Annotated in this window: 68 protein-coding genes and 4 tRNA genes (1 of these 72 cut by a window edge); 31 read left to right on the forward strand and 41 right to left on the reverse strand. The window is 34.5% G+C overall.

Going from position 1 to position 56,443, the window contains the following annotated elements:
- The 4 genes from ACW9XH_RS07460 to ACW9XH_RS07475 form a co-directional block, all read right to left on the reverse strand.
- The coding region (locus ACW9XH_RS07460; RefSeq protein ID WP_457760034.1) for a fibronectin type III domain-containing protein at nt 1–2,488 on the reverse strand (2,488 nt) is incomplete at its 3' end.
- A gap of 74 nt (nt 2,489–2,562) precedes the next feature.
- Complete coding sequence (locus tag ACW9XH_RS07465; RefSeq protein ID WP_457760035.1) at nt 2,563–4,188, reverse strand: Ig domain-containing protein; 1,626 nt, start codon at nt 4,186–4,188, stop codon at nt 2,563–2,565.
- Nucleotides 4,189–4,267: 79 nt separating this feature from the next.
- On the reverse strand, nt 4,268–4,687 hold the full coding sequence (locus tag ACW9XH_RS07470) for an archease (RefSeq protein WP_457760036.1): 420 nt from the start codon (nt 4,685–4,687) through the stop codon (nt 4,268–4,270).
- Nucleotides 4,688–4,728: 41 nt separating this feature from the next.
- Nucleotides 4,729–5,094, reverse strand: a complete 366-nt coding sequence (locus ACW9XH_RS07475; protein WP_457760037.1) for a VOC family protein — start codon at nt 5,092–5,094, stop codon at nt 4,729–4,731.
- A gap of 85 nt (nt 5,095–5,179) precedes the next feature.
- Here ACW9XH_RS07475 and ACW9XH_RS07480 point away from each other — a divergent pair, with 85 nt between their 5' ends.
- Both ACW9XH_RS07480 and ACW9XH_RS07485 read left to right on the forward strand, forming a co-directional pair.
- A complete protein-coding gene (locus tag ACW9XH_RS07480; RefSeq protein ID WP_457760038.1) occupies nt 5,180–6,130 on the forward strand; it encodes an MDR/zinc-dependent alcohol dehydrogenase-like family protein in 951 nt (316 codons plus the stop codon).
- Nucleotides 6,131–6,208: 78 nt separating this feature from the next.
- A complete protein-coding gene (locus ACW9XH_RS07485) occupies nt 6,209–6,751 on the forward strand; it encodes a DedA family protein (RefSeq protein WP_457760039.1) in 543 nt (180 codons plus the stop codon).
- Between the two features lie 19 nt (nt 6,752–6,770).
- Here the strand turns inward: ACW9XH_RS07485 and ACW9XH_RS07490 are convergent, their stop codons facing one another.
- The 7 genes from ACW9XH_RS07490 to ACW9XH_RS07520 all read right to left on the reverse strand — a co-directional run bounded on the left by ACW9XH_RS07490 (nt 6,771) and on the right by ACW9XH_RS07520 (nt 13,999).
- Nucleotides 6,771–7,562 carry a DUF72 domain-containing protein gene (locus ACW9XH_RS07490; RefSeq protein WP_457760040.1) on the reverse strand — a complete coding sequence of 264 codons (792 nt, stop codon included), beginning with the start codon at nt 7,560–7,562 and terminating at the stop codon, nt 6,771–6,773.
- A 210-nt stretch (nt 7,563–7,772) separates the two neighbouring features.
- Nucleotides 7,773–9,149, reverse strand: coding sequence for a PQQ-dependent sugar dehydrogenase (locus ACW9XH_RS07495; RefSeq protein WP_457760041.1), 1,377 nt, complete (start codon nt 9,147–9,149; stop codon nt 7,773–7,775).
- A gap of 613 nt (nt 9,150–9,762) precedes the next feature.
- Entirely contained in the window at nt 9,763–11,223 is a 1,461-nt protein-coding gene (locus tag ACW9XH_RS07500; protein WP_457760042.1) for an ATP-binding protein, read from the reverse strand.
- 58 nt (nt 11,224–11,281) lie between these two features.
- On the reverse strand, nt 11,282–11,953 hold the full coding sequence (locus ACW9XH_RS07505; protein ID WP_457760043.1) for a uracil-DNA glycosylase: 672 nt from the start codon (nt 11,951–11,953) through the stop codon (nt 11,282–11,284).
- Nucleotides 11,954–11,962: 9 nt separating this feature from the next.
- A complete protein-coding gene (locus ACW9XH_RS07510; protein WP_457760044.1) occupies nt 11,963–12,289 on the reverse strand; it encodes a hypothetical protein in 327 nt (108 codons plus the stop codon).
- A 15-nt stretch (nt 12,290–12,304) separates the two neighbouring features.
- Nucleotides 12,305–12,910, reverse strand: a complete 606-nt coding sequence (locus ACW9XH_RS07515; protein ID WP_457760045.1) for a nitroreductase family protein — start codon at nt 12,908–12,910, stop codon at nt 12,305–12,307.
- Nucleotides 12,911–13,360: 450 nt separating this feature from the next.
- Nucleotides 13,361–13,999 (reverse strand): hypothetical protein, encoded by a 639-nt coding sequence (locus ACW9XH_RS07520; RefSeq protein WP_457760046.1) that lies wholly within the window; start codon nt 13,997–13,999, stop codon nt 13,361–13,363.
- Nucleotides 14,000–14,221: 222 nt separating this feature from the next.
- Here ACW9XH_RS07520 and ACW9XH_RS07525 point away from each other — a divergent pair, with 222 nt between their 5' ends.
- Nucleotides 14,222–15,808 (forward strand): ABC transporter substrate-binding protein, encoded by a 1,587-nt coding sequence (locus ACW9XH_RS07525; RefSeq protein ID WP_457760047.1) that lies wholly within the window; start codon nt 14,222–14,224, stop codon nt 15,806–15,808.
- A gap of 176 nt (nt 15,809–15,984) precedes the next feature.
- On the opposite strand, the gene ACW9XH_RS07530 is transcribed toward ACW9XH_RS07525, so the two are convergent.
- Entirely contained in the window at nt 15,985–16,395 is a 411-nt protein-coding gene (locus ACW9XH_RS07530) for a very short patch repair endonuclease (RefSeq protein WP_457760048.1), read from the reverse strand.
- 135 nt (nt 16,396–16,530) lie between these two features.
- On the opposite strand from ACW9XH_RS07530, the gene ACW9XH_RS07535 reads away from it, so the two are divergent.
- Both ACW9XH_RS07535 and ACW9XH_RS07540 read left to right on the forward strand, forming a co-directional pair.
- Nucleotides 16,531–16,800 carry a hypothetical protein gene (locus ACW9XH_RS07535; RefSeq protein WP_457760049.1) on the forward strand — a complete coding sequence of 90 codons (270 nt, stop codon included), beginning with the start codon at nt 16,531–16,533 and terminating at the stop codon, nt 16,798–16,800.
- 45 nt (nt 16,801–16,845) lie between these two features.
- Nucleotides 16,846–17,523, forward strand: coding sequence for a TIGR00266 family protein (locus ACW9XH_RS07540; protein ID WP_457760050.1), 678 nt, complete (start codon nt 16,846–16,848; stop codon nt 17,521–17,523).
- A gap of 24 nt (nt 17,524–17,547) precedes the next feature.
- On the opposite strand, the gene ACW9XH_RS07545 is transcribed toward ACW9XH_RS07540, so the two are convergent.
- From ACW9XH_RS07545 to ACW9XH_RS07605, 13 genes are all read right to left on the reverse strand, one after another.
- Entirely contained in the window at nt 17,548–17,787 is a 240-nt protein-coding gene (locus tag ACW9XH_RS07545; protein WP_457760051.1) for a hypothetical protein, read from the reverse strand.
- A 56-nt stretch (nt 17,788–17,843) separates the two neighbouring features.
- The gene (locus tag ACW9XH_RS07550) at nt 17,844–18,224 is read right to left on the reverse strand and encodes a hypothetical protein (protein WP_457760052.1); all 381 of its coding nucleotides are present in this window, start codon (nt 18,222–18,224) and stop codon (nt 17,844–17,846) included.
- Between the two features lie 54 nt (nt 18,225–18,278).
- Nucleotides 18,279–18,518 carry a hypothetical protein gene (locus ACW9XH_RS07555; protein ID WP_457760053.1) on the reverse strand — a complete coding sequence of 80 codons (240 nt, stop codon included), beginning with the start codon at nt 18,516–18,518 and terminating at the stop codon, nt 18,279–18,281.
- Nucleotides 18,519–18,568: 50 nt separating this feature from the next.
- The gene (locus ACW9XH_RS07560) at nt 18,569–18,700 is read right to left on the reverse strand and encodes a hypothetical protein (RefSeq protein WP_457760054.1); all 132 of its coding nucleotides are present in this window, start codon (nt 18,698–18,700) and stop codon (nt 18,569–18,571) included.
- Nucleotides 18,701–18,933: 233 nt separating this feature from the next.
- Entirely contained in the window at nt 18,934–19,278 is a 345-nt protein-coding gene (locus ACW9XH_RS07565; protein ID WP_457760055.1) for a P-II family nitrogen regulator, read from the reverse strand.
- A 90-nt stretch (nt 19,279–19,368) separates the two neighbouring features.
- Nucleotides 19,369–19,704, reverse strand: a complete 336-nt coding sequence (locus tag ACW9XH_RS07570; protein WP_457760056.1) for a hypothetical protein — start codon at nt 19,702–19,704, stop codon at nt 19,369–19,371.
- A 41-nt stretch (nt 19,705–19,745) separates the two neighbouring features.
- The gene (locus ACW9XH_RS07575) at nt 19,746–20,171 is read right to left on the reverse strand and encodes a Kazal-type serine protease inhibitor family protein (RefSeq protein WP_457760057.1); all 426 of its coding nucleotides are present in this window, start codon (nt 20,169–20,171) and stop codon (nt 19,746–19,748) included.
- A 323-nt stretch (nt 20,172–20,494) separates the two neighbouring features.
- Nucleotides 20,495–20,923, reverse strand: a complete 429-nt coding sequence (locus tag ACW9XH_RS07580; RefSeq protein ID WP_457760058.1) for a hypothetical protein — start codon at nt 20,921–20,923, stop codon at nt 20,495–20,497.
- Nucleotides 20,924–20,970: 47 nt separating this feature from the next.
- Nucleotides 20,971–21,111 (reverse strand): hypothetical protein, encoded by a 141-nt coding sequence (locus tag ACW9XH_RS07585; protein WP_457760059.1) that lies wholly within the window; start codon nt 21,109–21,111, stop codon nt 20,971–20,973.
- Between the two features lie 810 nt (nt 21,112–21,921).
- Complete coding sequence (locus ACW9XH_RS07590; protein WP_457760060.1) at nt 21,922–22,107, reverse strand: hypothetical protein; 186 nt, start codon at nt 22,105–22,107, stop codon at nt 21,922–21,924.
- A gap of 35 nt (nt 22,108–22,142) precedes the next feature.
- Nucleotides 22,143–22,361, reverse strand: coding sequence for a hypothetical protein (locus ACW9XH_RS07595; protein ID WP_457760061.1), 219 nt, complete (start codon nt 22,359–22,361; stop codon nt 22,143–22,145).
- A gap of 64 nt (nt 22,362–22,425) precedes the next feature.
- Complete coding sequence (locus tag ACW9XH_RS07600; protein WP_457760062.1) at nt 22,426–23,139, reverse strand: hypothetical protein; 714 nt, start codon at nt 23,137–23,139, stop codon at nt 22,426–22,428.
- A gap of 45 nt (nt 23,140–23,184) precedes the next feature.
- On the reverse strand, nt 23,185–24,168 hold the full coding sequence (locus ACW9XH_RS07605; protein WP_457760063.1) for an aldo/keto reductase: 984 nt from the start codon (nt 24,166–24,168) through the stop codon (nt 23,185–23,187).
- 76 nt (nt 24,169–24,244) lie between these two features.
- Between ACW9XH_RS07605 and ACW9XH_RS07610 the strand changes: the two genes are divergently transcribed.
- The 3 genes from ACW9XH_RS07610 (at nt 24,245) to hisS (ending at nt 26,734) form a co-directional block, all read left to right on the forward strand.
- Complete coding sequence (locus tag ACW9XH_RS07610) at nt 24,245–24,805, forward strand: HD domain-containing protein (protein ID WP_457760064.1); 561 nt, start codon at nt 24,245–24,247, stop codon at nt 24,803–24,805.
- A gap of 54 nt (nt 24,806–24,859) precedes the next feature.
- A complete protein-coding gene (locus ACW9XH_RS07615) occupies nt 24,860–25,258 on the forward strand; it encodes a hypothetical protein (protein WP_457760065.1) in 399 nt (132 codons plus the stop codon).
- Nucleotides 25,259–25,450: 192 nt separating this feature from the next.
- Complete coding sequence (gene hisS / locus ACW9XH_RS07620; protein ID WP_457760066.1) at nt 25,451–26,734, forward strand: histidine--tRNA ligase; 1,284 nt, start codon at nt 25,451–25,453, stop codon at nt 26,732–26,734.
- Here hisS and ACW9XH_RS07625 read toward each other — a convergent pair.
- Nucleotides 26,715–27,380, reverse strand: a complete 666-nt coding sequence (locus ACW9XH_RS07625; protein WP_457760067.1) for a translation initiation factor IF-6 — start codon at nt 27,378–27,380, stop codon at nt 26,715–26,717. The genes hisS and ACW9XH_RS07625 overlap by 20 nt on opposite strands.
- A 129-nt stretch (nt 27,381–27,509) precedes the next feature.
- On the opposite strand from ACW9XH_RS07625, the gene ACW9XH_RS07630 reads away from it, so the two are divergent.
- From ACW9XH_RS07630 to ACW9XH_RS07640, 3 genes are all read left to right on the forward strand, one after another.
- Complete coding sequence (locus ACW9XH_RS07630; RefSeq protein ID WP_457760068.1) at nt 27,510–28,019, forward strand: 4Fe-4S dicluster domain-containing protein; 510 nt, start codon at nt 27,510–27,512, stop codon at nt 28,017–28,019.
- 108 nt (nt 28,020–28,127) lie between these two features.
- Nucleotides 28,128–28,676 carry a 4Fe-4S dicluster domain-containing protein gene (locus tag ACW9XH_RS07635; RefSeq protein ID WP_457760069.1) on the forward strand — a complete coding sequence of 183 codons (549 nt, stop codon included), beginning with the start codon at nt 28,128–28,130 and terminating at the stop codon, nt 28,674–28,676.
- Between the two features lie 75 nt (nt 28,677–28,751).
- Nucleotides 28,752–28,835: transfer RNA gene (locus tag ACW9XH_RS07640), tRNA-Ser, on the forward strand.
- A 3-nt stretch (nt 28,836–28,838) separates the two neighbouring features.
- Here ACW9XH_RS07640 and ACW9XH_RS07645 read toward each other — a convergent pair.
- The gene (locus tag ACW9XH_RS07645; protein ID WP_457760070.1) at nt 28,839–29,789 is read right to left on the reverse strand and encodes a replication factor C small subunit; all 951 of its coding nucleotides are present in this window, start codon (nt 29,787–29,789) and stop codon (nt 28,839–28,841) included.
- Between the two features lie 190 nt (nt 29,790–29,979).
- Between ACW9XH_RS07645 and ACW9XH_RS07650 the strand changes: the two genes are divergently transcribed.
- The 5 genes from ACW9XH_RS07650 to ACW9XH_RS07670 are packed head-to-tail and all read left to right on the forward strand — an operon-like array spanning nt 29,980 to nt 35,921.
- Complete coding sequence (locus tag ACW9XH_RS07650) at nt 29,980–30,510, forward strand: hypothetical protein (RefSeq protein WP_457760071.1); 531 nt, start codon at nt 29,980–29,982, stop codon at nt 30,508–30,510.
- Nucleotides 30,491–32,578, forward strand: coding sequence for a minichromosome maintenance protein MCM (locus ACW9XH_RS07655; protein WP_457760072.1), 2,088 nt, complete (start codon nt 30,491–30,493; stop codon nt 32,576–32,578). The genes ACW9XH_RS07650 and ACW9XH_RS07655 overlap by 20 nt, the downstream gene beginning before the upstream one ends.
- Complete coding sequence (locus ACW9XH_RS07660) at nt 32,575–34,701, forward strand: DEAD/DEAH box helicase (RefSeq protein ID WP_457760073.1); 2,127 nt, start codon at nt 32,575–32,577, stop codon at nt 34,699–34,701. Before ACW9XH_RS07655 ends, ACW9XH_RS07660 begins: the two co-directional genes overlap by 4 nt.
- On the forward strand, nt 34,702–35,694 hold the full coding sequence (locus ACW9XH_RS07665) for an MraY family glycosyltransferase (protein ID WP_457760074.1): 993 nt from the start codon (nt 34,702–34,704) through the stop codon (nt 35,692–35,694).
- Nucleotides 35,691–35,921, forward strand: coding sequence for a hypothetical protein (locus tag ACW9XH_RS07670; RefSeq protein WP_457760075.1), 231 nt, complete (start codon nt 35,691–35,693; stop codon nt 35,919–35,921). Before ACW9XH_RS07665 ends, ACW9XH_RS07670 begins: the two co-directional genes overlap by 4 nt.
- Here ACW9XH_RS07670 and ACW9XH_RS07675 read toward each other — a convergent pair.
- Genes ACW9XH_RS07675 through ACW9XH_RS07700 form a run of 6 tightly spaced genes read right to left on the reverse strand, consistent with a single transcriptional unit; the run spans nt 35,918 to nt 40,052 of the window.
- Nucleotides 35,918–36,394 carry an acyltransferase gene (locus ACW9XH_RS07675; RefSeq protein ID WP_457760076.1) on the reverse strand — a complete coding sequence of 159 codons (477 nt, stop codon included), beginning with the start codon at nt 36,392–36,394 and terminating at the stop codon, nt 35,918–35,920. The two genes, ACW9XH_RS07670 and ACW9XH_RS07675, sit on opposite strands and share 4 nt — an antisense overlap.
- A 4-nt stretch (nt 36,395–36,398) precedes the next feature.
- On the reverse strand, nt 36,399–36,668 hold the full coding sequence (locus tag ACW9XH_RS07680) for a Trm112 family protein (protein WP_457760077.1): 270 nt from the start codon (nt 36,666–36,668) through the stop codon (nt 36,399–36,401).
- Nucleotides 36,665–37,600, reverse strand: a complete 936-nt coding sequence (locus ACW9XH_RS07685) for a Gfo/Idh/MocA family protein (RefSeq protein WP_457760078.1) — start codon at nt 37,598–37,600, stop codon at nt 36,665–36,667. Before ACW9XH_RS07685 ends, ACW9XH_RS07680 begins: the two co-directional genes overlap by 4 nt.
- Nucleotides 37,601–38,518 carry a branched-chain amino acid transaminase gene (locus ACW9XH_RS07690; RefSeq protein WP_457760079.1) on the reverse strand — a complete coding sequence of 306 codons (918 nt, stop codon included), beginning with the start codon at nt 38,516–38,518 and terminating at the stop codon, nt 37,601–37,603.
- A gap of 34 nt (nt 38,519–38,552) precedes the next feature.
- Nucleotides 38,553–39,155: a hypothetical protein gene (locus ACW9XH_RS07695; RefSeq protein ID WP_457760080.1), complete on the reverse strand. Its 603-nt coding sequence runs from the start codon at nt 39,153–39,155 to the stop codon at nt 38,553–38,555.
- A 51-nt stretch (nt 39,156–39,206) separates the two neighbouring features.
- The gene (locus ACW9XH_RS07700) at nt 39,207–40,052 is read right to left on the reverse strand and encodes a ferredoxin--NADP reductase (protein WP_457760081.1); all 846 of its coding nucleotides are present in this window, start codon (nt 40,050–40,052) and stop codon (nt 39,207–39,209) included.
- Nucleotides 40,053–40,177: 125 nt separating this feature from the next.
- Here ACW9XH_RS07700 and ACW9XH_RS07705 point away from each other — a divergent pair.
- Nucleotides 40,178–40,251 (forward strand) — tRNA-Ala (locus tag ACW9XH_RS07705).
- A gap of 1 nt (nt 40,252) precedes the next feature.
- Here the strand turns inward: ACW9XH_RS07705 and ACW9XH_RS07710 are convergent.
- Nucleotides 40,253–40,789 carry a HEAT repeat domain-containing protein gene (locus ACW9XH_RS07710; protein WP_457760082.1) on the reverse strand — a complete coding sequence of 179 codons (537 nt, stop codon included), beginning with the start codon at nt 40,787–40,789 and terminating at the stop codon, nt 40,253–40,255.
- 115 nt (nt 40,790–40,904) lie between these two features.
- On the opposite strand from ACW9XH_RS07710, the gene ACW9XH_RS07715 reads away from it, so the two are divergent.
- Entirely contained in the window at nt 40,905–41,192 is a 288-nt protein-coding gene (locus ACW9XH_RS07715; RefSeq protein ID WP_457760083.1) for a DNA-binding protein, read from the forward strand.
- 29 nt (nt 41,193–41,221) lie between these two features.
- On the opposite strand, the gene ACW9XH_RS07720 is transcribed toward ACW9XH_RS07715, so the two are convergent.
- Complete coding sequence (locus ACW9XH_RS07720; protein WP_457760234.1) at nt 41,222–42,067, reverse strand: isocitrate lyase/PEP mutase family protein; 846 nt, start codon at nt 42,065–42,067, stop codon at nt 41,222–41,224.
- Between the two features lie 105 nt (nt 42,068–42,172).
- On the reverse strand, nt 42,173–42,682 hold the full coding sequence (locus ACW9XH_RS07725; protein WP_457760235.1) for a PadR family transcriptional regulator: 510 nt from the start codon (nt 42,680–42,682) through the stop codon (nt 42,173–42,175).
- Between the two features lie 95 nt (nt 42,683–42,777).
- Between ACW9XH_RS07725 and ACW9XH_RS07730 the strand changes: the two genes are divergently transcribed.
- The 4 genes from ACW9XH_RS07730 to ACW9XH_RS07745 are packed head-to-tail and all read left to right on the forward strand — an operon-like array spanning nt 42,778 to nt 46,026.
- Nucleotides 42,778–44,490 (forward strand): FAD-binding protein, encoded by a 1,713-nt coding sequence (locus ACW9XH_RS07730; RefSeq protein ID WP_457760084.1) that lies wholly within the window; start codon nt 42,778–42,780, stop codon nt 44,488–44,490.
- The gene (locus tag ACW9XH_RS07735; RefSeq protein ID WP_457760085.1) at nt 44,491–44,922 is read left to right on the forward strand and encodes a succinate dehydrogenase; all 432 of its coding nucleotides are present in this window, start codon (nt 44,491–44,493) and stop codon (nt 44,920–44,922) included.
- Nucleotide 44,923: 1 nt separating this feature from the next.
- Complete coding sequence (locus tag ACW9XH_RS07740; protein ID WP_457760086.1) at nt 44,924–45,268, forward strand: succinate dehydrogenase; 345 nt, start codon at nt 44,924–44,926, stop codon at nt 45,266–45,268.
- Between the two features lie 2 nt (nt 45,269–45,270).
- Nucleotides 45,271–46,026, forward strand: a complete 756-nt coding sequence (locus ACW9XH_RS07745; RefSeq protein ID WP_457760087.1) for a succinate dehydrogenase/fumarate reductase iron-sulfur subunit — start codon at nt 45,271–45,273, stop codon at nt 46,024–46,026.
- On the opposite strand, the gene ACW9XH_RS07750 is transcribed toward ACW9XH_RS07745, so the two are convergent.
- Entirely contained in the window at nt 46,023–46,346 is a 324-nt protein-coding gene (locus ACW9XH_RS07750) for a metal-sulfur cluster assembly factor (RefSeq protein ID WP_179361148.1), read from the reverse strand. The two genes, ACW9XH_RS07745 and ACW9XH_RS07750, sit on opposite strands and share 4 nt — an antisense overlap.
- A gap of 49 nt (nt 46,347–46,395) precedes the next feature.
- On the opposite strand from ACW9XH_RS07750, the gene argH reads away from it, so the two are divergent.
- A complete protein-coding gene (argH, locus tag ACW9XH_RS07755) occupies nt 46,396–47,853 on the forward strand; it encodes an argininosuccinate lyase (protein WP_457760088.1) in 1,458 nt (485 codons plus the stop codon).
- A gap of 16 nt (nt 47,854–47,869) precedes the next feature.
- On the opposite strand, the gene ACW9XH_RS07760 is transcribed toward argH, so the two are convergent.
- Nucleotides 47,870–47,943, reverse strand: a tRNA-Lys gene (locus ACW9XH_RS07760).
- 96 nt (nt 47,944–48,039) lie between these two features.
- Between ACW9XH_RS07760 and ACW9XH_RS07765 the strand changes: the two genes are divergently transcribed.
- The 3 genes from ACW9XH_RS07765 (at nt 48,040) to ACW9XH_RS07775 (ending at nt 50,054) form a co-directional block, all read left to right on the forward strand.
- A tRNA-Asp gene (locus ACW9XH_RS07765) sits at nt 48,040–48,117 on the forward strand.
- Between the two features lie 134 nt (nt 48,118–48,251).
- Entirely contained in the window at nt 48,252–48,965 is a 714-nt protein-coding gene (locus ACW9XH_RS07770; protein WP_457760089.1) for a hypothetical protein, read from the forward strand.
- Nucleotides 48,966–48,977: 12 nt separating this feature from the next.
- Nucleotides 48,978–50,054 carry a glutamyl-tRNA reductase gene (locus ACW9XH_RS07775; protein WP_457760090.1) on the forward strand — a complete coding sequence of 359 codons (1,077 nt, stop codon included), beginning with the start codon at nt 48,978–48,980 and terminating at the stop codon, nt 50,052–50,054.
- Between the two features lie 6 nt (nt 50,055–50,060).
- Here ACW9XH_RS07775 and ACW9XH_RS07780 read toward each other — a convergent pair whose 3' ends face one another.
- The 3 genes from ACW9XH_RS07780 to ACW9XH_RS07790 form a co-directional block, all read right to left on the reverse strand.
- Complete coding sequence (locus ACW9XH_RS07780; RefSeq protein ID WP_457760091.1) at nt 50,061–50,228, reverse strand: DUF1059 domain-containing protein; 168 nt, start codon at nt 50,226–50,228, stop codon at nt 50,061–50,063.
- A gap of 100 nt (nt 50,229–50,328) precedes the next feature.
- Nucleotides 50,329–51,171, reverse strand: a complete 843-nt coding sequence (locus tag ACW9XH_RS07785; protein ID WP_457760092.1) for an FAD-binding oxidoreductase — start codon at nt 51,169–51,171, stop codon at nt 50,329–50,331.
- A 133-nt stretch (nt 51,172–51,304) separates the two neighbouring features.
- The gene (locus tag ACW9XH_RS07790; protein WP_457760093.1) at nt 51,305–52,105 is read right to left on the reverse strand and encodes an inositol monophosphatase family protein; all 801 of its coding nucleotides are present in this window, start codon (nt 52,103–52,105) and stop codon (nt 51,305–51,307) included.
- A gap of 83 nt (nt 52,106–52,188) precedes the next feature.
- Here ACW9XH_RS07790 and ACW9XH_RS07795 point away from each other — a divergent pair, with 83 nt between their 5' ends.
- From ACW9XH_RS07795 to ACW9XH_RS07815, 5 genes are all read left to right on the forward strand, one after another.
- Nucleotides 52,189–53,304 (forward strand): hypothetical protein, encoded by a 1,116-nt coding sequence (locus tag ACW9XH_RS07795; protein ID WP_457760094.1) that lies wholly within the window; start codon nt 52,189–52,191, stop codon nt 53,302–53,304.
- Nucleotides 53,305–53,312: 8 nt separating this feature from the next.
- Complete coding sequence (locus ACW9XH_RS07800) at nt 53,313–54,470, forward strand: AAA family ATPase (RefSeq protein WP_457760095.1); 1,158 nt, start codon at nt 53,313–53,315, stop codon at nt 54,468–54,470.
- A complete protein-coding gene (locus tag ACW9XH_RS07805) occupies nt 54,467–54,778 on the forward strand; it encodes a hypothetical protein (RefSeq protein WP_457760096.1) in 312 nt (103 codons plus the stop codon). The genes ACW9XH_RS07800 and ACW9XH_RS07805 overlap by 4 nt, the downstream gene beginning before the upstream one ends.
- Nucleotides 54,779–54,878: 100 nt before the next feature.
- Nucleotides 54,879–56,426 (forward strand): acyl-CoA carboxylase subunit beta, encoded by a 1,548-nt coding sequence (locus ACW9XH_RS07810; RefSeq protein ID WP_457760097.1) that lies wholly within the window; start codon nt 54,879–54,881, stop codon nt 56,424–56,426.
- Nucleotides 56,427–56,432: 6 nt separating this feature from the next.
- Nucleotides 56,433–56,443: the beginning of an acetyl-CoA carboxylase biotin carboxylase subunit gene (locus tag ACW9XH_RS07815; protein WP_457760098.1), read on the forward strand. It continues 1,477 nt past the right edge of the window; 11 of the gene's 1,488 nt are visible here — the first part of the coding sequence; the start codon lies at nt 56,433–56,435; its stop codon lies beyond the right edge, outside the window.

Consider the following 56,443-nt stretch of genomic DNA (forward strand, 5'->3'; position numbering starts at 1 on the left):
ATCCAACTGCCTGATAGATGGAATCATACTCTGCAAAGTTCTCATCAAACCATTTCTTGTAGGTTGCCTCGTTGTTGTATCTGTCAACATAGCTCTGCGGATCTTTTGTTTCATCAACAAAGGATGCAATTCCTAACTCTTTTGGTTCTTCTACTGGTTCTGGTTGTGAACTTGTAATTGCATCGTTTACAGTTATGGTCACTGTTTCTCTATCCTCAATTCCGTCTTTTTTTGCAACGATATCTATGGTGTATGTTTTTCCGCCATCAGAACTTGTTGGTGTCCATGAAAATACTCCTGTGTTTGATATGATTTTAGCACCTGCTGGTGGGTTCTTGTCCAAACTAAACACCACATTACTGACTGAATTATCTAAAAGCTTGACTGTAAATAGCAATAATTTGCCTTCATCGATGTTTAACTTGCCTAATGGACTGATTTCGATATTAGTTGACTTTGGAGTAGCAGAAAATTCGTTTGATGTATTACTTGTTCCTACAATATTGATTGCTGAAACTTTGTATGTGTACTTTGAATTTGTTATAAGATTCGTATGAGAATATGTTCTTCCAGTACTTTCTGTATCTGCAACTAGTGTTGTGTAAGGATTGCTGTCCCTTTTTACTTCGACTTTGTAACCTGTGATTGGAGTATTTCCATCCTCTACTGGAGGACTCCATGCTAGGTTAATTTGAGTTGGTGAAACAACTGACGCAGTTAATTTTATCGGTGGTGATGGTTTTGCCATTTGAACTGCAGTTGATGTAATTGGATCATCTACTACATTGACTGAATCTTCTCGTGGAGTAGCTGATGCTGATGGTGATTCACCTGTGGAACCATATCCGATGTTTGCACTTACTGCATACGTGTATGTCTTGTCAGTTTGTAAATTAGATACGGTAAATTTTGTAGTTCCTGCATTTGTACTTCCTATAGTATCATCATATATTCCCGTATTAATTTCTCGTAGAATTTTATAACCACTAATTGTTTGTCCAAATGTTTCTGATGGTGGCAACCAAGAAAGTTTGATTTGATTAGGTGAAATTGCAGTAGCAGTTAATGCAGTTGGTGTTGTTGTATGTTGCGGTTTAATTGATGTAACAGGTGATGAAACACTTGTACCTGCTGAATTTATTGAGTAGACGCGATAAGAATAAGTTTCATCTGAATCTAATCCTTGATGAATAAATGATGTGGTTTTACTTGCTGTGTTTTCTGTAATTGGAATGTAATCATTTGAGCCAATTTTGTATTCTATCTTGTAACCTGTAATTGCAGGGACATTTACTGCCATGTCTGGCTCTGACCATGAAAGTATTATTGAAGTTGGAGAAACAGGTGATGCTTTAAGATTATCAGGTTTGCTGGGAAGTAAAACTACTGGTCCCGAATTAAGTTCAAACACTTGAATTCTATCATTATCTGAATCTGCAACTACCAACAAATCATTAATTGTATCAAGTGCGATTCCAATAGGTGTGTCAAATTGACCATCCCCTGTTCCAGATGTGCCAAATTCTTCAACAAAACATACTCCATTAATTATCTCGTCTGTTCCACTAGGACAAGTGTTTCCATCAACTATCTCAAACACCTGAATTCTATCATTATCTGAATCTGCAACATATAGCAAATCATTTGCTGTATCATATGCAAGTCCGGCTGGATCATCAAATTCTCCATCATCTGTACCCGTAGTTCCAAATTCTTCAACAAAACATACTCCATCTACTGCTTCATCTGTTCCACTAGGACAAGTAGTGCCAGTAACTAGTTCGAAAATTACTATTCTGTCGTTTCCAGAATCTGAAACATATAGAATTTGATTTGAATTATCAATGATCATATTTGTTGGATTTTTAAAATCATCATTTCCATTAAAGGAATCAAATTCAAACATAAAATCTCCTGTTGAATCAAACACTGATATTGAATCTGTTTCAATATTTGAGACGAGAATTTCCCTTGTTGATTCTTGAATTACGATTCCTTTAGCAGAGCCCAGATACTCATCCAATGCACTATTTGACGAACCGAATTTTGATTGGAATTCTCCATCATCATCAAAGATTTGAACTCGCTGATTATCAGAATCTACTACAAAAAATTTCCCTAATGCATCCCTTGCAATACTGATTGGATTTTCAAATTGCCCGTCTCCATCATCATCTGCCCCATCTGCATTATCATTACAATTTTGAATTACTGCAATGTCACAAAACGTTCCATAATTAAAATCAAAATCTCCATCATCCTCAAAGACACTAATTCTGTCATTGTTGCTATCTACAACGTAGATGTTTTTTCCGTTTTTATCTAATATCACATCTGTAGGGTTGTTTAGCTGACCGTTTCCTGTTCCAGATGTGCCAAATTCAAAAGAAAATTCAGGCTCAGCATATGCAAATTGGATAGATACGATACAAAGTGTGAATAATAGACTAAAAATTATTTTATTTTTCAAAGGATGACTAGTGTTCATTATCCAAAGTTAAATAATCAGATAATAAATTTCACTACCCATTAGATCAATTGAGGTTTACCCTATCTGAAAATTTAGATTTTGATATATTTTCTAGTTTTGAAAATTATTATTGCCGGTATTCCGACATACATTCCCAAATTCATCAATATCACACCAATTCCGTATCCCAACACTTCAGAATCTGTTTCTGCATATGACATTACAGATAGTGAAGATAGCAGTGGTGTGATTGAAAGTTTCACAGCTTCTTTGAAAAGAGGATTCTCTCTCTCCAAATCGGCAATTGTTGGTGAAAATGAATAGTACAGTTGGTTAAATCCGCTCATAAATGACATTCCAGATTCAGTACTCACCAACTGGTTGTCTCTGATCTCTCTTAGGAATTGAACTTGTGGTGCCATTTCAGAACCATATGTTGCAGTAGCAATAAGACAGCCACCGCCTTCAGAATTATCTACAATTACACACATTCCATTAACTAGATCAGTTCCTTCCCCACATTCTCCATATTCTTGTTCAATAATTTCTGGCTCTTCTAATCCGACTGCTTGATAAATGGAATCATACTCTGCAAAGTTCTCATCAAACCATTTCTTGTAGGTTGTTTCCTTGTTGTACCTGTCAACATAGTATTGTGGATCCAAGTTTGGATCAACAAATGGTGCTAATGTAACTGGCTCTTCTAATCCGACTGCTTGATAAATGGAATCATACTCTGCAAAGTTCTCATCAAACCATTTCTTGTAGGTTGCCTCATTGTTGTATCTGTCAACATAGCTCTGCGGATCTTTTGTTTTATCAACAAATGGTGCTAATGTAACTGGCTCTTCTAATCCGACTGCTTGATAAATGGAATCATACTCTGCAAAGTTCTCATCAAACCATTTCTTGTAGGTTGCCTCGTTATTGTATCTGTCAACATAGCTCTGCGGATCTTTTGTTTTATCGACAAAGGATGCAATTCCTAACTCTTTTGGTTCTTCTACTGGTTCTGGCTCTGCTTTTGGTTCAGGTTTAGGATTTTTTACTGGTTCTACATATGCTTGCTTTACTGTAATTGTAATGTTTTCTTTATCTTCCTGACTTCCTGCTTTTACTATGATGTCAAAATTATAACTTACATCTTGAATATTTCCGTGAGATTTTGATGGAGTCCAAACAAATTTCCCTGTACTTGAATCAATTGTAGCACCTGTTGGCTCGTTCTTTAAACTATATACTGCATTTTGAATTGAATTATCCATGAGACTAGCTGTAAATGTAATTGTCTTTTCAACCTCTACTGTTTTATCTGAGATTCCATTTAGCTCTAAGACAACATCAGGAACTTCAAATACTTTATCTCCATCAAATTCTAATAATATTGATGTACCATTCACTTCTTTTTGAGTATCTGTAAATGCTGTAGCGTTGTAAAATCCTTCAACATCAAAAAATAAATCAACTCCTCTTGGAATCGAACTAAATTCTCCCTGAGTTGTTGTAGGGTCTGAGACCATTCCTTTGTAATTTCCGTTTGAATCACGAATTATAACATAAACAATCTCTTTGCCGTCTTGAGTCCCAATAATTGTAAAATTCTCATCAATTGTGTAAAAGCTCTTCTCAAATGAAAGAGATGTAACATTTGCATATGCAGGTACAATCATTAGAATAATTAATGAAAATACTGCAAACAGTCCTAGATTTGTTCTCACGATAGTGTCTTTACAGCCAAGTCTTTTAAAAAACACGTATAATTTGTTCTAGAGAATTGAGAAGAATTATTCACCATATTTAGAGATCTAACAAGAATCGCATGTAGACGCCATCATCATTTTCTCTGATTTCCATATCGTAAAATGTTGGGGCCTTGATTTCTACTTTGAAATTATGCTTTTTCACATCTAATGTCTCTCCATATGCTATTGCATTGATTTTATATCCGTTATTTTCTTCAATATCAAATTCGAGTCTTTTGATTGCAAATCCTTCAGTAATTAGAATAAATGGTATCTCTTCTAGCCAGCTAAACAAAAGATAATGCAAGTCTTTTCCTTTTGCTGAGAACTTCATCTGTCCTTTTTCTTCAACCTTGTCTTGGTCTAGTGTTAGATTAATTTCTGCCTCAGCTGCTACTGCAAATGCTTCTTTAAGATCTTTAGCTGTAACCTCGATAATGGCATCCGTTGCGTGATCTAAAAACTTGTAACTCAATTGAAGATTTGTATTCTATCTGATTATTAATTTAGTTGGTCTCATTTTGCTTTCTCATCTAATTCTATAATGCCAAACATGTTGCCTTCAGTATCTGCACATTGTGCAAACCATCCCACTTTTAGAATTGCCATTTTTGGAATGAGCAAATGCCCTCCATTCTTAATGATTTTTTTTGTAAATTCATCAATTGATGGAACATTAATTGTATTTGTCATTCCCATCTGTCCTGGTATTCTTTTTGAGAGGCCTCCATCAATCCCTGGTTCCTCTGTTCCAGTCTTTGCCATCCAGTAATCCATTGGTCCATCCCATTTCTCAAATTTCCAATCAAATACATCGCCGTAGAACTTTTGTGCCCTTTCTGGATCGTCAACTGGAATATCAAAATGAGAAATTCTTGGCATGTATAATCATTAAATTATTTGGAAATAAGCTTTTATTTTTTAGAATTCCAGTATTTTAAAATTAGAATGCAACATTGATCTTTTTATGAAGGCAACTTTCTTTGATGGAAAAAATATGATCTATCATGATGACTATCCTGATCCAAAACCTGGAGAGGTACTAGTTAGAGTAAATTTGGCTGGAATTTGTGGAACCGACTTGGAAATTCTAGATGGCTATATGGCATATCATGGAATTTTGGGTCATGAATTTGTAGGAACTGTGGAGAAATCTGATAACCCTGATTTGGTTGGAAAACGAGTTGTAGGTGAGATCAATGCTGGATGTGGGACATGTGAGTCCTGTGAGCGAGGAATGGCCAGACATTGTCCCAACAGAACAGTACTTGGAATTTTAAAACGAGATGGCGCATTTGCTGAATTTCTTTCATTGCCAGAAAAAAATCTGCATGTAATCCCTGATAGTGTGACTGATGAGCAAGCTGTATTTGTTGAACCGTTAGCTGCTGCATTTGAGATTAAAGAGCAGGTAATATTGCAACCGCAATGGAGTGTAGCTGTAGTTGGTGATGGGAGATTAGCTCAATTAATTATTCAGGTTTTAAAATTGACATGCCCCAATTTGACATGCTTTGGTAGACACGCAAGTAAGCTTGAGAGTTTGGTAAATAGTGGAGTTAAAATTAAAATCGGCATTGAACCATCTGATGAGCAATCTTTTGATTTGGTAGTAGAAGCTACTGGAAGTAATTCTGGATTTGCAGACACTATGAAATTGATAAAACCTCGTGGGACTGTAATACTGAAATCAACTATTGCATCACGGGAAAATCTGGACTTGACTCCGACAGTTGTCAATGAAATTACCTTGATTGGTTCTCGCTGCGGACTATTCAAACCTGCAATAGATGCACTGGCATCTGGAATTGTTTCAGTTGATTCCATGATTGATTCTACATTTCCATTGGAAAAGTTTTCAGAAGCTATCAAGCATGCAAAGAAACCTGATACCTTGAAGGTCTTTCTCAAGCCTTGATTTTTGTATAAAATGTGACTGATGAGTTGTAGTTTTTACTCGTAAGGTAATTTAGTGTGATTTCTTTCTCAGAAGCAAATGGAACCATTTGATTCTTTTTTGATATGGATTGCAGAATTCTTAGGCGATCATCTCTATGAAGGGATATTCCTAGCTGCATTGCTTGAGACTATTATTCCGCCTATTCCCACATTGGCAATATTTCCAACAGCTGGATTTCTTGCATCACAGCAAGGAATAACTTTGCTGGGATTAATTCCGATGATCATACTTGGGGGAATGGGTGCAACAATTGGAACATCTGCAATCTATCTTATTGCATTAAAACTAGGACGTGTAGTTTTACTTCGTTACTTGAGATATGTCAAAGTGAATGAAAAAAAATTAGAACGAGTAGAAATTTGGTTTGAAAAATATGGCGACAAGGCAGTATTTTTGGGAAGGATGGTCCCTGTGATGAGGGAGATGATCTCAGTTCCTGCTGGATTACTTAAAATGAGAATTCCAAAATTTGTGGCATACACTTTTGCAGGTTCATGTGTTTGGTCTACTGGAACTATCTTATCTGGATATTATTTTGGCGAAGCTGTCGGTCTTAGCACTAGTACGATCATTCCCTAGTGATGAGAAACTTCTGTTTTTAAAAACTGCCTAGAGTTTTCTGTTTCTTTTCTTCCCAAATCAATTCCCGCATTCCTAATTGCATCCTCAAAGAGTTTGCAGTGTGAGGGCCAAACCCTTCAAAGTGATTGTTTGCCATTACCATTGCATTTGGAATGTCTTTGATCCCTTGGAGTTTTTTTGCCCAACTTGCAACCAATTCATCTTTATTTTTTGTAACTTTGCCAAACTCTGAATCTGGAATGGAACGATCACCGATCAATCTGACATACAGATAGTCTGATGTGATTGGCATTGGATTGTTCACTCCGGAAACTTCGTTCCATACAAGACAGTGTTTATGCTGTTTAAGATATGCAATCGCATCCTCTGTAAACCACGATTCATGTCTGCCTTCTATTGGATATAGAAAATCATCTGGAAGCAGTTCAAATAATTCCTGCAGTCTTGGTTTTGCCTCTTCAAATGATAATGATGGTGGCAGCTGCAAAACTAGTGCTGAAATCTTTTCATGAATTGGAGCCAGTGATGCTAAGAATGAAAAAACCTCTGAATTTGCCCTGTCTAGTCTCTTTTCATGCGTAATAATTGATGGAAATTTTGCTGTAAATCTAAAATGTCTTGGAGTGTCTGCATTCCATCGTCGAACAATTTCTTGTGCAGGAATCCTGTAAAATGTAGAGTTTATTTCTGTAATCTCAAAGATCTGAGAATAATATTTGAGCCATTCTGAACTCTTTAGGTTTCTTGGATAAAATGTGCCGGACCATCCTTGATAGCTCCATCCAGTACAACCAATTTTGATATTCACTATGCTTCTTCAAATGATTCCATTTTAAAAATTTGAAAGCTGACTATCGCGGAATAACCTTTACGCAGTCCTGCTGTATGCTCAGACCGGTAAACAATCACCTGCATTCAGACAATAGGAAATTGTGTCAGCTTTCTATATTCCATATGCAATTATGAGATAAAAAGTAGATGCTAAATCTCAAATGCTGCTAATTGCATGCGATCAAAACTATCTTTTGATAAATCCATTATTTATCATCCATTGAATGCTCTTTGCAAATTCATCATCAGATAACAATCCTTGACTCCACCACCCTGCATTTTTTCTTAACCATGATGGCAAGTTAGGTTCTGATTCTCCCTCTGCAATAGTTCCTTCATTGATGGTAATGATTTTTTCTTCAATTAGATATTGCAATGTTGTTGCAAAATCATCATCTGAAATTTGTGTCAAAGACCACCATTTTGCAATGCTTCTTACCCAATCTGGAATCATCGTGGTATCTTTATCCTCAATTCCATCTAATGGAATGATTCTGAGAATTCTATCGTCATTAGAACTGGGTGATCCTCTTCCGTCTTGATTGCTTGTTAGTATGTACAGGTATCCGTCAGGACCTGTTGCTACATCTCGTAATCGTCCGAATTCATCTTGGAATAGTTTTTCATGATGCAGAACAGTATTGTTTTGCAAATCAAAATCGATTACATGCAAGTGACTTCCCCTTAATGTTGCAACAAAATATTTTCCAGTCCAGTCTGGAATTTTATCTCCATAGTAAAACTCTACACCTGATGGAGCCCATGTGTCATCACCTGTATGTAAAATAGGGTTTTGCAAACCTTCTTTGGTTTCATCCCCAATAATGTCAGGCCATCCATAGTTTGTGCCTGGAATTATTACATTTATTTCGTCATGTGCTATCCCTCTCCATCCAGATGGTCCATGCTCTGTTGCAACCATATTCCCTGATTCATCCCAGTCTATCCCTTGAGGATTTCTATGCCCTATTGAAAAAATTGCAGAATCTTTCCAAGGATTATCTTCTGGAATTGTTCCATCAGAATTAATTCTAAGAATTTTTCCTCCGAGTGAATTTAGATCTTGGGCCAAAGATGGGTTTGCTGCTTCACCAGTTGTGACGTAAAGTTTTCCATCTGGTCCGAATTGAATTCTTCCTCCATCATGGAATGGTCCTCCAGGAATTCCATCAAGCAATGTTTTCTCTTCAGTTAATGTATTGTCTGTTAATTGAAATCTGACAAGCTTGTTTGTAGTTGTTAAAAATTCATTGTAAGTATAATAGATGTAGATGAAATTATTCTCCTCAAAATTAGGATCAACTGCCAATCCTAGCATTCCTCCCTCAACTCCACCTACATCCAGTGATAGCAATGGTTTTTCTAGCAATTGACCATCTTGAATAATTCTTAGATTGCCATTTCTTTCAGTAAATAAAATGTCTCCATTAGGTGTCCAATTAATACTCCATGGGATTGTGAGATTTTCAGCAACTGTCTCAACACTTACACCATATTCTGGATAGTCTTGGGCATATGCTAAGGGAATGATGAAAAATAATATCGCTAGAACAAATTCTTTCAATATTTTAGATGTATTTTATTTATAATTAAGGCTTGACTGATTATGAAAAAATGGAACTTAAGACCAACAACGATTAGTTATTTGGTGAGAGCTCCAACTTGATATGATAATGTGAATTTAGTATTTAGATCATACTGATGAATTCTACGTTCTGGTTATATGCAGAGTCCATTATGATCCAATATTTGATGGAATACAATTCGTATATCCGTTTGTTTAGAATCTAAAACCAAATAAGAAACGAGGTTGTAGCAGAAAACTGACGAATTTTAGATACTTGAATCTTTTTCGTGTTTCCTTTTTCCTATCTGCCCACTTCCTCAAAGTTTCTCCTCTGAATCTCAGCAGGTATGATAGTCCTCGTCATGCATACTGAGTAAAAATAAAATTTAAAGTGTTCTAGGAGAATTCTTAAAATTCATTTGAATATATCATAAAAAACATACATCTTTACATGATCTTGTTGATCTGCTTTATTATCAATTATCATCTAATGATAATGAAGACAGAACATTGGGGTATTCGAAGCACAATATCCTATTGTCGTGTTACATGCCAAAGCTTACTGCTTGGCATTGTAAAGGATAACCCGCAGAAAACTTCTGTCTTCCATTTATTCTTCAATCTTTATGGGAAGTTCAATTATGAATCTAGTGGGATTGTTTTTCACAGATATTTTTCCGTGATGTTGTTCTATGATTGATTTACAACTTGCCAGTCCTAATCCTGTCCCTTCTTGTTTTGTAGTGTATAGTGGGTCGAAGATTTTTTCTAGTATCTCTTTTGAAACTCCAGGACCGCTGTCTTCAATCTGAATAATCACTTTGTCTTCTCTGATTTTTGAAGTGATCTTGATCTTTCCTTCATCTTCTATTGCTTGCATGGCATTAATTATTAGATTAATCAAGGCTACTTTCATTGCTTCAAAATCACATGCTATTTCTAAATTTTCAGAAATAATCTCTAGACTAATTTTATTTGATTTTGGCAAATCATCAATTACAGAATCTAGTATTTTTTTAATTGGGTGTTTTACAAATTTCATTGGTCTTCCCTTGACAAAATCAAGCACGTTGTCTATCTGATGTGTGATTCTATACATTGCATCATCTACTCTTTCAAATTTTTTAATTTCTTCAGCAGATAAATTTTGGTTCTTGGCCTTTAGCAGATCTAAAGTCACTTTGATTACAGTTAATGGATTCTTGATATCATGTGCAAGACGAGATGCAAGTTCGCCAATAGATGATAATTTTTCTTGCATTAAAATTTTTGATTTATAATTTTCAAGTTCTTTTGACATTTGATTCAATGCAACCATGATATCATTTACATCTGAGTTGCTTGAATTTTTAGTTACGTTAGTGAATTCACCCTTTAAGATCTCCCTTGTCACTTCTACCAAATTTGAAATGGGTTTTGATACGAACTGTGTCATTACAATAATTAATACAATTATGGAAACTATTGAAACTATAATGGATATGAGAAATACTGTCTGCATCTCCTCTTCAATTGATGTGATTTTGTTTTGGGTCTCTTCGATTCCTAAAATCTCCATCTCTGAATTCTTTTCAATTAATTTGTGAAACTCTATTTCAATTGATGCTAAACCTGATACTGCTTCGCTTTCTGAAATCTCATTATTGTGAAATTTCCCAAGAACTATGTCGTTTTTCTGAATGATTTCTTGATATGTTTTGATATAATCTTGCATTTTCTGCTGCATCATGTCTGGTGCCAAAAATTCTCCTCTTGAATTTTTAGAATATGTCAGAGAATCATATTTTGTAACACTATCATCGTACTTTTCTCTTAATTCTTCATACGCGCCATGTTTCTCATCTGTATGCTCAAGTGAAACCCCCTGAACTGTTTGGATGCTATTGATGTGTATGTTTTGAAAATTTATTTTTATTTCACCTAGTGTTGTAATGGCTGGAATGCTCATGAATCTGTGGTATTCTGAAACTCCTTTCATCTCTTGGGTGCATTGCCACTGAAAAATACTGGATGTTATGAAAATTGAAAATAATATCGCAAATCCTATGATTGTAATTGTTCTAGTTCGCAATTTCCCTTTATCTGATATTTTTAAAATTACTATGTAAGTATATCATCTAAAAAATTGATTATTTTATCAATTTCTTGGCTTTTGCAAACACTGCAGACCACTGATTCCAGCTGAGTCTGCCTGTCTGTGTGTTTTGTTTTGATGGATGGTAAGATGTCAAAATTTTGAAATTCTCATAAGAGAATAATATGTTATGACCGAATTTTTCTGGTTTGACTTTGTATAATTTACAAGTGGCATCATACGCTATTTTTCCAAGACACAGTATGATTGTAATATTTTTTAGAATTTCTTTTTCCTGCTCTAAATAACTAAAGCATGTGTCCATCTCTTCTCTTGTTGGTTTGTTTTGCGGTGGTGCACATCTTACTGCTGCAGTAATGTATGCATTTTTTAAAATCAATCCATCATCTGCAGTTTGACTGGTTGGAATTGATGCAAATCCATACTTGTGCATTACTTTGAATAGCCAATCACCTGATGAATCGCCTGTAAACATTCTGCCTGTTCTGTTTCCACCATGAGCTGCTGGCGCTAACCCGACGATTAGTAATTTTGCATTAACATCTCCGAACCCTGATAATGGCTTGCCATAATATTTTTCTTCTTTGAATCTTCTTACTTTGTTTTTTGCAACATCTCTGATGTACTCTGATAGTCTTGGACATTTTTTGCAGCTTGCAATCTTTTTGTTTAGTGTACCAATTGATTTTAAACTAGAATTAGCCATTGTCTCAAATCAAACAAGTTTCTTTAAAATATTAAATGCGGCACTGTGTCTCTCAGGGGTGATCCACAATCTTTTGTAAATTTTATAATTTGTTTCCAAAACGATTGCTTTGCTTTTTCTCAGTCTTGCAGCATCAAAATGAAACCAATCTCTAAAGTTGCCAGATCCTGATACTCGCAATCTGCCTGAAAACAATCCTATTTTTCTCTCTGAAACTTTTTTGATGTGGGAAACCATTACGTCTTTTTTGCCCCAGGGCAGTGCCCAGGATTTGAAGCGTAATCTATCTTCAAAAATTATGATGTGCTTGTCACTGTAAAGGGGAGTTTTTGCCATTCTCTATTACTAATTTTATGAAAATTTGTCCGTAAAAACAATTTTTTCAAGTGGTAATTGCCCTCCTCTTGGCATTGCAGGCTGTGTCTGCTTTCCTATTGCCATTAGCATGGATATTATGTGGTTCTCTGGAAGTTTGATGATCTCTGCTACCTTGTCAGGATCAAATCCTATCATTGGGTTTGAATCATACCCCGCTGATTTTGCTGCGAGCATTATTGTCTGAGCTGCAATTCCACAAGAACGCATTGCCTCATCTCTTTGCAACTGCTCCTTTCCTTCGTAAAACGGCCCCATTGCAGAGACTAGAAAGTCTTGAGCTTCTTTTGGTGCGTTTATCCAGTATTGAGAAGGATTATCATTCCATGATTTCAAATCGGCGCAAATTACAATGAGCAATGATGAATCAGTAACTTGGGCTTGGTCCCATGCTGCTGCACGAATTTGTTTTCTAATATTGGGATCTTTGACTAGAATGAATCTCCAGTTTTGCATGTTAAATGAAGTTGGAGATAAAACTGCTAATGACATTAACTTGTTTATCTCATCATCAGAGAGTTTGTGATTGGAATCATAATGCTTTACAGAACGACGCTCTTTGATAGCATCAAATGTATCCATGTCCCTTGCTGATTCATTCTACGTATGTACTTTTTGCACGCTTGCATTTTTTATGAATCATTTTCAATAAAATGTGACTCTATGTTGCCACAATTATTTTGATAGTGCATTACTATTCCGTGCTCAAGTTTAGTTGTTCCGATATATTTCATGATGTATCTTGTAATTTTTCTACTTAACAAAATGTGTGTTCAAAAAATACACTTTAAAAAATGTCAAGACATTGCAAAAAGTGGTAATCTTTAAAAGAATTATATCAAAAGCATGATAGATAGTTCATTGAACTAGTCTTGGTTTTTCTAATCTTCATAGTATCTATCAAGATTAATCCCTACTTGAGATGCCCAATCGCATAGTTTTTCAACAAAATCATCATCTTCTTGTGTGAACATGGCATGATTGGGAATTTTTCTATAAAAGAAATTACTACTCACTTATCTTTTGTTCATTTTATACTGCGGCTTTTTCATAAATTGCAGATGTAATTGGCGATGCAATTCTTCTGCGTAGTGATATTTTGTAAAAGATCAATATTCCTAATATTTCTACATACTCTACAAAACCTACTGTGTAAAAGTGCATTAGCCATCCGTCTAGTGTCTCATCAATTGATGCTATGGTTGCACTCATCAGGGGAAACTGTGTTAGAAATGCAGCAGGTATCATTAAAAATCCTGCAAACCACTCTTCTGCCTTGAGTTCTTTTGCCTGGTGTATAATCTGCTCTTCTGTTTGCGGCATTGATGCATTTTTGATGTTGCCTGTCTTGTAATCAGAGTATGCTGTATTTCCCATCTCTATTGCAAATATCATCGAACCTAAAACCAATAGCAAAAATACAGATTCGCCAAATATTATAATTCCACGCTTGCCTTTTTGAAATTTGTATAACTGTCTCTCAAACATTGGACCAAAGAATCCCAGTTTCTCTTTCTTGGCTAAAATTATAATTGCAATTGAAATCGCAGAGATTACCCCAACTGATCCTAGCCAGTTATCTGATACAAACTCTACAAAGAGTAATCTTGCAGGCAGTAGCACTCCTGCCATGATTCCAAAAACAACTAGAGGCTCTAATTTCTCTCTCAAAATTATTTCAATCCTGCAAAGATCATGATATACATTAGGTGCAATTGCATATAATCAGCACCAACAAATCATTCTAGTGCCAAATTTTACCTGCTATCCCTGCATATTCTATGAGTGTGAAATGGCTCAGGCTAAAACTGATCAAATCGGACATTATTGCATATAACGATTACCACATGATCATTCGTCTTTCTTTATATGATCCTCGATCAAAGGTTGACAATGAAAAGTACACAACTTCTAAGCGTTGTTCTTTCACTGATTATGTTTACTGGCGTTACTGCTGGAAACACAGCTTTTGCTGAATCAGATGACATTGATGATATTCTAGAAGACTTTTGTGAAATGACTGTTGATGAACAAAGCGACATTCTATCAAAATATGACCTAGATGAGTATGCAGAAAAACTTGCAGCCGTCTGTAATATTGAAGATGAGGATGATCGTGAAGAATCACTTGAATCAGTCATTGATGCAATATATCTAGAAACAGATGTTTACGATGAAACAGACGACTCTGATGACATCATTGAAGATTTTGAAGACTGTGTTGAAGCTGGATATGATGTAATGGAATCATTCCCAGAAAAATGCATGACCGAAGACGGTAAAGTCTTTACAAATACTGATGATGACGATTCAGACACAGACGACGACAGATACGAAGATGACGAATTTGATCTTGATGACTTGCTTGATAGATACTGCCTGCTAAATGATGCAGACAAACGTAAATTTTTGTCAGAGCATCCAAGACTTGCACCATTTAATGAGAGACTTGCAAACTATTGTGATTTATCAGAAGATGAGCAAGATGCAATCGATGAATTAATCGAAGAGCACGGAGACAAAATCCGAATGGAACTTAGAGAATATTCAGACGAATATTCTGATAAAGGTCCTGGAAATCTCAAAGATCGTTTAGCAATGTTTTGTGATTTGACTGCTGAGAAAAGAGCAGAAAAACTCGCAATGCACGATGATCTTCCTGATGATCTAAGAGCAGACCATTTACGATATTGTGAAATGTCTGAAGACGAACAAGATTCTTTCAGAGATAGAATGATGGAGATGATGGATATAATGATGGATCACATGAAAGACTCTATGCATGACAAGATGACAGACCACATGGACTATGAGCGATTCTGCAAATTAACTGATGCAGAACTAACTGCAAGTACATTTGATGCAGAGTTTGTTAAAAAGGCATCCAAGTGGTGTGACATGACACCTGCAGAGCGAGAAGACTACAAGATGAAGCATCATGATGATATCAAAGAGAAAGTTTCTGATAAAATGGAGAAGTTCTCTGAGAAATCTGACCGTCTAAAGGCCATGATAATGGACAAACGTGATATCTCTGATGAAAGACGTGATGAAATCAAGATGAAATTCGAATCAAAATTCGGAGAAGATTCTGACAAGAAACGTTCTGAAATCAAGATGAAATACAAAGATCACATGTTAAAGATGAAGTACAAAATGTCTGATGAACGCAAATCTGATGTTCATGAAAGACTAGCAGAGATGAAGGCCTACAAGGCAGAACTCCGCGATAAATCATCTGAATTATCTGATGCTGAAAAACAACAACTTAGAGAAGAATTCATTGAAAAGGCAAAGAGCATGCAACTAGCATGGATTTCCCCACGTACACAAATGACTGCAGGAATTGATTCTGCAGAAGTAGAATGTCGTGAAGGATACAGCCTTGTAATGAAAGCATCGAACGGTGTGGCAATGTGTTTGCACGCAGATACTGCACTTAAGATGATAGATAGAGGAATTGTAGTTCCTGCTAACTAACTCTTTTTTTATTTTTATTTTTTAGAGCATTGAACCTAAGTGACAATATCCTATGAGAGAATCAAGAGATGTGGAACTTGACAGATAGCGCAAGAAAGAACGTACGAGAAATGCGACTAATTTAAAAAAAGAATCACATCACTAGAAAAGCAAGTAGCAAATCTGAAAAAGAAAATCTAGACATCTCTTTCAAATAATTTTCCAATGATCCTGTTAAGACACACATCCATGCGTTTTTCAATGTCATGCTCCCAGAATCTCAAAACGGAATAGCCGTCACGTCTCAGTTTTCTTGAAATCTTTCTGTCACGTGCCATGTTACGCTCTATTTTCTCCCGCCAGAACTTTTTTGCAGGCCTTTTCTTCTTTTCATAGTTGTATCCGTGCCAAAAGTCCCCGTCACAGAATATTGCAATTTTTTGTTTTTCTAACACAAAGTCGGGATTGCCATACATCTTCGGGTACATTGTGTAATCATATCCTAGCGCATCAAGCCAGTCCCTCATCATCAGGTCAATCTTTGTGTTGGTTCCTCGGATTCTTGACATGACCCATGATCTTTTCTCCTTTGTGAAGATGTCTGCCATGAAATGACGTATTCTTTGAGTCTATTTTCTTTTTGGATATTACCTTGTTTATGAAAATAATTGATAAATTAGAAAACTGCCTAGTTCTGCATAGTTACAGAAAGATCTAAATCATCTCTACACTGATGGATACCATTGAATCAAGAAACAGAGCAAAAAATTCAGGGAATAATTTTGGAAACGTTTCAAGATGTGGAATCTGAATGGTTTGCCTACTTTCAGCACAGGGCAGAGCAGATGCATTTGGATAAAAAATCATTCTTCATAGGCATGATGTATCCCAAAGTTGTCAATAATCTAGAGGATGCAAACATCCACATCAGAATAAAGTCTGATTCCTGGGGAGACCATGAAAATCAGAAAATCATCTCTATGCTAAATGAACTGTATGAAAAATATGTATAATTTTGAAAAAAACTTTTAATTTCTAGTATTTGGAAAACCAAATCATTGGAATATGAAATTCTAAAAAACCCAATGGGGCTAATCGAGTTTACACTAAACAAAGGTGAAAAAGTAACAGCAGAAGCTGCTGCCATGGTTTACATCCGAGGTGATATAATTACTGAAACTAAAATGCGAAAGGGCGGATTTTTCAAATCACTCAAAGCAGCAGCATTAGGTGGAGAATCATTTTTTGTAAATGAATTCATCGCACAAGAGGACAACTGCAAGCTAGGATTAACTGGAAACATGCTTGGAGACATTCAGGTGATCAATGTAAAGGAAGAATTCATTGTTTCATCAGGTGCATATGTTGGCTCTACAGGTGAGCTAACACTGGATACTCAATGGCAGGGATTCACAAAGGGAATCTTTGGAACAAACATGTTCATGCTAAAGACAGTAGGAAATGGAGATATCTTTGTCAACGCATGGGGTGGTATTTTAGAAACCAAACTAAACCCTGGAGAGAAGATGATAATTGACAACTATCAGCTAGTGGCATTAAGCTCAACTGCAAGTTACAGAGTAACAAAGCATGGCTCTTACAAGACTACTTTGTTTGGTGGAGAAGCACTGGTAATGGAAATTATTGGCCCTGGAACTGTATACATCCAAACTAAAAATGTCATGGAGTTTGTACGCTCTATAATTCCATTTTTACCTAAAAACAATCGCAATTAGAAAAAATAAGATTATAGTTATAGATTATAGTTCTAGTTTTTTAGCAACTTCTTCATACTCTTTAAAATTATCCAACTCTTCTAATTTCATAATTTGCAAGAGATTAGTCGTCTCATCAATTAATTTTGCAAGCCTTCTCTGTGACTGTTCATACTCTTTGTCCTCTTTGTCCTCCCATTTCTCTAGTCTTTCCTTAAAGAACTCTATACGGCCAAGCTTGTAGTCAATTTCACCTACCAAAATTTTAATTGATTCTAATTTCATAATTTTTTTTAAAATAATTGCAAACTTAAGCCTATTGTTGTCTTGAGATTGTAAGATCAATGGGTATGTGTGATATCAAATTTCTTTTTCTGAGAAGTGATTGATTTTGTTACTGGTATCATCTTGTCAGCTAATTTTCTGATTTCTGATTCGCTCTTTTCAGGATATTTTATGTGCAGACATTCATGGTACAGTGTATTTACCGTTTCAACTTTGGGCTCTGATGCCAAATGAGGATTTATCCAAATGGTGCCGCATTCCTTTATGCATTCTGCCCAGACTGCGCTAGGCTTGAGACTATTTTTGTAAACATAATTTGAAAAATGCTTTCTGTCATAGACTAGTACAGGCTGTACTTTCATTTTCAGCATATTTTCAAAAGTATTGAGCAAGGTTTGATGCCATTCCTTGTCATTGGCAGAAAACTTGAATTTCATATCGCCTAATTGGAAAACTATGATATTGAACTTAAGCGTATTGGAGTTTAGAATCTAGTCCTTGTTTTTTTCATTATCTTTTAGTGCCTTGTCTAGTGGAACGGTAATCGTTCTATCTGAGCCTTTGCAATAATTTTTTCCTTTGTAATGTTTGTGGATTTTGATTTTGGCCATCATGACACTGTCTATTCCATATGTTCCCTGATGATCTGTGATTTCTTGACTGACAATATGACAAGTTTTAGAAACATTGCACCATTTACACATAATTTTCATTTTTTTCTCATCGGCCATAAAGTGTCTGTAAGAATCACAAACTTGAGCTTATTGTATATTTTCAGAGTCTAAGAATTATCTTTTATGGATTGTTTTAGTTCAGCTAGAGATTCTAAATATTGTTTTTTCTCTAGATTTTTAGGAATAGTTTTGTTGTTCTTGTTTTTTTGTGGTGATTTGGATTTGCTAGTTTTACTCATATGCACATTAACGTGTTTAATTGACTTAAATCTTGTTAGAGTTTAGAAACTATTTACTTTTTTTGAGCCATTCCCATTCTGCTCTTTCAACTTCTTCTTCTTCTTCCAATTATAGATCAAAAGAAAATCCGCTTATTTAGAATAAAGTATGTTCAAAAAAGCACACATTAATCAAATTTTCTTCATAATCTGACTTCTCAAAAAGAGTTTAGAAAAATAAAAATCCGAGGATGTTAACTCATTGAAGATATTTTCTCTTTAGTGCCTATTTTGTATGCTGCATCAATTGTAGATACAAAAATCATCCCGTCTCCATCATTTCCTCTATTAGCGACATCCATAATTGCAGACACCACAGAGTCTACTTTTGAATCATCTACTACAGTAATCAGGGTATCAATTCGATTATAATCTGCAATGTATTTTGCAGTTCCTCGTGCTCCGCCTACCATTGGTCTTTCAGCATTACCTTTACCTCTGTTTTCTGCTACTGTGACTCCTTTTGCACCTGCTTTTAGAATACTATCCACTACTTCACTTCTCCTCATACTAGGTATCATGGCTTCAATTCTTTTCATAGAATAAATCACTAAAATTCCCATTAAAATAATTTTCCAATGATTTTATTTTTCACTGTTAAAATTATCCTGCTTATTGAATCTTAGAATCTAGGATTCACAACCAATTCCATCTTTGTCAGCATCAAATCCATGAGGATCATTTCCCAATACTATAAAATCAGAATAACGAATATCACCACAATTCAAGTCTGGTGGATATTTTTCAATGCATACTGCAGGATATGACGGATCACAATTTGTAGGTGGATTATCTACAATGCTTTTAATTTTAGATATTTCTTCTTCTCCCCATTTCTCAGCTGCTACTCCTTTTTTTTCACCAGTAACAATGTCTGTCCCAGTTTGTGATTGATATACCAGTGCAGCTGCAATGAATAGCACAAAGGGCACAACAATCAGTGCTGCAATGATTACTGGCTTCACAAATATTTTCCATATGGTATGAACTTAAGAGTTTTTATTAATCACGGTAATGTTGAAACTAGGCATTCCCCTTTGTGTTCAATTTTAACTCCATGACATGCTGCATCTTCAACACCGCAGGCATAAGTGATTCCATCCTCACCACAAACAGGATCATACACAAGACATTGAATTGAGCAATTTGGTTCAAATTCAGATTCTTGGGGGTTGATGGGAGGATTCAGTCTTTGCTCTTCTTCTACACGCTCAAAACATTTTTCCAGTTTATCTGATTGGCCCATGTATTTTTCCTTGCACTCTTGGTCCAGGTATGTTTTTTGCAGTAATTGCCATGCGTTTTCATTGCGTTGCTCATCATCTATGTCTTCAAGATTTTGCTGAGGCATTGACTGGATGAAAAAAACTGCAAATACTGTGGCTATAATAATAGAAATTACTATAATTGCGATAATTAGTACTGGATTCATTTCTTTTCCTTGTTGTCTTTTTTATTGAAAATTAGATCAGAATCTCCTTCTTTCTTTTTAAATTCTTCAAATTCTTTTTTTTGTTTAATCATAATTTTTCTATACTCTTCTTCCATGAGTTTTCTTGAGGAATTATCAACTTAAGCGTTTAGAGTTTGTTCTTTGTCTCGTTTACATAAACTACAATATTCTTCTTCTGAATTACGGTTTATTGGAGTTAAACAATCATTGCAATATTTCATAGCTGTCAAAGTCAAACCTAGTATATTAGGAAATTACTGCAATCTCTCTAGTGCCAGTTGGTACAGGTGTGAGTTTAGAATCTAATCTGTTTTTTCTTTAATTCTAAAATCATGAGTTATTCTTGCTTCTTGCCATGAATACCATATAAAATTCCAGATTAAATCATCAACATCTTGGCGGTGTTTCTCTGTGAGTTTCATATTTTGTAAATTGTAAATTATCTTTGCCCTCATAGTCCCCAATCGCACTCCCAACATGACGCATTCTCTATTATTTTTTGGTAGTACCTTGCCTCTGAAATTATCAGGTTCTGAATCAAAAATATCAAAATGTTCTTTATGCCATTGAAACTTTGATTTCTCAAAAACTTGAAGAATCATAGATATCGTATCATAATCCAAGTTTTTTTTGTCTAGTTTTGCTTTGATTAAATCCTCAGATGCCTGTTTTCTTTGCCTAGCAAGTCTTTTCTCTAGTTCCTTTAGGGATTTTGATTTTTCATTACTCAATAATTTTTCAATTATCTTTGTTCAATTAAGGATTTAGATAGAAAAATTCAGTTCTTTTCATATTCGGCATGGTCACATTTTGGACAGTAATATTCAGCCGGTATGTTTTTTGTTTTGTTTCCCCGTCTTTTGACTTTGAGAGATGTAATGTCCATCTCAACATTGCATTTTTTACAAATCTTAGCCATAAATTAACTAGGAAAATAATGAACTTAAGCTTATTGGAGTTTACAATTTTGAAAACAGATAGTAATCAAAGCCAAGTAGTTATCCATTGACAACTCTGTGTTATGGCTCCAACACCAACTCTGATTTTCTTGATGTTTTTACTAGTTGATTACTATCTGGAAAAGTTAGGTAATTATGAAATAAAAATAGTATTGTGCTGATTATGAAAATTTGTTTATTTTTGCAGTAAATTTTGTATGAACTTTATATTTTAGAATCTACAATCTCCACAAAATACTCATTATACTATAAAACGCAACAGTTGCAACAATTATCATTATTACTCCCTTTGTTGCATCCTTCATAATTAAAAATCATTCATCATAAACTTAAGCTTGTTGTAAATTATCATCTGTGCTTGCCAAGAAAACACTGTTTGCATATTTTACTATCGACTCTGGTTTTTAAAAATGCAATTTGCTCATCATTTAGTCGTCCATGCTGAATCAGATTTAGCAATTCTTCACCATCTATGATTTCAAAATTTACTTTACAATTACACTCTGTACATTGACAGTCAATTTTCAAACCCAATATGACTATGATGTAAAATCAATCTTTAAAATAATTTATTTATTCAAATCAGGATCTGCATATTTTTGCCAAATTTCCATCTGCAACCAACATCCATTACATACAGTTGGCCTATCTTGATCATGTGATATGGAATGGTTTTCATGGCAAATCTTGCAGGTAAAATATTCTGTAATTATCTCTGACATGCCTATATTTTGAAATCATTCCATTAAAGCATCACTACACAATGTGAACTAGACCCCAAATGATTTGGATTTTTTTTCACAATTCGGACAATTCATTCCTTTTGTCTCAAGGCCACACTTTTTACAAAACACATCAATTCCTGCAACCTCGCGTGGGCTGGTCCTTGAAATTTTCACAATCAGAATCAATACTATCAAAACTCCTATTGCAATTCCAATGTATGCAAGTACCATGTTTACAGTAGCACTTTATATCTTAAAAATCAATTCTACACTGTCAAAACATACTGGTTTGCCAAAATTCTCTTAATATCGTCAATATACTGTCGTCTTGTACTGCTAACAAATCTCCAACGTGCTTGCATTTCATCTTCTAGTATTTCATAAACTAAATCCATCTCTTCACCTGCATCAAGTTCTCTTTTTGCAACAATCATTAGTTCTTGCAAGCGTAGTTTTTTTCTCCACGTGTGGGCACAGTCTACCATTTTATTTTTTGACTCATTAATACTCTAAAAGGATCACTATACATTGAATCTATATTTTACAGACTCAAATAGAAATATCCTTTCCGGGAACTATCTTGCTAATTTTTGGAATGTCGTGAATTTCCAGCCCTTCTAAATATTCTAACTGCTTTGAAATTAACTCTGAATCACCAAATGAAATTAAAATTCTATCACTGTGTCTTATTTCATAGAGATTAATGTTTGAAATAGATTTTCCATTAACTAAAAATGTCATGGAATTGTCTTTATCAGTACAGTATTGACTTGCTTGATAGCTTAACTCTATACAATCAGGAGTTATCTTTAATCCAAATGATGCAAACAGCATATCCAACGGAACATCAGTTGCATGCTTGTGAACTAGGTATGGATTGTCATTTTCAAAATGAATGTACTTGCTTTGAATCTGAAACTTGGGATGCGAAAAATCTAACTGATCACCGTTTACAAAAACTGCCAATGCTGCGTGTGCATGCTCACTGCCAAATTGTCCTACTCCGTATTGTTTTGCCATCTTCTCCTCTAGTGTCTTAAAGGTGGTATTATCAAGAATTTGTGAATCAATTTCACTCTGATTTAGAAAATAATATGCAAATACTCCTGCAGCAACTAAAACAAAGGCTATTCCAAATATTGCAAGTGATCTATTTTTTGATTTTGACTCTATTTCAGGTTCAAAATATGCCGTATCGCTCTCATCTGCTCTTCCTGGAAGACTAGAATCAGAATCCTCTTTTGGTAAAGCCCCTTCAGTCAAGTAATACCTATGATCATTTTATCGTATAAATTTCCATGTCTGGAATTATCTATACTCTCCACCACAATCACCAATCACATCAAAGAGATCATTTGATTTTGCAGTAACCGAACTAATTGATGAAATGTCTTGTTCATCTAATTTTACATCAAAGACTTGGGTATTGTCTTCTCTGTGTTCGGCAATTCCTAATCTTGCACCAATTATTACTCCTGCAACTTGTGGTTTGTCTAAAACAAAACGCGTTGCAATATTTGCAATGCTGCAGTTGTGTTTTTGTGCAATTTTATTTAGGATTGATAACAATTCTTGAAATAACTGCCATCCACCCCATGCATCTATCATGTTTTTGTATTTTTGTAGACTAGATGTGGTCAGATTCCCTCTATGTGGTTCATCAACTCCAAGATATTTCTCTGAGAAAAATCCACCAAGCAACGTACCATAGGATAGAATCTTTATTCCATGTTTTGCAAAAAACGGGGCCATCAGTTTATCTGGTCTCTGATCTAAAATGGAATACTGAACCTGGTTTGATACGATATCATGTCCATGCTCTTTGATGATTTTTACTCGCTCTGTATCAAAGTTAGTTAGTCCGATGTTTCTGATTTTGTTTTCATTTTGTAATTTTGATAAATTATTTAGCGCATCAAGATAACTCATATCATTATAATCCCACCAATGAAATTGTAGCAAATCAATACAGTCTGTTTTCATTTTTTGCAATGACTGCTCGATGTAGTGTGTTACGATACTATTGCTCATTGGACCTGGATTTGGAACAAATTTTGTTAGTGCTTGAAAGTTACTATTTCCAATTTTTTCTCTAAATTCTCCAATCAAAGATTCTGCAGGACCGTAAATGTCTGCCAAATCCCATGTTGTAAATCCTGACTCTTGATATTTTTCCATATCTGATACTGCAGACTCTGAATCAATCTGACCATGACCTCCTGCAACTTGCCACATTCCATTAAGAATTCTACGGATTTGCAAATTTCCCAGAGATGTCTTCTCAATTGACATATCTTGATACAATTTTTCTTTGGAATATAGTTTACTTGGCTAATATTGAGTAAAGTATTCAGAGTTGTAGAATATTTTGGATCTAGTAAAAAATGCAGAACTGTTTGCAAAGAACAAACATGCAGGGCAATTCAGAGAAGATGATGCCATGCCATATTCAAAACATCTAGATGATGTTGTAAATAGACTCAAAAGTTTGGGTGTAATTGATGAGCAGATATTTTGTGCTGCATGGCTCCATGATACAATAGAAAAAACTGAAACAACTTTTGATGATTTGTATGAACAGTTTGAAAGCGAAATTGCAGTGCTAGTCTCCTCCTTGTCAAAAGACATGACGTTGCCTAGAAAAAAAAGAGAGCAAGCATTTGTAATTCAACTCAAAGAATCATCATCTAGTGCAAAACTAATCAAATTGTGTGATATTTCTGCAAACTTGGGTGAATTAAAAAATTCTAAAGCATCAAAATCAAAAAAATCACGACTAGTAAAACAGCAAAGAAATTATCTCAATATTATCAAAAATGATATCATAGGAAATACAAACTATCCAAATGTCTATTCTCTTATGGAGAGTGCCAATGTAATTTTCAAAAAGTTTGGCCAGAGACCTATACTGATGCATTTAAAATCATAAATTAGCCTCAAATTATTTCAAAAATCTTAAATCCATAAATTTTCCAGTTAGTATATGAGTGAAAATAAAGATTTTGAAATTCTAGACAAACTAAACAACAAGTATTTCACAGAACTGGAGATTTCGGTTCCACACATTCAACAAACACTATTTGATTTACAAAATGAATTTTACAAGACATGGAGAAATGCAATCACATCAAACACATCATTGTACAAGGAATTCTTGTATGATATGGGATTTAGTTTTCCAAAATCTGCACAAGATCTTGTAGAAAATATGAGCGATGAGGCTCTGAAATTTCGCTCGATATACAACAAACTCACAATCTCTAATGTTGAATCAGTCAAGAACAGTGCAAAGACATGGAATGATAATGCTGATACCTTTATGGATTTGAATAGGAAAATAATGCATTATTGGCTATCCGCATTTTCTCCAAAAAGAAACTAGTCTAATACTACAACTGCAATAATTGCAACCAGACTTGCAATCATTGCTATGATTGCATACTTGCTTTTCTCACTCCATCCTTCTTTTACGGTTATTCTCATGATGTATTCTTCAAATTTTTTGTATTCATTTATGCCTATTGCTAGTTATCACAGAAATATCTAAATCACTACCATCTGACATCTAATCATCTTGGAATTACCACGTGGAATGAAAGACTTTGAGGGTGAAGAGAACGCCAACATTGAACACATTAGGAATCATTTCAAGAAATTATCAAATTTGTATGGATTTTCATTTATGGATCCGTCTCCAATAGAACTATTATCCACACTAGAAACAAAATCTGGTCCTGGAATTAGAGATGAGATTTACTATTTCAAAGATAAGGGAGACAGAGAAGTAGCATTACGTTTTGACTTTACAATGGGACTCACAAGATATGCAGCATCCCAAAAATCAATGAAACTTCCAGCCAAAATCTCAGCATTTGGTGGCGTGTTTAGATATGATGAGCCACAAAAAGGCAGATACCGATATTTTCACCAATGGGATATTGAAGTTTATGGCAAAGCTAGTCTTGAATCAGAGGCTGAAATAATAGAAATTACATCTAGATTATTTGATTCTCTATTGCTCAAGGATATTACAATTGATATCAATCACAGAAACCTTGTAGAGTCTTACATTAACAAAATATTTGATTCAAAAGATCCAGAAATAGTTGCTGATATTTTACGTGCAGTAGATAAAATTGCAAAAAAATCAAAAGACCAAATTTTAAAGGAATTTCAAGAAAAGGGGTATGCAACTGAAAAACTAGAAAAAATTCTAGAATTCTCACAAATTAAAGGCTCTATTGCAGAAGTAGAAAAGACATTTGATGTCTCACAGCTAGAATCATGGGATGAACTAAAACAATTAATTGATTCACTGGAGAATAGGGGAGTTTCAAATGTTAGAATTAATTTTGGAATTGTTAGAGGACTAGATTACTATTCGGGAATTGTCTTTGAAGTGTTTGATAAAAATTCAACTCTGGGTGCACTTGCAGGTGGAGGACGATATGACACACTAACTAAAGCATTCAACAGAGAAGACATTGGTGCAACAGGAGTTGCAGGTGGTGTTGAGAGAATCATCTTGACAATGCAGGATCAAAAAATAATTCCTGCAACAAACCAAAATAGAGTTGCAGTATTGTACATTAATGAAGAGATGCAAAAAGTTGCTCATTCTATTACATCATTACTAAGACTCAACAACATTCCAACTGATATTGATTTGGCAGGACGCAACATGAAAAAGCAAATGGATATTGCAACTAATGCTAGATTGGCAATTATAGTTGGACCCCAAGAGCTAGAAAACGGAAATGTAGTTCTCAAAGATATGGTAAACGGAACTGAAGGAACTATATCTTTAGAAAAACTAACTGAAGACCCAAAATCTATTCTTAATTTAGAAAAGCTCTAGTTAACATCATAATTTCAGGACCGCTAGTCAATGATCCTACAACCACGCAGTGATTATTTACCAAAATCCCTGATGAGACATATGGGACTCCATTGTTTATGGAACTCTGCTCAATTTTTACGCCTAGAACATTGGATATGGTCTTCATATCTTCCTCATCAGCTTCTGGATGTATTGCAGCACCAGTTGCATTTGCAACTAAAACAACTCCTGTTTGGTTAAACCCTGCAATTTTTTTCTGAATTACCTCCACTCCCAAAACATCTGAAATTGTTTGACAGTCTTGTTTTGATAACCAAGGTGATACGACTGCTCCTTTGTCATTGGCGCAGATTACATTTCCAAGTGCATTAAATTTAGTATCTAAAACTCCAACTTCTAAATCTGTTTCAGATTTTAGATAATCGTATTCATTTTGATAAGCAGTATTTGGAAGTAGGATTCCTTTATTGTTCATAACTGACAATGCGCCAATTAATCTTGTATTTGCAATTGCAGTATTGTGAATTTCTATGTTTAGATATTCTGCAAGCTTGTCAGATTTGGTTTGAGCAAACCCCATTGGAACTAGACCAATACTGTCATTGACAGTAATGTATACTCCAAGGTTTGGCCCCCTATACACATCATACTTGATAATATCCATATCCAGAGTATTGATCGTTGATCGTTATGAACGTAAGGAAATTTTTCGTTCCTAGCAGATCTCTAGTTTACAAATGTGTTCGTAAAACAGCTATCTAGCTTTAAATAATAACCCAAAGAAAATTGTATCATGCCAATAGCAGAAAATTTTCCTGAAGGCCTAAAGCCACTTGGAAAAATAAACCTCGATGATGGAAATTTCCATATCATGTGGGGTCCAGGTAAAACCAAAAACACTGATGGCTCACAAGCTGAAGTGTTAGCAGATGCAGAAGTTGTTGCAGCATATGCAGCAAGAGGCGAAGAACAAGTTCCTCTTGGTGTCAGCGGTACAATGGTTGCAGTCGATTGGGATTCTTGTGTTGCAGATGGTGCTTGCATTGAAGCTTGTCCTGTACAAGTCTTTCAATGGTATAGAACCGAAAAAGATATTCCAGCAAAAGATGTTGTTGGTCAAACCTTTGCAGGTACTGGCAGTGATGTTAAAGATGAACGCAAAGATCTTACCGATAAAGCAGATCCAATCAGAGAACACGATTGTATCTGGTGTATGGCCTGCGTTTCAGTATGTCCACCAGCAGCTATCAAAGTTGATCAGTCAAATGTTGAAAAACATGAAAGTGCTGCAAAAACTTTGTAATATCGCTATCTAAAACATAGAAATTTTTGATTTTTATAATCTTTTTTTTGAATTTAGTCCCAACTAATTTTATCTAGATTTAAATAATATTTAGAAATATTATTTCTCATGGTAGATCTACAAATACCTGAAGACTTTTGTCACAACGATGTTAAACCAAAAGGAAAAACTAGCCATTCTGATGGTGAGAATTTCCACTACATTTGGGGTGATGGAAGAACTGATGGTGCAGCATTCTCAAACGAAGATGTAAAAGCAGCCTATGAAGCAAGAGGAGAAAAACAAGTTCCTCTAGGAATTCATGGTACTTCTGTTGCAGTCGATTGGGATTCCTGTGTTGCAGCTGGCGCATGCATGAGTGTATGTCCAGTACAAACATTCCAATGGTACAGAACCGAAAAAGATATTCCAGCAGAAAAATGCTTGGGAGAAACTTTTGATGGTACTGGCAAGACAGAACAAGACGAAAGATTAGATTATACAGACAAATCACAACCAATCAGAGAACACGATTGCACTGTTTGTATGGCTTGTCAAGAAATCTGTCCTGAAGGAGCTATTCTGATTGAATCAGCTAACCAAGAATGGCACGAGAAAGCAGCCGGAACATATGTACTTATGAAATCCGGATCTGAAAATCCTCACGCACACGATTAAAAAGAAACTTTTTCTTTTTTCTTATTTTTCTATTTTACATCAACAGATTTTAACCTCTATTGTTCAAGATTTTTTGCAGAGGTCGCCTAGCTCGGTAGGGCGCGGGCCTTGAGAGCCTGTGTGCGCAAGCATACGGGGGTTCAAATCCCTCTCTCTGCGTTTTTAATTTTCTACTTTAGCTAGTTCTGCTAACATTGCAGATAATTGAATCTCAGAATTTGCTCCAACTAGTACTCTATAATCATACTTTGCAATTATTTCTAAAATGTCTGCTAATTTTTCATGTTTTGATTTGAACACTGCAGAGTTGATATATTTTAGAAAATCAGATTCTGACATTCCATAAACTTTGATTAGCTCAATCATTTTTTCTCTGGCTTCTAGAACTTTTCCTGCAAGTGCCATTTTTAGAACTACATCAACATCGCTGGTTTTTGTCAATCCTGCTGAAGATTTTACATTCTCTTCTGTAATATCTCCAATACTGGCAGTTGCCTGCATTAGATTAATTGCATGTCTCAAATCTCCTTCAGAATAATCATAAATTGCTTTGAGTCCTTTTTTGTCAGTTTTCACTTTTTCTTTTTTGGCAATCTCTTCTAATCTGCCAATAATGTCATCTTCAGGAATTGATGTAAATTTGAAGGTAGCGCATCTACTCTGAATAGGATCTATAATTTTTGAAATATTATTAGCTATGAAAATAAATCTGCATATTTTAGCTGTATCCTCTATAATTCGTCTCAATGCAGTCTGAGCATCATTTGTCATCTCGTCCGCTTCATCTAAAATGATAATTTTGAATGGGACTTCGGCCATTCCTGCAAATCTTGAGAATTTCTTTACTTTCTCTCTAACCATTCCTATTCCTCTCTCATCAGATGCGTTTAGCTCTAGTGTGTAGTCTCTAGCGTATTCTCCTAGAATTTGTCTTGCAATACACAATGCAGCAGTTGTCTTTCCAACACCTGCAGAACCTGAAAACATCAAGTGTGGCATATCTGTTGGATCTTTGATTAAAGCTTCCAGACTGCCAATGATTTCTGTTTGGTTTACAATTTCAGAGAGTTTCATTGGTCGATACTTTTCAACCCACATTCCAGTTGCAGTCATGAGTATCGAAGACTAAATCCCATTAATAAATCCGAATTGGTTATTATCATATGCCTCATCTTAAAATCAAAACAGGCATAATTAGATACGATCAGCCTGGAATTAATTAGGATCAATTGATCTCACTAAATTGTTAACAGAATTGATCGATCCGATACTTGTGGGTCTAAATCAGAAAAAGTGATCTTAAATGGAAATAGATAAAGTAGAAAAAGTACATTCAATTGGATATCGCCTAAAGGATGCTAAAGTTACGATTAATCAAGATTTCAAGTATAATGTCGCAGGTATGAAAATCGAGGGAACTCAAGGTGATACAAACAACATGCCTCAATGGATAGGAAAAATCCTCTCAGAGAATAAAATAGCAACTTTGAATTCCCCAGATATGATTACGCAACTAAAGCAAGCACTCTCAAAAGAAAAAATGGTTGGTGAATATCAAATCTCAACACTTGATCCTCATTTTTACATCAAGCTAAAAGAATCCATGAATGAACTAAACCGCGATGATTTTGATAAAGTTGAAAGTATGATGTTAGAATTGTTTAGAATGAGACGAGGCAAGTTGGTAAAGATTGCTGATTCTATCAAACTAAATTCAGAACTATACAACAAACTAACTGTTGAGGAGAATGTATTTTACAAAACAATTCATGATAACAGTGTAGAGTTTGAAAAACAGATAAGAGGAGAAAAAAATGAGCGCAGCTCAAACTAGCACATTTACTGATTCTGCTTTATCAGATAAAGTAAAAGAATTCTTAACTCGATTCAAGGATAGGGATGGCAACTACAAGTATGTAGATGCAATCGACGAGATGATGCCAAAAAATGCAAAATACATTATCGTTGATTACAATGATTTGGTAGTAGAGCCACAAATTGAAGTAATATTCTCCAAAAGTCCTGATAGACTATTTGATGCATTTGGAAGAGCAATCAAAGAAGCACTACAAACAAGATTTCCAGAATATGCAGAAAAAATTAAAGATGAAGTTCGTGTAAGGTTAGTCAATTTCCCATTAGAGCGAAGTCTAAGACAGATCACTGCTGAAACTATTGGAAAAATTACAAGTGTTTCAGGAATGGTGGTAAGAGCATCTGAAGTAAAACCACTTGCAAAAGAACTAATCTTCATGTGTCCTGATGAGCATCAGACAAAGGTAATTCAACTAAAGGGCATGGATGTTAAAATGCCAATAGTTTGTGATAATCCAAGTTGCAAACACAGAGACTTTGAGTTAAATCCTGAAGCTAGCAAGTTTATCGATTTTCAAATACTTAGATTGCAAGAACTTCCTGAAGATTTGCCACCTGGACAACTTCCTCATTATATCGATGTCACAATTAGACAGGATTTGGTAGATAATTCAAGACCTGGAGATAGAATTATCCTCACTGGTGTAGTAAGAGTTGAACAAGAATCAATTGCAGGTGTTCAGAGAGGCCACAGTGGATTGTACCGATTAAGAATTGAAGGAAACAATATCGAATTTTTGAGTGGACGTGGTTCTAAGACTGATAGAAAAATCGGCAGAGAAGAAATTTCACCTGAAGAAGAAAAACTAATCAAATCACTTAGCCAAAGCTCTGATGTTTATCAAAGATTAATTGATTCATTTGCTCCGCATATTCAAGGCCAATCGTTAATCAAAGAAGCTATTTTGTTACTGATTGTCGGCTCCAACCAAAGATTACTTGGTGATGGAAGTAAAATTAGAGGAGACATTAACGTATTTCTAGTTGGAGATCCTGGTACTGCAAAATCTGAAATGCTAAAGTTTTGTGCAAGAATTGCACCAAGAGGTTTGTACACTTCTGGTAGAGGTTCCACAGCTGCTGGTCTTACTGCTGCTGTAGTTAGAGACAAGACAGGAATCATGATGCTAGAAGCTGGGGCAGTAGTGTTAGGTGATCAAGGCCTTGTAAGTATAGACGAATTTGATAAGATGAAACCCGAAGACAGAAGTGCATTGCACGAAGTTATGGAACAACAGTCTGCCAGTATTGCAAAGGGTGGTATTGTAGCTACACTAAACGCAAGAACTTCAATTTTAGCTGCAGCAAACCCGATGTATGGAAAATATGATCCTTTCAAAAATATTACAGAAAATGTCAATTTACCAATTCCATTGCTTACAAGATTTGACTTGATCTTTGTAGTTAGAGATATCCCAACTAAAGAAAGAGATATGCAGATTGCAAAACACATTATTCGAAGAAATACAACACAAGGTACAGATAAAAAATCTGTCATCGAAGTTGATTTACTAACAAAATACCTCTCATATGCGAAACGTGGTGTACCAGAATTAACACCAGAGGCCGAAGCTAAAATCCTCGATTACTATCTGCAGATGAGAAATGTAGAATCAGAAGAAATGATTACAGTCACTCCTAGACAATTAGAGGGAATAATCCGACTCTCAACTGCTAGAGCAAGATTACTCATGAAAGACAAGGTAGAGGAAGAAGATGCTGAGCGTGCAATCTTCCTAATTCAGAGCATGCTACAAGATGCAGGAGTCGATGTTAATACTGGTAAAGTTGATCTTGGCGTGTTACAAGGTAGGCCGAGAAGTGAAGTCTCAAAGATGCAATTGTTCATGGATGTACTCAAAGGTCTTGAAGGTGACAACAAGGTTCCAGTTGAAGAGAAGGTATTTGTCAAAGAACTAGAAAAGAGTGAAAAATTCACCGAAGAAGAGGCAAGAAACTATATCCGAAGAATGCTCAGAGAAGCATCTATTTATGAATCAAAACCCGGTCACTATAACCGAGTATGAATGTAGATAAACTAAAACTTCCTGATACTGCAATTGAATTCCTAAAATCCCAAGGTTATACAAAATTATATCCTCCGCAATCTGATAGTGTAAAGTCTGGATTACTAGATGGAAAAAGCATTCTAGTATCTGCCCCTACCGCAAGTGGCAAAACGTTGATTGCAATGCTTGCAATAATGAGTTATTTATCTAAGAACAAAGGAAAGGTGATCTATCTTAGTCCATTGCGTGCATTGGCTGCTGAAAAGTTTACAGAATTTAAAAAATTAGAAAAAGTTGCTTTGGGAAACAAAGTAAAGGTTGCAATATCTACTGGCGATTTTGAAAATATTGAAAAAAATTTGGAGAACAGCAATCTGTTAATTTTAACAAATGAAAAAATGGATTCTATAATCAGACATAGTGCTGAATGGATTGATGAAATTGGACTAGTGATTTCTGATGAAGTTCATTTGATTGGAGATGAAAGTAGAGGTCCAACACTTGAAATGATTCTCACACAACTCAAACTGTTGGAATCAAATCCTCAGATTGTTGGTCTTAGTGCAACAATTACAAATTCTGATGAGATTGCAGATTGGCTTGAATGTACTTTGGTAAAAAATGACTGGCGACCTGTGCCTCTCTCTGAAGGGGTTTGTGATGGAGGTCATGTTACAATGAGTGATGGCAAAACCTTTGAAGTTGAGCGTAGTTTGATGGGAACGCCAATTGATTTAGGCGTGCAATCAGTACATCAAGGGGGCCAATCTCTAGTTTTTGCAGAGACTAGGGCTCGTTCAAAATCACTTGCAACAAAAGCAGCTGATGCAATATTTCAGATATTAGAAAAAAAAGAAATTTCTGAATTAGAAAAAACTTCAAAAAAACTTTTATCAGAAAATGAACATACTGAACTGGTCAAGACACTTGCCTTACTGGTAAAAAAAGGAGTTGCATTTCATCATGCAGGACTAAACCAAAAGTGTAGAGAAACAATAGAGGAAGAATTTCGTAAAGGTACGATCAAATTATTATCGTCTACTCCAACTTTAGCTGCAGGTGTTAATCTTCCTGCAAGACGAGTTGTAATATCTAACATCAACAGGTATAATGCCAAAGTTGGCGCAAACAGACCGATTAGTATTTTAGAATACAAGCAACTTTGTGGAAGAGCTGGTAGACCACAATACGACGATTATGGGGAATCAATTATTGTTGGAAATGGAAATACTGAAGATCTTATTGAGTATTACATAAATGGCGAACCTGAAGCAATTGTGTCAAAAATTACAGACGACAAGTCTTTGCGAACTCATATTCTAAGTGTTATAGTTACACATCCTGGAATTAAAAAAGAAGAAATTCTGGAATTCTTTTTGCAAACGTTGGGTGGATTGCAGTCAAGAAAACCAACAATAAAGTTTGCAATAGATATTTCATTACGATTCCTTTCAAGCAAGTTCTTGATTATTAAAAAAGGTGAAAGATATGCTGCTACTGAATTTGGAAAAAAGACATCAATGTTGTATATTGATCCCTTAACTGCAACATACTTTAGAGATTCCATTGAAAACGTTTCTCAAGAAAGAAAACATACTTTTGGATTTTTACATTTAATTACAAACTGTGAAGAATTTTTTCCAAAATTTTCACTTCGACAAAAAGATTATGAAAGTGCAAGTTTGATGATAGAGAACAATTCATCACAATTACTGGAGCCAATCTCAGAGTATGACTGCTCTAGAAGCCTTTTAGCATTACAATCTTGGATTACAGAATCAACTGAATTATCCCTCTCAGATAGCCTTGGAATCGAGTCTGGAGATATGCATAGGATGACTGAAAATGGCAATTGGCTATCTTATTGTCTTAGAGAAATTTCCAAGCATGTGGAGAGGGTAGATTTGCTTGAAGAACTAGATGATTTGAGAAAAAGAATAGTTTATGGAATTAGAGAGGAATTACTTGATTTAGTTAAGGTCAAAGGAATTGGAAGGGTTAGAGCACGAATTCTATTCAAACACGGTATAAAGAATCTGGATGATTTGAGGGAAATTCCTGTGAATAAATTGGCAGAGATTGATAAAATTGGTTCAACCATTGCGGATAACATAAAGGCAGAGTTACGAAAGGTAAGATAATTGATTGATTTATTGATTCCAGCTATAATCTCTTGCATCATTGCATTTGCAATTGTGTTTGTAATGACTCCGCCATTAATCAAAATTTTAGAAAAAAGAAATTTTGCAGTAAAAGACATGAACAAAAAAGAAGATGTTATGGTAGTAAGACCTGGAGGTCCTGTTATTCTTGCAGGAATTATTGCATCAGAACTAGTTCTCTATGCCTTTTTACAAATGAATGAAATTCTTGCCATACTGATTACTACATCTGCTGCATGTGTTATCGGATACGTTGATGATCGAAAAGTAATGGGTGGGTGGTTTAAACCACTTGCACTTGCACTTGCTGCAATTCCTATTATTGTACTTGGCACATATGATTCTGATCTTGCCTTTCCATTATTTGGGACAGTACAAATTCCTGCACTATACCTTGCATTAATCATATTCATGATACCTATTACTGGAAATACAATCAACTCTATTGATGTTCTAAATGGTGTTGCAAGTGGATTTATGGTCATTGCCAGTTTCTCATTGTCTATCTGTTTATTTATCGTACAAAACTATGAGATTGCAATTGTGAGTTTACCGCTTGGGTTTGTCTCCTTGGCATTTTACAAATATCATAAAATTCCAAGCAAAATTTTTCCTGGAGATTCTGGAGCATTGACACTGGGTGCAATGTATGGGGCAATTGCAATTGTAGGTGGCGTTGAAATTATTGCAGCAATTGCTCTTTTACCAGCAGTGATTAATTCATTTTTGTTCCTATCTAGTGTAAAACGTGTTGTAGAGCATAGACAAGTCAAGGGAAAACCTGTAGAGCATACTGAAGATTTTAGACTAAAGGCAACTGATGACAAAAAAGCACCTGTAACTCTGGTAAGATTGATTCTTGCAGGAGGGCCGATGTCTGAAAAACAAGTAGGGTTTGCAATTTTCAAACTCGCAATATTTTCAGGAATTTTGGCTGTAATTACTGCATTTATGATGGGAGTGTCATTTTGAAGTCTGGTCTTTTTGGATTTTTGTTTGCAATGTGGGCTTTGATCATTGTAGGTGGTGGAATTGTAGTCACTATACTTGGACCAATTTCAATTTCAGGATTTGGTGAATTTAATTGGTTTATCGCATCTGTAATTAAAGCAGTTATTGCGCTAGTCCTAGTTGTAATCTGGATTTTAATTTTGTCAAAGATAAAGAATTGGATTTTCAAAAAAGAAATTAAACTTTAACTTTCTTTCCACTGTCTTTGTTTTTTGTCGTACTCTTCTCTGCTGTATCTAATTGAAGCTGGCGAACCTATTACAACTACATTTTCAGGAACATCTCTTGTTACAATTGCACCCATTGCAACAACACTATTTTTTCCTACAGTTACACCTGCTTTGATAACTGCACGTGCTCCGATAATTACATTATCTTCAATTGTGACTCCTATCATTTTGTCACACATCGGATAAGGATCATTTGTTAATACTGCGGCTGGTCCGATGAATACATTTTTTCCAATTCTTGAAAGTGGTGGTATGTATGCTTGACCTTCAATCTTTGTATTTTCACCAATCTTTACATCGTAATCAATATGTGCAAGAGAGCCAATTTTGACGTTATCTCCAATTTCTACATTATCCCCGACATACGAAAAATGCCAAACTTGAACATTTTCTCCAATTTTTGCTTTTTCTGAAATAAAATTAGTGACCATTATCTCACAAGTGCCATGGGTTTGCCTTTGTAATAATTTTTTCAGGTAATTGATCCTTGAATTTTTTCAAAAATTCCATCTCTTGTTTTTTGTCTCGCAGTTCATCTGGTAACATGATTGGGATTTCCTCTATGATTGGGTAAAATCTAGAACACTTTGGGCAAAATATTGCGCCTTCTGATACAACATCATCTTTTTCCTTTATTTCAAATAATTCCAAGGGGTGAGTTTTATCTATAGGGCATGCCAAAATATCCATCATTGTTTTATTCATTTTAGATCCAGATAGATAGGGATTCCCTTTTGACTAGATAAAAGTGCAGCTTCGGCAATTTTTGTCACATTCACTGCTTCTTGTGATTTTACAACTTGTTCATTTTTACCTTCAATAGCTCCGAGAAAACTTTGAATCTCAAGTAACAATGGCTCTTGCTTTTCATTCTGCATGATTTCTGAATCTTCATCTTTTTCTACAACTATCTCTTGAGTGATAAAATCTGATGAAATTATTGCCTCAGTGCATACTGCATTAAATTTTCTTAATTTTTTTGGTGTAATCCAGTTTGATGAAATAATTGCAACTTTGTCATTTTTGTATCCTAACATAATGCTTGCAAAATCCTCATGTTCATGTTTTATTTTTCCTGCTCTTGCAAATACCACTTGTGGCATATCATCAAACAACCAATTTGCAGTATCGATATCATGAACTGATGTATCATAAATAATTCCCACATCTTTAATGTGGAGAGGCATTCTATTTTCTCTGTGAAATTCAAGCATTACTAAGTCGCCATATTTTTTCTCTTTGACCATTTTTTTTACTACGCCAACTGCAGGATTGAATCTTTCAATATATCCACAAGTTAAAATCACTTTATTTTTTTCTGCAATTTTTACAAGATTCTGCCCATCTTCAGATTTGTATGTCATTGGTTTTTCAACAAAAACATGCTTTTTTGCTTCTAGTAATTTTTGTGCAATTGCAGTATGAGTTGATGTCGGAGTTACTACAAATGCACCATCAAATTCTTCTGAAGTTAGTAATTCATCTAATGATGTATAGTGATTTACAGAATACTTTTCTCCATATTCTTTGCTTTTTTGAGAATCTGCATCACATACGGCTACTAGTACTCCTAATTGTGATAAAATTCTTGTATGGTTCTTTCCCCATCCGCCAGTTCCAATTTGGACAATTTTCATCTAATATACCTCAGTTAACCAATGAGAATAATCATCATTTTTGTCCATTACTATCTCTGTATACATTTCCATCATCTTTTTTGTAATATCTCCAGGTTTTCCATTTCCTATCTGTTTTGAATCCATTTGTATGATTGGTGTAATTTCAGCTGCAGTTCCAGTTAGGAAAATCTCCTCGGATATTATTAATTCACTTCTTGTAATGTCTCGCTCAATCATATCTATATCCAAATCTTTGGCAATTTTGATAATTGAATCACGAGTAATCCCTTCAAGTGCTGATGATGACATTGACGGAGTAACTAATTGTCCATTTCTTACAATGAAAATATTCTCACCTGGTGCTTCGCTGACATTCCCATTATGATCAAGCAAAATTGCTTCATCCACTCCATTTCGTTTTGCTTCTTGTGTAGCAATAATGGAATTTAGATAATTTCCACCCATTTTGGCTTGAGGTGGTGTGGACATGTCTGAGAATTTTCTCCAAGATACAACACCTGCAGTAATTCCATTTTTGTTAAACAAGTCTCCAAAAGGAAATGTAAAGATTGCAACGTTGGTAGGTGCTTTTTCAGTTACGTGCAGATTAATCCCATAATCGCCAACAAAATAGAATGGTCGTATGTAGCAAGATTTTTTTATTTTATTTTTTTTACAAATTCCAATAATTGCATTTGTAATCTCATCGTCAGAAAAATTAAGTGAAATATTGTAAAACTGTCCTGATCTTCTAAATCTTTTCACATGCTCATCTAATCTAAACACATTGAGGTTTTCTCCATTCCAATATGCTCTGATTCCTTCAAAGATTGATGTGCCATAATGGATTGCATGTGTTGTAATTGGAACTTGTGCTTTTTCTATAGGCATGTATTTTCCATCAAACCACACGTATTTTGAAAGGGTAACTGCCATGGAAAAAATTTACTGTGAGTGTATTAATCTCTATTTATTTTGAATAACCTTCTTTAGGAAATTTCATTCCTACAATTCTAGTTGTTTGATCTTCACTATTTGCATATTTTTCAACTGTTTCCCATTCATCTTCAATAATTTTAACAACGCTTTCTGGAACATCCTCTTTCCATGATGATTTTTTTTCATGAATTGCATTATACAATTTTTCTTTTACAGATGTAGCAGAAAGCGATTTTCTCTCCCCAATTTTTGGTTTTAATCTATACATTTTCAGCATGTATCCTTCAGCCTTATCTCCTGTATATGAAAAATAATCTCCTTTTACTCCATCAAGAATCTGTTTTCTTAATTTCCATGATTTTCGTCTAACTAATGGTGGTAGATATTTTTTAAATGGGGCATAAAATGCGTAATCATCAGTAATTTGAATTGAATCACCAAAAATGGATTCAAGCATTTTTTTTCTAGTTTCAAAATTAAATGGAAAACTCTTACTGTTTATTTCCCTATCTTCATCTTTAAAGACAACTGGCATTACTTTGACAATGTCTGCTTGTTTTTTTAATTCCGTAATGATTTCTACATGCGCATTTGTTACTGGATTTAGATGCGCAAGATAAAGTGCTGTAACCAATTACATCACATAAAAAATTCTCATATTTCAATGATTGATATTTGAAAAATCCTATCCGTATGATTCGTATTTTACTTCAAAGCTTCCATCTTCACGTTTGTCATGTTCGGTGATGAAACCTTTTGGATTCAAGAAATCCATTACACCATCAATAGTTCCTTGCCAACCACAAACATAGAAAATTGTATTTTCTTTAGTTATTTTATCTCCAATTAATTCTTCTAATGGTGATAGTCCTCCTTCTCTTGGTCTTAGGAATGTTTCGACTCTTCCAACTTGACCTGCCCATGATCTGTTAAACCATTCTTGTGGTCTACTGATTGCAGCTCTGTATTTAAAATTCCATTCATCTTTGCCTCTGGCAATGCTCTCATTTTCAAGATTAGTTAACAAGTCTTTGTAACTTAATTCATCAACATAACTTGCACCATGAAGAACAATTATCTCTCGTTTATCACCAGTAGCATGGAAATGTTGTGCAAAGCTTACAAATGGTGCAAGACCTGTTCCTCCACCAATACAAATAACTCGACGATTATCTTTTTCACCATTTGGAAGTTCCTCACTAATTAGTAATGCTCTACCAGTTGGTTTTAACCAAAGAATTTCATCCCCTTCTTTTACATTAAATATTTGAGTAGTTAATCTACCTGGAAGTGGTTTTCTAACCCATCTGATAACTAATTCGATATAATCTCTATTTTCTGGATGAGATGCAATTGAATATGCCCGTCTAACAATTTTTCCATTTTCTACGGGATTTGGCAATCCAAGGGTAATGAATTGACCTGCTTTGTAATCTGGAACTGGACCGTCTTTTGGTACCATTCTAATAATTACAAGATCTTCTTTCAATAATTGGACATAAGTGACAGTTGCTTTGTTATCTACTACCATAACGATTGAATCATCATTTGCAAGGTTAAATATATTGTGTTAATTTCATAACCCGAATTTCTTATTGACCGCTAAACGTTAATAACCAATTTGAAAAACGTATTTCAATCAGATTTCTGATAATTGGGCCGGTCGTCTAGTCCGGTAGGATAGGTGCATGGCATGCATCGGATCGAGGGTTCAAATCCCTTCCGGTCCACTTATTTTTTTATTAGTGAAATCATTTTTTCGATTTCAGAATCTCCTTCTTTCAAAATTTCACTGATTTTTTCTTCTGACAATGTAATTTTCAAATCAATTATTGCTTGAAGGGCACTTTTTTTTACCTCTATGTTGGAATCTAGCAACGCTTCGAGAAATATCTCTTTTGCTTCAATAGCCTTAAGGTGTCCTAATGCTCCTAGAGCACATGATCTAACCATGGAACGTTCATCTTTTGTAAGTTTAATTATCTCAGGAATTGCTGATGTTTCATTTCTATTTGCTAAAACCAATGACACAAAACCCCTGATGTTTTTATTTGCAGTATTCAAACTATTGATTAAAAAATTAGAAATTTTATTTTTATTTAACAAAAGTGAACTAAATGCTTCTCCTCTAACTTCCAGATCGTCATCATCTAACTTTGAAATTATTTTTTCTAACATGTTGGGATCATCTTCATTATCCAAAGCCTCCAAAATTTTGATTTTTTCTTTACTATTTCCAAATTCTAAAACTTTTGAAATATTTTCCAACTTCTGACCAAATTCTTCTTTTCTAGTTAATAATGGTTCAATTTTTTCAATTTTTTTTCATTTAATTCCAAAATACCCTTTTAGCTTTAAATTATCCTTAAATACCAAAATTTACATGTCAAATGAAACCCGAGACACCGTATTCATTGGTAAGAAACCATTGATGGCATATGTAACATCAGCGCTAATTCAATTGGCAAACTTACCTACCGTCAACATCAAAGCTAGAGGACTCAGCATAGGTCGTGCTGTGGATGTAGCTCAAATCATTGCAAGAAAAACAGAAAATGCAGGCTACTCTATCGGAGAAATTAAAATTGGCTCAGAATCATTAGAGTCACAAGACGGTAGAACTAGAAATGTTTCAACAATAGAAATTGAAGTAAAGCGAGTTACATCTTAATCGTACTTTACTTGAAATTTTTTATTTTATTATATTTTTGATTTTTCGTACTTTTTTTCCATTTTTCTAAACTTTGGAAGTTCGACTAAATCATTAAACTGATCAAAATTCACAACTTTTTGTTTATACTTTGATGTATTTCCAGTCTTTTTTAATTCAGTTAGAATATTCATTGATGCAAATGTATTTGCATACAAAACTGACAATGGATAGAGAATAATATTAAATCCTATTTTACTTAATAATTCAGCTGAACTTAATGGAGTTGCTCCGCCCTCAATCATATTTGCAACAAGTGGCGCATTGATTTCTTTTCCAATTTTCTTCATTTCATCAATTGATCTTGGTGCTTCAACAAAAACTGCATCTGCACCTGTTTTTTTGTTTTGTTTTCCACGTTCAATTGCCTCATCCAATCCTTCAGTTGCCCTAGCATCAGTTCTGGCAACAATGATGAAATTCTTATTTTCTCGTGCATCAATTGCAGCAGACAATTTTTCTGTATATTCTTCTTGTGAAATCACTTCTTTTCCTTGCATATGGCCACATCGTTTAGGCCATTTCTGATCTTCTAAGAATATCCCTGATGCTCCTGCTGATTCTAACTCTTTTACTAATTTCCAAACGCTTAATGCATTTCCATATCCTGTATCTGAATCAACAATTACTGGAACTGACACTGCTCTACAAATTCTTCTGGCATTATCCACAGTTTCAGTGGCTCCAATAAATCCATAATCTGGCATTCCAAATAATGTGGCAGAAGTTCCATATCCTGTTTGGAACATTGCATCAAATCCTACTTTTTGAGCAATTTTTGCACCTAGAGCATCATAAACACCTGGAATAACAAGTGGTTTTTTTGATTTTAACATACTTTTCAAATTTTTCATAATTATGTTCCTTTTCTGAATTATTTATGATTTTAATCATATTCATAAGAAAATAAAATAAATTTTTAAAATAAAGATATTTTATAATTATTCGATCTTAATCTCTTTACCTTTTTTCTTTACTTCTTTATCTTGAACTTTTTTTAGTTCAGATTCTAGAAATTGTTTGTATTTATTGGTCTCCTCATCTGTCATGTTGGCATAATTGGAACTTAGAATAGACCCCATTGTAGCAATTTTTTCTAATAAATCCAATGCAACAAATCTTCCTACGTTTCCTAATCTAAACAAAACATCAAGTTGTTTTTTTACAATGTCATTTACTTTATCCACATCTGATGCTGTGTCTTCTCCTTTCTTTGTTAATTGATATTTTCCATCTTTGGTTTCTTCAATTAATCCTTCATCTAGCAATCTGCCCAACAATGGATAAATCAATCCAGGTGAAGGCTTCCAAATTCCATTGCTTTGCTCAACCGCATAATCAATAATCTCTTTTCCTGTATGTGGGGTTTTTTTCAATAGTTCTAAAATGAAATACCTTGAAAATCCTCTGGGAATTGAGCTGCCTACTCTTTGAAACCACTCTGAAATCATCACTAGTGATATCACTAGTGATATATTTTAATTTTATGGATCATGCCTGTCAATTACTACATATTTATCCCACCCCAAGCAAGTTTGACTGAAAAATGGTAGATTCAATAGAATTTGACTTGATCATATGTGGTTCTGGTTTGGCAGGTTTGCGTGCTGCAATTGCTGCTGCCAAGAAAGGCCCTCATCTCAAAATTGGAGTTGTATCCAAAGTACAGGTTATGCGTTCTCACTCTGTTTCAGCAGAAGGTGGAACTGCCGCAGTTCTTTTTGAGGATGAAGGTGACACAATTGAATCCCATGTTTATGACACCGTCAAAGGAAGTGATTTTCTTGCAGACCAAGATGTTGCTGAAAGATTATGTGTTGAAATGCCACAAGAAATTCATCAATTAGATCATTGGGGAATGCCTTGGTCTAGACGATCTGATGGAAGAATTGATCAACGAAATTTTGGAGGTTATAGTTTCCCTAGAGCAACATATGCATCAGATAAAGTTGGTTTCTTTGAAATGCAAACTTTGTATGATACATGTCAAAAATTTGAAAATATTGAATATCTAAACGAATGGTTTGTTACATCAATCATTCATGATGGAAAACGATTCATGGGTGTCACTGCAATTGAATTAGGTTCTGGTACATTTTACACAATTAAAGGAAAAGCTCTCATTATTGCAACTGGTGGTGCAGGAAGGTTATACAGTTTTTCTACTTATGCTCTTTCTTCTACTCCTGATGGTTTGGATATGGGATTACGTGCTGGTATGGCACTCAAAGATATGGAATTTGTTCAATTCCATCCAACTGGAATTTTACCCTCTGGAATTCTAATCACTGAAGGTGCAAGAGGAGAAGGCGGTTATCTTCTTAACAACAAAGGTGAGCGATTTATGAAAACATATGCCGCCGGTAAAATGGAATTAGCTCCACGAGATATTGTATCAAGATCAATTATGACAGAAATTCAAGAAGGTAGAGGTTTCAAACATGAAACTGGAGTAGATTGTATGAAACTTGATTTACGACATCTTGGAGATGAAAAAATTAAAGAGAAATTAGGTGGAATTAGAGAAATATCAATTAAATTTTCAGGTCAAGATCCTGCAAAAGATTTGCTTGACATTAGACCCGTATGTCATTACATGATGGGTGGATTACATACCGATATCGATGGTGCCACTGAAATTCAAGGTGTTTGGGCTGCTGGTGAGGCTGCATGTAATAGTGTTCATGGTTCTAATCGTTTAGGTGCAAATTCAACCTCCGAATGTATTGTTTGGGGAAAAATTACGGGTGAACTGGCAATTGACTATATTCAAAATAATACATTTACAAATACTTGGCCTCATCATCTTGTAGCTGCTGAAGAAAAGAGAATCTATGATGGAATTTTTAGAGGAAATGGCGATGTTAATCCATATGAAATTAGGCAACAGCTTACTGACACAATGAATGATAAAGCATATGTTTACAAAAATGAAACCAATCTAATTGAAGGTCTTAAAATAATTCGGGATCTAAAGAAGCAGACTTGGAAACATGTTGATGATAAAGCAAAAGAATACAATACAAATTTTGCAAATGTAATGGAACTTGACTCTATGTTTAGAGTGGCAGAGATTGTTTTACTTGGTGCAATTAACAGAAAAGAATCTCGTGGAGCACATTCAAGAACTGATTATCCAAAACGTGATGATGCTAACTTTTTACATCATACTCTTGCTTACTATGATCCAAATGAACCAATAATGAAAACACATCCGGTCACAATTACTAAGTACCAGCCAGTGGAGAGGAAATACTAGATGCCACAAGATGAACACAAAGAAGGCATTGGAGGAATGATAAATCCTACTAGATATGGAATTGAACGTGTAGCATATTTGTTAATGCGATTAAGCGGATTGGGATTGCTGGCATATTTTGTAGCTCACATTTATGAAACAAGCAATATTTTAAGAGGCCAAGTTGGTTGGAATGAGTTTCTTGAATTAACTCAAACTACAGAAGGACATCTATTTTTAGCAATTGTAATTGCAATGTGTGTATTTCATACAGTGAATGGAATTAGAGTAATGTTGGGACATGGAGGAGTTGGTGTAGGAAAACCTGCAAGACCTGATTATCCATATGATCCAGCATCACAAAATTACAGACATAAAATAGGAATTTACTCTTCAATAGTTCTTGCAGCAGTTGCAACGATGTACGGTTTGGCGGTAATGTTTGGTGAATAATATGAGAGAAAGCACAATTATGAAAATTCACTATGGAACTGCTTTGGCAGCTGTGGCTTTAGTGGCAGTTCACATTTTGATGCGACTTACTCAGGGATTTGCTGAATCTTTAGAATACGAAAGTGTACTTGCAAATTACAAATTTATTCCATACGCTATAATGTTAGAATTAATTCTAATTTTGCTGGCTGTTCATGGATTTAATGGGCTTCGAGTTATACTGATAGAATTGAAACAAGGAAGAATGTATGAAAAAGCTGTATCTTATGGTTGCCTTGCTGCAATGATTGGATTAATAGCCTATGGCTCAAGAACAATTATTATGACTAACATGGGGTTGGTATAGAAATGGCACAAGTTTCTAGCATCCCAAATGAACAATCCCCAACAGCAAAATCTGTCACTCTTAAAATTTCAAGATATAATCCAGAACATGACGAATCAAGTCAGTTTATGGAATTTAATGTCCAATATGAAAAATGGACTACTGTTCTAGAAGCAATTCTTGATGTCAAAAAACATTTTGATCATTCTGTCGCAGTTCGTTATTCTTGTAGACAAGCTACATGTGGTTCATGTGGAATGATAATTAATGGAAAGCCAAGATTGGCCTGTTTTACAAAAATTAGTGAATTAGATTCTAATGTTGTTACTGTTGAACCAATGAATAATTTCCCAGTAATTCGTGATTTGGCTGTAAAGTTTGAAAAATTATTTGATACCCATCAAAAAATTAAACCATATCTAATTCGAGATGATACCGAATTAGTATCTGATGAAAAAGAATTCTTACAAACTCCTGAAGAAGTAGAACAATACATCCAATTTGCAAATTGTATCAAATGTGGTTTGTGCAATTCTGCATGTCCTACAATGGCTACTGATTCATCTTTTGTTGGTCCTCAAGCATTAGCTCAAGCATATCGGTATGTTGCTGATAGTAGGGATAAAGGTAAAGATTCTAGATTGAAAATAATTGATGACTCTCATGGTATCTGGAGGTGTCATTTTGCTGGCTCTTGTAGTCAGGTATGTCCAAAAGGTGTTGATCCTGCAATGGGAATTCAACTACTTCGAGGATATATGCTAGGTTTTAGAAGTTAACCTAATTTTTTAGGATTTGGACTGTTGTTTACTTGATTGTTAATCTGTTCAGCCATAAAGTGATTTGAGACATTTACTTTAACATCTTTTACTCCATCTACTTTCAATAAATTATCATGAACATCTTGACAAATCTTAAAACCAAATACTGCTGGACAGAATGGACTGGTAAGATGTAAATCAACTTTTACATTGCTGTCGTTGATATCTACTTCATCAATTAATTCTAGTTCTACAATTGATGTGTTAATTTCTGGATCTACGATCTTTGATAGCTCATCAAATATTTTCACTCGCATTAGTTTGATATCTTGGCTCATGTCGAGAAAATCATTGTTGCTATATATAACCATTATAGAACCTTAGGTAATGTATCGTTCACGTCTTGGTACTGATTTGAGTGATATTACTTTAGATTACGTTTCATCAATTAATGATGATTCTGAAATTGCTCTTTATGATATTCTTGGAAGCCAAGCTCATGTTATGATGTTATTTCAAAACAACATCATAACAAATAATGATGCAAAAAAAATCTTATCTGCTCTAGAGAATTTAAAAAATGAAAAATTTGATGCTTCATCTGGTGCAGAAGATATTCATGAACTAATTGAATCATTGGTGATTAAAAAAGCTGGGATGGCTAGTGGAGGAAAAATGCATACAGCTAGATCTCGAAATGATCAGGTTGTTTTAGATATTCGAATGAAAATTAGAGATGATATCAACATCATATGTAATTGTCTTTTAGATACTATTGAAGCCCTTGTATCTGTGGCTAAAAACCACCAAAAAACAATCATGCCGCTATACACTCATCTTCAGCAAGCACAAGCTGGTCTGTTTTCTCATTATCTTTTAGCACAAGCTGATTCTTTGATACGAGATTTTGAAAGATTGTTTGGAACGTTTGAGCGAATAAACCAGAGTCCACTTGGTGCAGGTCCTGTTGGCGGAACAAGTATTCCTATTGATAGACATAGCACTGCAAAGATGTTGGGTTTTGATGGTCTTGTTGAAAATTCACTTGATGCAACAAGCGCTAGAGATTTTGTAGCAGAGTATGTTGCAATGATTTCAATTTTAATGACTAATCTTAGTAGAATTTCTGAAGATTTTGTTATCTGGTCTACCTCTGAATTTTCATTTATTGAACTCTCAGATGAATTTACATCTCCATCCAGTGTAATGCCTCAAAAAAAGAATCCAGATATTTTGGAACTAACACGGGGTAAAACTGCAGAAGTCATTGGAAATTTAACTGCAATTTTGACAACTGTTAAAGGATTAGCATCTGGCTATGGTAGAGATTTGCAACAAATTAAATCCTCTATCTGGTCTACATCAAAAATTTCTATTAGTGCACTGTTAATTTTAAAATCAATTCTTCTAACTTTGAAAGTAAATGAAAAACAAATGAAAAAAATTACTGAATCAAGTAATCTAATTGCATTAGATATTGCTGAAAAATTAGTTCAAGAAGGAATTCCATTTAGAGTCACCCATAAAATTTCTGGAATTTTAGTTCAATTGGCACACAATTCAAAAAAACCAATTTCAAAATTGACATTATCTGAAATCAAAAAATCTGTATCTGACACTAAAGTTGATCCTAACGTTGTCTCAAAAATCATATCATCTACTACTGTTGTTTCTTCATTGAAAGATAGAACATCTTTTGGTTCTTCAGGATATGATGAACAAAAAAGAATGATTTCTGACAGAATTAAGAAAATTAACCAGTATAGATCTGATGTATTAAAAAGAGAAAACAAAATCAGTTTGGCAATTGGCGATTTGACAAAACAAGTTAATGAAGTAATTTGATGAATAAAGAAGAGAGCGGGTCTAAAGGGATTCGGACCCTTGACAACCGGATTAAAAGTCCGGTGCGCTACCTGGCTGCGCCATAGACCCTCGTAAAAAATGCCTTAATTGTATAATTTAGTCTTTTACAAAAGATTTTGTTGTGACAGAAACTTTTAATCTGGCATTTTGACTCCAACAACTTGTGCCCTTGTAGTATAGCCCGGTCTAGAATTCGGCCCTGTCACGGCTGAGACGCGTGTTCAAATCCCGCCGAGGGCGCCATTATTTCTATTTTCAACATTTTGTATTCATTTCATCGATCAGAATTTTATTTGAAGAAATAATTATTGATAAATGATTTTTAGATGATTAATACCACAAGAATATTAAAATTCAGGCAATTTTAGTAAAATTTGTTGTCTGAGGAGAAAAAAGAATCTAAAGTAGACGTTAAATCCACTGAAGATTCTTCATCTGAAAATACATCCACAGATGAAACTGCAAAACTTGAATCTGAGGCAGCAGACAAATCTAAAGTTGCAGAAGCTGCAATAGCTAAAGCAGAAGCTGCAGTTAAAGCAGTAGAAGAAGCAGAAGCTGCAGTTAAAGCTGCACTTGCAAAAGCTGAAGCTGTAAAAGCAGAAGCAGAAGCAGCAGCTGAAGAAGAATACAAAGCAATTGCCGCTGAAGTTAAAGCAGAATCTGAAACAAAATCTGATTTTACATTTAAGAGAAAAGGAGAAGAAATTTTTAGACGTGATATGGGAGAGCCCGAATTCTTTTTAGATAAAAAAGATAGATTTCCTAGACCAATTCTTTCTCCTGAAGAACAAGAATCTCTAACAAGAATAGCTGAGATTCCACATGATCAAACTCCTGCATATGTTCCTGAACATGTTCTTAGTCCAGAATTTGGTGGAGTTTCAAATTATGAACGTGGAGTTGATTCATTTTTAGAGGAAACTAAACAAAAATTAGAACAATTAAAAAATAATCCTGATACAACTGAAAAAGAAATTAAAGAAACAGAAAACGAAATTATTTACTTGGAATCTTTACATGAAAATTTCTATATTGGAATGAATGTTTTTAGAACTGCTAAAGGTGGTCGGGATAAGATTAAAGCATAATAGGTGAATGGTTTGGGTCAGATATCTTTTGATGTAATGAATGCACGAGTAACTTTCAAAAATGTTCCTATACATACAATATCTAAATTTGCTTTCAAAGATGTCACTGCAGCTTGTGAAGCATTTAAAAAAATTCCTGGTGTTGAGGAATGCATTATAATTCAAACTGCAACTCGAGTTGAAATATTTACAGTAAGTAATATTGAAACTGATGATTCTCCTGATGCCAGAAGAGCAGAAGGTAAAGCACTTGTGTTAAATCAAATTAAAGATACTTGGGTATCTCTGTCATCCTTAGAGCAAATTGATATTGATCATTTTGATCAAACCCTTGAAGTTTACAAAGGTGATGATGTCTATTTACATCTATTAAGATTGGCATCTGGAGTAGATTCCTTAGTTGTTGGATGGCAAAGTGTTTTTGATGACATTGTACAATCTTTGACAACAGCAAAGAGTGCAGGTGTATCTGGTAATATTCTCAATAAATTATTTGAAAGTGTCATTCGATTGGCTACACGAATGAGGGACACTACTGGAATAGGAAAAGATGTAGTCTCATTGGGTGATGTGGCAGTAAAATTAGTTGATGAAAAGGCAGGACTTGATTCTAAGAAAAAAGTATTGGTGATTGGAACAGGTGAATCTGCAGCAATGCTTGCAAAAACTTTGAAGAAAAGAGATGTTAATTTTGATGTAACAAGTAGAAGTTTAGAACGTGCTACTGGATTTACAACTATTCTTGGTGGAACTCCTGTTGATTTCAATGATGTTTTGGCAGGATTTGACAAATATGATATTATTTTTGTTGCAACTACATCTGATTATTTCTTAATCACATATGATAGAATTCGCTTAGTTATGGAAGAAAAGAAGAAAGGAACACTAGTTTTAGATTTATCTGATCCTCGAACTGTTGATGAAGGGATTACAGCACTTCCTGGAATTAAATTATTGTTTAGAGACCAGATTGCAGAAATTTATGATGAAAGTGTAAAATCTAGAGTGGGTATTGTTCCAGCAGTAGAGAAAATCATAGAAAAAGAACTACCAGTTCTAGCTGCTAGAATGAAAAGACTAGATGCTTAATTTTTGTTATATTCCTTGTTTTCTTAAGAGAAATTGCATGACGGCTTCTTTTGAATAATCTATTCCGTGTTCTTCATCTGTGTGCTTTCTAAAATCATCAATAACTGTTTCCATTTCGCCATCAGCTATAAAATCACATTCAAATCCATAATCGTTACACTTGAGTTTTGCCATACTTAGTAGAAAAATTCTCAATATAAAAATCCACAGGTGACTTTTTTCTAGAGATAAGTCAATTTTAAAATCCCAAAAATGAAAATCACTACTAAATTATTTATCCGTATGATTCAAACTTGATTCCAAAACTTCCGTCTGGCTTTTTTTCATGTTCTGTAACAAAACCTTTTGGACCCAAGTATTCAATCACTCCGTCAATTGTCCCTTGATATCCACAAATGTAGATGATGGTATTTTCCGGAGTAAGTTTCTCTCCTACCATTTCTTCCACAGGTGATAATCCTGTTTTTTTATCTGGTTGGAAGAATGATTCCACTCTGCCTACATGACCGTTCCAAGATCTATTGAAAAATTCTTTTGGTCTACTGATTGCAGCTCTGTATCTAAAATTCCATTTGTCTCTTCCTCTCTTTTCGCTTTCCAATTCCAAATCTGTCAATAGTCGTTTGTAGCTTAATTCATCAACATAACTTGCGCCATGAAGAACAATCACTTCTCGTTTATCATTGGTATCGTGAAAATGTTTTGCAAATGCAATGAATGGTGCTAATCCAGTACCTCCACCTACACAAATTACTCTTCTGTTATCCTTTTGTCCATTAGGTAATTTATCACTAATTTGTAATGCAGCTCCTGTTGGTTCTCCAAGTGACACTTCATCACCAACACTTAGATAAAATAATTCAGTAGTTACACGACCTGGAAGTGGTTTTCTAACCCATCTAATTACAAATTCAAAATAATCTCTATTTTCTGCATGGGATGCAATTGAATATGCTCTTCTAACAATTTTTTTTTCTGATGGAATTGGAAGACCTATTGTTAAAAATTGACCCGTTTTGTATTCTGGCATTCCTTTTTCTGGAACTAATCTGATGATTACTAGATCTTCTTTGAGCAACTCCCTATAGACGACCTTTGCTTTCATCTCAGTTACCATACAAGAAGTTTTTTCCTGACTTTGGTTAAATATATTTCTCTTAGTATCTAACTTACAGATCTATTGAAAATCCATGAATGTTAAATAAATTATCAAACTATTCGTCCTTTTTCAATTTTTTTATTCTAAAAATTCAATTGTTGATTTGTGACATTATTTCATCAAGAATTTCTCGATTTGCAGCTGCAATGAAAGAAACTCTTGTCTCATAACTTAGATCAGCATCAAGCGGATTCAAATTTGCATCTAATAGCATCCCGCCAGCTTCTTTAACAATCACATACCCTGCTGCAATATCTTGAATTCTAATTTTATCTCTTAAATCAATAAAAATATCCATTAATCCTCTTGCAAACATTGCCATTTCAAGTGCATTTGCACCAAAATGTCTAGTATGATCATGATTTTTAAAAATTGGATGTAATTTATTCATCAATTCAATAGATGAACCTGATGTGTTAATTCCAATTATTTTGTATATTGGATCTTTTTTCTGAACTTTGATTTGTTCATTATTAAAAAATGCACCTTTATTTTTTGATGCCCAATATGTTTCTCCATTAGAGAGGTTTGTAATCACTCCATCTGTAATCGAACTAAGTTTATCTTCAGTTGCAAAAGCTAATGAACTACAGAAGAATGGAACGCCTCTAACTGCATTTGCAGAACCATCAATTGCATCCATTATAACAAAGCCTTTTGGTTTGTCTGATAATTCAACACGTCCACATTCCTCGCCTAAAACTACACATTCAAAATTAATCTCTTTAAGATAATCTAAAACAGTTTTTTCAGCAATAATGTCTATGTTTCTTGAAACATCTCCGCCGGCTCCAACACCAAAGTCTCCTGCTGCATTTTCTGTTCCTGCAAGTTCTTTTACATTTTCATAAATTTTATTTGAAGCTTCACGAAGAATTTCTATTACTTCCATATTGCCAAATCGTTTGCTCGTAATTTAAGTGAAGAAAATATTTAGTTTGAAAGCATAAATAACAATGAAGAAACTTAACGATTGTGAGTGGCAAAGATCAATCTGTAATTAGCAAGGAAGCTTTGATGAGTACAAAACCCGGAAAACAGATTATCAAACAAGCTTTATTCAAATCTAAAGGTTACAAATTATTTAACAAATACAAAGAAGAAACAGAAAATCAATTTCCAAATTTTGCAGAAAGATTTGCTCAAGGATTACTTCATGAAATAAAATCTGACACAAATCCTAATGCTACTCAGCAAGCATTTGGTAATGAGGTAGGTTCTACTGAAATTATTCTAAATGCATCTGAAATTGAGCCTATAAAATCAAAATTAGAAAGTCTTGAAGTGATGCAAGATAGGGTGAACAGAATTTTGAATTCAAATTTCGTGAAAATGACTTTCCCTGTTTTCAATGGATTATTTGATGCAGCAGCAGAATATTCTGGAAGGAATGATCCTCAATTAAAACAAGACATAGTTGAAGGACATATTCTTGCAATTGATCTAAGTGAACCTATGGATAGAATTGTAGACAAAGACGAAGATTTAGAATTTCTTGATGATTACAAATTAATGAACCCATATATTTTGAAATTGGCTCGAGATAAAATTTCTAAAGGTGGTGAGCAAGTTCTAAAAGAATTTGAAGCAGGATTTGAGGATGCTCGAGTTGGACAATATTTGGATGAAAAATTAAAATCAAAACCAACAGAAATTACTGAAGAAGAGATGACTTTGTCTTACAAAAAATATCGTGCAGTAATGGGGACTGCTGGAAGAAATATGGCTTTAGCAGAAAGACCTTTGGGGGAAATTTTCTATTTGGGTATGGCAAGAGCTGCTGAAGGCGTTGGATGTGGAAATGAAATTGAAGATTCTATCAAAAATGGTTTTGTAAAAATACCTTCTTGGCCCCTTTACTATTCCTTATTGGCAAATGATGTGAAGAAAGGATTTGAAATCACTTTGGAAAAAAGTAATTTGTATTTACAAGATGCAAGACTTACACTCGAATTATTGCCTGATGATTTTTCTCACAAAGAATTTTTAGAATTTTTATTTTTGACCGTGGAACATTATAATCAATATTGGTACAATAAATTAGAAAAAGCCAATAAATGGTCAGAGTATCAATCTAAACTTCCTAAGTGATTACATTGATGTGGTCCGAAAAATACCGACCTCAGATAATTTCTGATATGGTGGGAAATGAAGAAGCAAGAGCGGCAATTATTGAATGGTTTGTTAAATGGAAAAAAGGCACAAAACCATTACTTTTAGTAGGCCCTCCTGGAATTGGAAAAACTACGATAGCATATCTTGTTGCAAAACAATTTGGATATGATATGATTGGACTTAATGCAAGTGATGTTCGAAGTAAATCCAGAATTAATGAAATTCTTATGCCTGTTTTAGGAAATGTAAGTGTTTTAGGAATTCCTATGATATTTGTAGATGAAGTAGATGGAATTCACGGTCGTGGAGACTATGGTGGTGCATCTGCGCTTGTTGATATTCTAAAAGAACCAACTGTTCCAATTGTTCTTGCAGCAAACAGTGACACATCAGATAAAATGAAAAGTATTAAAAAAGTTGTAAAAACAATTCAATTCAAAAAAATTCCTCCTAGGTTATTGAGAGTGTATCTGGAAAATATTTTGAAAAAACAAAGTGCAGAACTAAGTCCTGGCGCATTAATCAAAGTTATTGACAAATCAAAAGGAGATATTCGTTCAATGATTAATCTTACACAGTCTTTAGTAAACGGATTTAATCCCCAAACAGATCAATCTTTTGAAAGTATTAATGTTGAAGATGGAGTAAATGCTTTCTTTAAAGCAAATTCAGTTGAAGAAGCTCGTAGTGTTCTTTATTCTATGCAAATTGATCCCAGAGAAAAAATTAATGCGTTTTATTCTAGTATCATAACTAGTGAATTAGATGCTGATTCACTTGCAAAATATCTAAAAGTAATTTCAAATGCAGATATGCTTTTTGGACGAATTATGAAAACTCAGAATTGGAGATTACTTCGATATCTAAATGATATTTTAATTAAATTATATCAAAATGATGAGCGAATAAGATATGCTCAATACAATTTATCGTGGCCTCTATTAAATCGAATTCGTTGGGATGGGGCAAAAATAAAATCACTATCTCATGTTATGGCAAGAAAATTACATGTGTCTTCTAGTGCTTTTGTAACTTTCTGTTTGCCTTTTGTATTGTATTGTATTAAAAATAAAACTCTCGAATTAGAATTAGAAGAAACGTTTGGTGATATTATTGAAAAGGAGATTGAACTAATACAATGAGTTGGAGAAAAATCCCCATGAAATTTCCTGGAACTTGTATAGTTTGCAATGAGAAAATCCCTGTAAATGAAATTGGTTTGTGGGCAAAAGGCTTGGGCGTTAAACATGAAAAATGTGCTCAAACTAACGAATTGCAATGTATTCTGTGTGGGGCTCCAGCTGGTTGCTCTCAATGTGAATTTCAAGAAATTTGTGATATTCCAAATGTCTCTCAATTTTGTGTCTGTAAGAAATGCAGTGAGAAAAAGGATACTTTTAGCTCTTATCAAAAATCAGTAAATAAGAAATTTCCACTTCTTAACTCCTGAAGTTCTAAAATAAACAATGATCTTTGAATTTTCATAAAAATTCTATATCTTGATATCTCAAATTAAATTAATATAGGAAACCATCATGCTTTAGAATACTGTGCATTCTGAAAAGATTGAAGGGTATACTAAAAAAAATAATACAGCATTACAAGGTGGGGGTCAAGATCGAATTAAGGCTCAACACGATAAAGGCAAATTAACTGCTCGTGAAAGAGTCAATCTCTTATTTGATGAAGGTACTTTTACTGAAATTGATCCGTTAACTACTCATCATTATCACGAATATGACATGCAGAAAAAGAAATTCTTTACAGATGGTGTAATCGGCGGTTATGGAAATGTAGATGGAAGACAGGTCTTTGTCTTTGCTTATGATTTCACTGTACTTGGTGGAACACTAAGTCAAATGGGTGCCAAAAAAATCTGTAAACTAATGGATCATGCACTTCAAACCGGATGCCCAATTATCGGAATTATGGATTCTGGTGGTGCAAGAATTCAAGAAGGAATTATGAGTCTTGATGGATTTGCAGATATCTTTTACCATAATCAATTAGCATCTGGTGTAATTCCACAAATCACTGCAAGTATTGGTCCATCTGCAGGCGGTTCTGTATACTCTCCTGCAATGACTGACTTTGTAATTATGGTAGATAAAGTGGGAACAATGTTTGTCACAGGACCTGATGTGGTCAAGACTGTGTTAGGTGAGGAAATTTCGTTTGATGATCTTGGTGGTGCAATGACACATGGTTCAAAAAGTGGAGTTGCACATTTTGTAGCCCATAATGAATACGAATGTATGGATTATATCAAAAAATTAATTTCATTTTTACCTCAAAATAATACTGAAGCACCACCAAAAATTACTACTGATGATGATCCAAACAGAATGGATCATAACTTGATCAACATAATTCCAGAAAATCCATTACAACCATATGACATGAAAGAAATCATAAACTCAATTATTGACAATCACGAATTCTTTGAAGTTCATGAATTGTTTGCTCCAAACATTGTAGTGGGTTTTGCAAGAATGAATGGCAGGGTAGTAGGAATTGTTGCAAATCAACCAATACATCTTGCAGGAGCACTAGACATTGATTCATCAAACAAAGCAGCTAGATTCATTCGATTCTGTGATGCGTTTAATATTTCCCTTATCACATTAGTGGATACACCTGGATACATGCCAGGTTCTAACCAAGAACACAATGGTATCATTAGACATGGTAGTAAGTTACTTTATGCATACTGTGAAGCCACAGTTCCAAGAATTACCTTAGTTATTGGCAAGGCATATGGTGGAGCATACATTGCAATGGGAAGTAAGAATCTTAGAACTGACATCAATTATGCATGGCCTACTGCTAGATGTGCTGTATTGGGTGGAGAGGCAGCTGTAAAAATTATGTATAGAAAAGATCTTAGTGAAGCAGAAGATGCTGAGGCACTAAAAAAACAATTAATTGATGAATTTTCAGAAAAATTCGAAAACCCTTACGTTGCTGCATCTCATGGAACTGTAGATAATGTAATTGATCCTGCTGAAACAAGGCCTATGTTGATTAAAGCCCTTGATATGCTTGAAAATAAAAGAGTAAAACAACTTCCAAGAAAACACGGGAATATTAATTTGTGATTATATATGATTGAAAA

This window comes from Candidatus Nitrosopumilus sp. bin_32a (assembly GCF_054095935.1).

What these genes read in the sequence shown, in the direction of transcription:
- ACW9XH_RS07615 (WP_457760065.1), top strand. Translation starts at nt 24,860, where the DNA reads ATGAGTGAAAATAAAGATTTTGAAATTCTAGACAAACTAAACAACAAG.
- ACW9XH_RS07745 (WP_457760087.1), top strand. Translation starts at nt 45,271, where the DNA reads ATGGCACAAGTTTCTAGCATCCCAAATGAACAATCCCCAACAGCAAAA.
- ACW9XH_RS07485 (WP_457760039.1), top strand. Translation starts at nt 6,209, where the DNA reads ATGGAACCATTTGATTCTTTTTTGATATGGATTGCAGAATTCTTAGGC.
- ACW9XH_RS07750 (WP_179361148.1), bottom strand. Translation starts at nt 46,346, where the DNA reads ATGAGCCAAGATATCAAACTAATGCGAGTGAAAATATTTGATGAGCTA.
- ACW9XH_RS07590 (WP_457760060.1), bottom strand. Translation starts at nt 22,107, where the DNA reads ATGGTACTTGCATACATTGGAATTGCAATAGGAGTTTTGATAGTATTG.
- ACW9XH_RS07515 (WP_457760045.1), bottom strand. Translation starts at nt 12,910, where the DNA reads ATGGATACATTTGATGCTATCAAAGAGCGTCGTTCTGTAAAGCATTAT.
- ACW9XH_RS07685 (WP_457760078.1), bottom strand. Translation starts at nt 37,600, where the DNA reads ATGAAAATTGTCCAAATTGGAACTGGCGGATGGGGAAAGAACCATACA.
- ACW9XH_RS07635 (WP_457760069.1), top strand. Translation starts at nt 28,128, where the DNA reads ATGGTAGATCTACAAATACCTGAAGACTTTTGTCACAACGATGTTAAA.
- ACW9XH_RS07735 (WP_457760085.1), top strand. Translation starts at nt 44,491, where the DNA reads ATGCCACAAGATGAACACAAAGAAGGCATTGGAGGAATGATAAATCCT.
- ACW9XH_RS07650 (WP_457760071.1), top strand. Translation starts at nt 29,980, where the DNA reads ATGGAAATAGATAAAGTAGAAAAAGTACATTCAATTGGATATCGCCTA.
- ACW9XH_RS07690 (WP_457760079.1), bottom strand. Translation starts at nt 38,518, where the DNA reads ATGGCAGTTACCCTTTCAAAATACGTGTGGTTTGATGGAAAATACATG.
- argH (WP_457760088.1), top strand. Translation starts at nt 46,396, where the DNA reads ATGTATCGTTCACGTCTTGGTACTGATTTGAGTGATATTACTTTAGAT.
- ACW9XH_RS07530 (WP_457760048.1), bottom strand. Translation starts at nt 16,395, where the DNA reads ATGGCAGACATCTTCACAAAGGAGAAAAGATCATGGGTCATGTCAAGA.
- ACW9XH_RS07510 (WP_457760044.1), bottom strand. Translation starts at nt 12,289, where the DNA reads ATGGCAAAAACTCCCCTTTACAGTGACAAGCACATCATAATTTTTGAA.
- ACW9XH_RS07680 (WP_457760077.1), bottom strand. Translation starts at nt 36,668, where the DNA reads ATGAATAAAACAATGATGGATATTTTGGCATGCCCTATAGATAAAACT.
- ACW9XH_RS07730 (WP_457760084.1), top strand. Translation starts at nt 42,778, where the DNA reads ATGGTAGATTCAATAGAATTTGACTTGATCATATGTGGTTCTGGTTTG.
- ACW9XH_RS07720 (WP_457760234.1), bottom strand. Translation starts at nt 42,067, where the DNA reads ATGTTAAAATCAAAAAAACCACTTGTTATTCCAGGTGTTTATGATGCT.
- ACW9XH_RS07715 (WP_457760083.1), top strand. Translation starts at nt 40,905, where the DNA reads ATGTCAAATGAAACCCGAGACACCGTATTCATTGGTAAGAAACCATTG.
- ACW9XH_RS07630 (WP_457760068.1), top strand. Translation starts at nt 27,510, where the DNA reads ATGCCAATAGCAGAAAATTTTCCTGAAGGCCTAAAGCCACTTGGAAAA.
- ACW9XH_RS07545 (WP_457760051.1), bottom strand. Translation starts at nt 17,787, where the DNA reads ATGAAATTAGAATCAATTAAAATTTTGGTAGGTGAAATTGACTACAAG.
- ACW9XH_RS07725 (WP_457760235.1), bottom strand. Translation starts at nt 42,682, where the DNA reads ATGATTTCAGAGTGGTTTCAAAGAGTAGGCAGCTCAATTCCCAGAGGA.
- ACW9XH_RS07505 (WP_457760043.1), bottom strand. Translation starts at nt 11,953, where the DNA reads ATGGCTAATTCTAGTTTAAAATCAATTGGTACACTAAACAAAAAGATT.
- ACW9XH_RS07595 (WP_457760061.1), bottom strand. Translation starts at nt 22,361, where the DNA reads ATGGTAGACTGTGCCCACACGTGGAGAAAAAAACTACGCTTGCAAGAA.
- ACW9XH_RS07625 (WP_457760067.1), bottom strand. Translation starts at nt 27,380, where the DNA reads ATGGATATTATCAAGTATGATGTGTATAGGGGGCCAAACCTTGGAGTA.
- ACW9XH_RS07605 (WP_457760063.1), bottom strand. Translation starts at nt 24,168, where the DNA reads ATGTCAATTGAGAAGACATCTCTGGGAAATTTGCAAATCCGTAGAATT.
- ACW9XH_RS07675 (WP_457760076.1), bottom strand. Translation starts at nt 36,394, where the DNA reads ATGGTCACTAATTTTATTTCAGAAAAAGCAAAAATTGGAGAAAATGTT.
- ACW9XH_RS07575 (WP_457760057.1), bottom strand. Translation starts at nt 20,171, where the DNA reads ATGAATCCAGTACTAATTATCGCAATTATAGTAATTTCTATTATTATA.
- ACW9XH_RS07785 (WP_457760092.1), bottom strand. Translation starts at nt 51,171, where the DNA reads ATGGTAACTGAGATGAAAGCAAAGGTCGTCTATAGGGAGTTGCTCAAA.
- ACW9XH_RS07550 (WP_457760052.1), bottom strand. Translation starts at nt 18,224, where the DNA reads ATGAAATTCAAGTTTTCTGCCAATGACAAGGAATGGCATCAAACCTTG.
- ACW9XH_RS07700 (WP_457760081.1), bottom strand. Translation starts at nt 40,052, where the DNA reads ATGGTAGTAGATAACAAAGCAACTGTCACTTATGTCCAATTATTGAAA.
- ACW9XH_RS07525 (WP_457760047.1), top strand. Translation starts at nt 14,222, where the DNA reads ATGAAAAGTACACAACTTCTAAGCGTTGTTCTTTCACTGATTATGTTT.
- ACW9XH_RS07660 (WP_457760073.1), top strand. Translation starts at nt 32,575, where the DNA reads ATGAATGTAGATAAACTAAAACTTCCTGATACTGCAATTGAATTCCTA.
- ACW9XH_RS07780 (WP_457760091.1), bottom strand. Translation starts at nt 50,228, where the DNA reads ATGGCAAAACTCAAGTGTAACGATTATGGATTTGAATGTGATTTTATA.
- ACW9XH_RS07585 (WP_457760059.1), bottom strand. Translation starts at nt 21,111, where the DNA reads ATGGCTAAGATTTGTAAAAAATGCAATGTTGAGATGGACATTACATCT.
- ACW9XH_RS07655 (WP_457760072.1), top strand. Translation starts at nt 30,491, where the DNA reads ATGAGCGCAGCTCAAACTAGCACATTTACTGATTCTGCTTTATCAGAT.
- ACW9XH_RS07555 (WP_457760053.1), bottom strand. Translation starts at nt 18,518, where the DNA reads ATGGCCGATGAGAAAAAAATGAAAATTATGTGTAAATGGTGCAATGTT.
- ACW9XH_RS07480 (WP_457760038.1), top strand. Translation starts at nt 5,180, where the DNA reads ATGAAGGCAACTTTCTTTGATGGAAAAAATATGATCTATCATGATGAC.
- ACW9XH_RS07805 (WP_457760096.1), top strand. Translation starts at nt 54,467, where the DNA reads ATGAGTTGGAGAAAAATCCCCATGAAATTTCCTGGAACTTGTATAGTT.
- ACW9XH_RS07475 (WP_457760037.1), bottom strand. Translation starts at nt 5,094, where the DNA reads ATGCCAAGAATTTCTCATTTTGATATTCCAGTTGACGATCCAGAAAGG.
- ACW9XH_RS07565 (WP_457760055.1), bottom strand. Translation starts at nt 19,278, where the DNA reads ATGAAAAGAATTGAAGCCATGATACCTAGTATGAGGAGAAGTGAAGTA.
- ACW9XH_RS07645 (WP_457760070.1), bottom strand. Translation starts at nt 29,789, where the DNA reads ATGACTGCAACTGGAATGTGGGTTGAAAAGTATCGACCAATGAAACTC.
- ACW9XH_RS07560 (WP_457760054.1), bottom strand. Translation starts at nt 18,700, where the DNA reads ATGAGTAAAACTAGCAAATCCAAATCACCACAAAAAAACAAGAACAAC.
- ACW9XH_RS07800 (WP_457760095.1), top strand. Translation starts at nt 53,313, where the DNA reads ATGTGGTCCGAAAAATACCGACCTCAGATAATTTCTGATATGGTGGGA.
- ACW9XH_RS07740 (WP_457760086.1), top strand. Translation starts at nt 44,924, where the DNA reads ATGAGAGAAAGCACAATTATGAAAATTCACTATGGAACTGCTTTGGCA.
- ACW9XH_RS07790 (WP_457760093.1), bottom strand. Translation starts at nt 52,105, where the DNA reads ATGGAAGTAATAGAAATTCTTCGTGAAGCTTCAAATAAAATTTATGAA.